Annotated in this window: 53 protein-coding genes, 1 pseudogene and 1 riboswitch (1 of these 55 running past the window's edge); of the genes and pseudogenes, 21 read left to right on the top strand and 33 right to left on the bottom strand. The window is 72.6% G+C overall.

Features of this window, described 5'->3' with window-relative positions; translation table 11 throughout:
- The 12 genes and pseudogenes from ACZ4XJ_RS16735 to ACZ4XJ_RS16680 form a co-directional block, all read right to left on the bottom strand.
- A protein-coding gene (locus ACZ4XJ_RS16735; protein ID WP_468496759.1) for an STAS domain-containing protein crosses the window boundary here: on the bottom strand, positions 1 to 215 show its 5' portion. Its footprint begins 112 nt before the window's first position; the window shows 215 of its 327 coding nt (coding positions 1-215); it begins with the start codon at positions 213 to 215; its stop codon lies off the left edge, out of view.
- Between the two features lie 205 nt (positions 216 to 420).
- Positions 421 to 1698 carry a thymidine phosphorylase gene (locus ACZ4XJ_RS16730; RefSeq protein WP_468496593.1) on the bottom strand — a complete coding sequence of 426 codons (1278 nt, stop codon included), beginning with the start codon at positions 1696 to 1698 and terminating at the stop codon, positions 421 to 423.
- Positions 1699 to 1797: 99 nt separating this feature from the next.
- Positions 1798 to 2196, bottom strand: coding sequence for a cytidine deaminase (locus ACZ4XJ_RS16725; RefSeq protein WP_362879826.1), 399 nt, complete (start codon positions 2194 to 2196; stop codon positions 1798 to 1800).
- The gene (locus ACZ4XJ_RS16720; RefSeq protein WP_362879825.1) at positions 2193 to 3458 is read right to left on the bottom strand and encodes an ABC transporter permease; all 1266 of its coding nucleotides are present in this window, start codon (positions 3456 to 3458) and stop codon (positions 2193 to 2195) included. Before ACZ4XJ_RS16720 ends, ACZ4XJ_RS16725 begins: the two co-directional genes overlap by 4 nt.
- Positions 3455 to 4570, bottom strand: coding sequence for an ABC transporter permease (locus ACZ4XJ_RS16715; RefSeq protein ID WP_362879824.1), 1116 nt, complete (start codon positions 4568 to 4570; stop codon positions 3455 to 3457). The genes ACZ4XJ_RS16720 and ACZ4XJ_RS16715 overlap by 4 nt, the downstream gene beginning before the upstream one ends.
- The gene (locus ACZ4XJ_RS16710) at positions 4567 to 6207 is read right to left on the bottom strand and encodes an ABC transporter ATP-binding protein (RefSeq protein WP_362879823.1); all 1641 of its coding nucleotides are present in this window, start codon (positions 6205 to 6207) and stop codon (positions 4567 to 4569) included. Before ACZ4XJ_RS16710 ends, ACZ4XJ_RS16715 begins: the two co-directional genes overlap by 4 nt.
- Positions 6208 to 6495: 288 nt before the next feature.
- Entirely contained in the window at positions 6496 to 7563 is a 1068-nt protein-coding gene (locus ACZ4XJ_RS16705) for a BMP family lipoprotein (RefSeq protein ID WP_362879822.1), read from the bottom strand.
- Between the two features lie 296 nt (positions 7564 to 7859).
- Entirely contained in the window at positions 7860 to 9116 is a 1257-nt protein-coding gene (locus ACZ4XJ_RS16700) for an amidohydrolase (protein WP_362879867.1), read from the bottom strand.
- 137 nt (positions 9117 to 9253) lie between these two features.
- Positions 9254 to 10411 carry a hypothetical protein gene (locus ACZ4XJ_RS16695; RefSeq protein ID WP_468496592.1) on the bottom strand — a complete coding sequence of 386 codons (1158 nt, stop codon included), beginning with the start codon at positions 10409 to 10411 and terminating at the stop codon, positions 9254 to 9256.
- 38 nt (positions 10412 to 10449) lie between these two features.
- Positions 10450 to 11361 carry an N-acetylneuraminate synthase family protein gene (locus ACZ4XJ_RS16690; protein WP_383996049.1) on the bottom strand — a complete coding sequence of 304 codons (912 nt, stop codon included), beginning with the start codon at positions 11359 to 11361 and terminating at the stop codon, positions 10450 to 10452.
- Between the two features lie 372 nt (positions 11362 to 11733).
- Positions 11734 to 12123, bottom strand: a pseudogene (locus ACZ4XJ_RS16685) (cytidylyltransferase domain-containing protein); the annotation flags it as partial.
- Between the two features lie 11 nt (positions 12124 to 12134).
- The gene (locus ACZ4XJ_RS16680; protein WP_468496591.1) at positions 12135 to 13526 is read right to left on the bottom strand and encodes a DUF6716 putative glycosyltransferase; all 1392 of its coding nucleotides are present in this window, start codon (positions 13524 to 13526) and stop codon (positions 12135 to 12137) included.
- Positions 13527 to 13645: 119 nt separating this feature from the next.
- Between ACZ4XJ_RS16680 and ACZ4XJ_RS16675 the strand changes: the two genes are divergently transcribed.
- Entirely contained in the window at positions 13646 to 14683 is a 1038-nt protein-coding gene (locus ACZ4XJ_RS16675) for a glycosyltransferase family 2 protein (protein WP_468496590.1), read from the top strand.
- Positions 14680 to 16086 (top strand): polysialyltransferase family glycosyltransferase, encoded by a 1407-nt coding sequence (locus ACZ4XJ_RS16670; RefSeq protein ID WP_468496589.1) that lies wholly within the window; start codon positions 14680 to 14682, stop codon positions 16084 to 16086. The genes ACZ4XJ_RS16675 and ACZ4XJ_RS16670 overlap by 4 nt, the downstream gene beginning before the upstream one ends.
- A gap of 31 nt (positions 16087 to 16117) precedes the next feature.
- Here the strand turns inward: ACZ4XJ_RS16670 and leuE are convergent, their stop codons facing one another.
- Positions 16118 to 16768 carry a leucine efflux protein LeuE gene (leuE, locus tag ACZ4XJ_RS16665; RefSeq protein ID WP_362879818.1) on the bottom strand — a complete coding sequence of 217 codons (651 nt, stop codon included), beginning with the start codon at positions 16766 to 16768 and terminating at the stop codon, positions 16118 to 16120.
- 233 nt (positions 16769 to 17001) lie between these two features.
- On the opposite strand from leuE, the gene ACZ4XJ_RS16660 reads away from it, so the two are divergent.
- Positions 17002 to 17859 carry a L,D-transpeptidase family protein gene (locus ACZ4XJ_RS16660; RefSeq protein ID WP_468496588.1) on the top strand — a complete coding sequence of 286 codons (858 nt, stop codon included), beginning with the start codon at positions 17002 to 17004 and terminating at the stop codon, positions 17857 to 17859.
- 215 nt (positions 17860 to 18074) lie between these two features.
- On the opposite strand, the gene ACZ4XJ_RS16655 is transcribed toward ACZ4XJ_RS16660, so the two are convergent.
- Together ACZ4XJ_RS16655 and ACZ4XJ_RS16650 are read right to left on the bottom strand one after the other, a co-directional pair.
- Positions 18075 to 19127: a hypothetical protein gene (locus ACZ4XJ_RS16655; RefSeq protein WP_362879816.1), complete on the bottom strand. Its 1053-nt coding sequence runs from the start codon at positions 19125 to 19127 to the stop codon at positions 18075 to 18077.
- Positions 19127 to 19837, bottom strand: coding sequence for an RNA polymerase sigma factor (locus ACZ4XJ_RS16650; RefSeq protein WP_362879864.1), 711 nt, complete (start codon positions 19835 to 19837; stop codon positions 19127 to 19129). Before ACZ4XJ_RS16650 ends, ACZ4XJ_RS16655 begins: the two co-directional genes overlap by 1 nt.
- A gap of 419 nt (positions 19838 to 20256) precedes the next feature.
- Between ACZ4XJ_RS16650 and ACZ4XJ_RS16645 the strand changes: the two genes are divergently transcribed.
- From ACZ4XJ_RS16645 to ACZ4XJ_RS16605, 9 genes are all read left to right on the top strand, one after another.
- Positions 20257 to 20883 carry a 2-oxo-4-hydroxy-4-carboxy-5-ureidoimidazoline decarboxylase gene (locus ACZ4XJ_RS16645; RefSeq protein ID WP_468496587.1) on the top strand — a complete coding sequence of 209 codons (627 nt, stop codon included), beginning with the start codon at positions 20257 to 20259 and terminating at the stop codon, positions 20881 to 20883.
- 152 nt (positions 20884 to 21035) lie between these two features.
- Entirely contained in the window at positions 21036 to 21416 is a 381-nt protein-coding gene (sdhC, locus tag ACZ4XJ_RS16640; protein ID WP_468496586.1) for a succinate dehydrogenase, cytochrome b556 subunit, read from the top strand.
- Between the two features lie 5 nt (positions 21417 to 21421).
- A complete protein-coding gene (locus ACZ4XJ_RS16635) occupies positions 21422 to 21904 on the top strand; it encodes a succinate dehydrogenase hydrophobic membrane anchor subunit (protein ID WP_362879813.1) in 483 nt (160 codons plus the stop codon).
- Between the two features lie 23 nt (positions 21905 to 21927).
- Complete coding sequence (gene sdhA / locus ACZ4XJ_RS16630; RefSeq protein WP_362879812.1) at positions 21928 to 23682, top strand: succinate dehydrogenase flavoprotein subunit; 1755 nt, start codon at positions 21928 to 21930, stop codon at positions 23680 to 23682.
- The gene (locus ACZ4XJ_RS16625) at positions 23682 to 24449 is read left to right on the top strand and encodes a succinate dehydrogenase iron-sulfur subunit (protein ID WP_362879811.1); all 768 of its coding nucleotides are present in this window, start codon (positions 23682 to 23684) and stop codon (positions 24447 to 24449) included. Before sdhA ends, ACZ4XJ_RS16625 begins: the two co-directional genes overlap by 1 nt.
- Before the next feature lie 149 nt (positions 24450 to 24598).
- Positions 24599 to 25120 (top strand): hypothetical protein, encoded by a 522-nt coding sequence (locus ACZ4XJ_RS16620; RefSeq protein WP_362879810.1) that lies wholly within the window; start codon positions 24599 to 24601, stop codon positions 25118 to 25120.
- A gap of 446 nt (positions 25121 to 25566) precedes the next feature.
- Complete coding sequence (locus ACZ4XJ_RS16615) at positions 25567 to 25971, top strand: hypothetical protein (protein WP_362879809.1); 405 nt, start codon at positions 25567 to 25569, stop codon at positions 25969 to 25971.
- A 3-nt stretch (positions 25972 to 25974) separates the two neighbouring features.
- Entirely contained in the window at positions 25975 to 26400 is a 426-nt protein-coding gene (locus ACZ4XJ_RS16610) for a thiol-disulfide oxidoreductase DCC family protein (protein WP_362879808.1), read from the top strand.
- Positions 26401 to 26411: 11 nt separating this feature from the next.
- Positions 26412 to 27143: a TetR family transcriptional regulator gene (locus ACZ4XJ_RS16605; RefSeq protein ID WP_362879807.1), complete on the top strand. Its 732-nt coding sequence runs from the start codon at positions 26412 to 26414 to the stop codon at positions 27141 to 27143.
- Between the two features lie 54 nt (positions 27144 to 27197).
- Here the strand turns inward: ACZ4XJ_RS16605 and ACZ4XJ_RS16600 are convergent, their stop codons facing one another.
- Positions 27198 to 27605 (bottom strand): hypothetical protein, encoded by a 408-nt coding sequence (locus ACZ4XJ_RS16600; RefSeq protein ID WP_468496585.1) that lies wholly within the window; start codon positions 27603 to 27605, stop codon positions 27198 to 27200.
- A gap of 5 nt (positions 27606 to 27610) precedes the next feature.
- On the opposite strand from ACZ4XJ_RS16600, the gene ACZ4XJ_RS16595 reads away from it, so the two are divergent.
- Positions 27611 to 27757, top strand: a complete 147-nt coding sequence (locus ACZ4XJ_RS16595; protein ID WP_468496584.1) for a hypothetical protein — start codon at positions 27611 to 27613, stop codon at positions 27755 to 27757.
- 43 nt (positions 27758 to 27800) lie between these two features.
- On the opposite strand, the gene ACZ4XJ_RS16590 is transcribed toward ACZ4XJ_RS16595, so the two are convergent.
- The 3 genes from ACZ4XJ_RS16590 to ACZ4XJ_RS16580 form a co-directional block, all read right to left on the bottom strand.
- Entirely contained in the window at positions 27801 to 29357 is a 1557-nt protein-coding gene (locus ACZ4XJ_RS16590) for an ABC transporter substrate-binding protein (protein WP_468496583.1), read from the bottom strand.
- Between the two features lie 100 nt (positions 29358 to 29457).
- Positions 29458 to 30783 (bottom strand): metallophosphoesterase, encoded by a 1326-nt coding sequence (locus tag ACZ4XJ_RS16585; RefSeq protein WP_468496582.1) that lies wholly within the window; start codon positions 30781 to 30783, stop codon positions 29458 to 29460.
- Complete coding sequence (locus tag ACZ4XJ_RS16580; RefSeq protein WP_362879803.1) at positions 30780 to 31025, bottom strand: SCO4848 family membrane protein; 246 nt, start codon at positions 31023 to 31025, stop codon at positions 30780 to 30782. The genes ACZ4XJ_RS16585 and ACZ4XJ_RS16580 overlap by 4 nt, the downstream gene beginning before the upstream one ends.
- Positions 31026 to 31146: 121 nt before the next feature.
- Between ACZ4XJ_RS16580 and ACZ4XJ_RS16575 the strand changes: the two genes are divergently transcribed.
- Complete coding sequence (locus tag ACZ4XJ_RS16575) at positions 31147 to 32406, top strand: D-alanyl-D-alanine carboxypeptidase family protein (RefSeq protein ID WP_362879802.1); 1260 nt, start codon at positions 31147 to 31149, stop codon at positions 32404 to 32406.
- A gap of 338 nt (positions 32407 to 32744) precedes the next feature.
- Here the strand turns inward: ACZ4XJ_RS16575 and ACZ4XJ_RS16570 are convergent, their stop codons facing one another.
- The 4 genes from ACZ4XJ_RS16570 to ACZ4XJ_RS16555 form a co-directional block, all read right to left on the bottom strand.
- Positions 32745 to 33740: a YihY/virulence factor BrkB family protein gene (locus tag ACZ4XJ_RS16570; RefSeq protein WP_468496581.1), complete on the bottom strand. Its 996-nt coding sequence runs from the start codon at positions 33738 to 33740 to the stop codon at positions 32745 to 32747.
- 157 nt (positions 33741 to 33897) lie between these two features.
- The gene (locus ACZ4XJ_RS16565; RefSeq protein WP_362879800.1) at positions 33898 to 34494 is read right to left on the bottom strand and encodes a 2'-5' RNA ligase family protein; all 597 of its coding nucleotides are present in this window, start codon (positions 34492 to 34494) and stop codon (positions 33898 to 33900) included.
- A 139-nt stretch (positions 34495 to 34633) separates the two neighbouring features.
- A complete protein-coding gene (gene trpS / locus ACZ4XJ_RS16560; RefSeq protein WP_362879799.1) occupies positions 34634 to 35647 on the bottom strand; it encodes a tryptophan--tRNA ligase in 1014 nt (337 codons plus the stop codon).
- Positions 35648 to 35937: 290 nt separating this feature from the next.
- Complete coding sequence (locus tag ACZ4XJ_RS16555) at positions 35938 to 37206, bottom strand: serine hydroxymethyltransferase (protein ID WP_468496580.1); 1269 nt, start codon at positions 37204 to 37206, stop codon at positions 35938 to 35940.
- Between the two features lie 36 nt (positions 37207 to 37242).
- Positions 37243 to 37333, bottom strand: a riboswitch (ZMP/ZTP riboswitch).
- 110 nt (positions 37334 to 37443) lie between these two features.
- On the opposite strand from ACZ4XJ_RS16555, the gene rocD reads away from it, so the two are divergent.
- Positions 37444 to 38649 (top strand): ornithine--oxo-acid transaminase, encoded by a 1206-nt coding sequence (rocD, locus tag ACZ4XJ_RS16550; protein WP_468496579.1) that lies wholly within the window; start codon positions 37444 to 37446, stop codon positions 38647 to 38649.
- 39 nt (positions 38650 to 38688) lie between these two features.
- Here rocD and ACZ4XJ_RS16545 read toward each other — a convergent pair whose 3' ends face one another.
- On the bottom strand, positions 38689 to 39891 hold the full coding sequence (locus tag ACZ4XJ_RS16545) for a glutathionylspermidine synthase family protein (RefSeq protein ID WP_468496578.1): 1203 nt from the start codon (positions 39889 to 39891) through the stop codon (positions 38689 to 38691).
- A gap of 4 nt (positions 39892 to 39895) precedes the next feature.
- A complete protein-coding gene (locus ACZ4XJ_RS16540; RefSeq protein WP_362879795.1) occupies positions 39896 to 40198 on the bottom strand; it encodes a hypothetical protein in 303 nt (100 codons plus the stop codon).
- Between the two features lie 139 nt (positions 40199 to 40337).
- Here ACZ4XJ_RS16540 and ACZ4XJ_RS16535 point away from each other — a divergent pair, with 139 nt between their 5' ends.
- Together ACZ4XJ_RS16535 and ACZ4XJ_RS16530 are read left to right on the top strand one after the other, a co-directional pair.
- Positions 40338 to 41210: a DMT family protein gene (locus ACZ4XJ_RS16535; RefSeq protein ID WP_468496758.1), complete on the top strand. Its 873-nt coding sequence runs from the start codon at positions 40338 to 40340 to the stop codon at positions 41208 to 41210.
- Between the two features lie 243 nt (positions 41211 to 41453).
- A complete protein-coding gene (locus ACZ4XJ_RS16530) occupies positions 41454 to 41804 on the top strand; it encodes a hypothetical protein (protein ID WP_362879794.1) in 351 nt (116 codons plus the stop codon).
- Positions 41805 to 41826: 22 nt separating this feature from the next.
- Here the strand turns inward: ACZ4XJ_RS16530 and pdxR are convergent, their stop codons facing one another.
- Complete coding sequence (gene pdxR / locus ACZ4XJ_RS16525) at positions 41827 to 43230, bottom strand: MocR-like pyridoxine biosynthesis transcription factor PdxR (RefSeq protein WP_468496577.1); 1404 nt, start codon at positions 43228 to 43230, stop codon at positions 41827 to 41829.
- Positions 43231 to 43276: 46 nt separating this feature from the next.
- Here pdxR and ACZ4XJ_RS16520 point away from each other — a divergent pair, with 46 nt between their 5' ends.
- Complete coding sequence (locus tag ACZ4XJ_RS16520) at positions 43277 to 43783, top strand: carboxymuconolactone decarboxylase family protein (protein ID WP_468496576.1); 507 nt, start codon at positions 43277 to 43279, stop codon at positions 43781 to 43783.
- Between the two features lie 28 nt (positions 43784 to 43811).
- Here the strand turns inward: ACZ4XJ_RS16520 and ACZ4XJ_RS16515 are convergent, their stop codons facing one another.
- The 4 genes from ACZ4XJ_RS16515 to ACZ4XJ_RS16500 all read right to left on the bottom strand — a co-directional run bounded on the left by ACZ4XJ_RS16515 (position 43812) and on the right by ACZ4XJ_RS16500 (position 47871).
- Positions 43812 to 44687 carry a hypothetical protein gene (locus tag ACZ4XJ_RS16515; RefSeq protein WP_468496575.1) on the bottom strand — a complete coding sequence of 292 codons (876 nt, stop codon included), beginning with the start codon at positions 44685 to 44687 and terminating at the stop codon, positions 43812 to 43814.
- A 311-nt stretch (positions 44688 to 44998) separates the two neighbouring features.
- Positions 44999 to 45988: a malate dehydrogenase gene (locus ACZ4XJ_RS16510; protein ID WP_362879790.1), complete on the bottom strand. Its 990-nt coding sequence runs from the start codon at positions 45986 to 45988 to the stop codon at positions 44999 to 45001.
- 421 nt (positions 45989 to 46409) lie between these two features.
- Entirely contained in the window at positions 46410 to 47021 is a 612-nt protein-coding gene (locus ACZ4XJ_RS16505; protein ID WP_468496574.1) for a DUF3017 domain-containing protein, read from the bottom strand.
- Positions 47011 to 47871: a bifunctional methylenetetrahydrofolate dehydrogenase/methenyltetrahydrofolate cyclohydrolase gene (locus tag ACZ4XJ_RS16500; protein ID WP_362879787.1), complete on the bottom strand. Its 861-nt coding sequence runs from the start codon at positions 47869 to 47871 to the stop codon at positions 47011 to 47013. Before ACZ4XJ_RS16500 ends, ACZ4XJ_RS16505 begins: the two co-directional genes overlap by 11 nt.
- Before the next feature lie 247 nt (positions 47872 to 48118).
- On the opposite strand from ACZ4XJ_RS16500, the gene ACZ4XJ_RS16495 reads away from it, so the two are divergent.
- Positions 48119 to 48709 carry a hypothetical protein gene (locus ACZ4XJ_RS16495; protein WP_468496573.1) on the top strand — a complete coding sequence of 197 codons (591 nt, stop codon included), beginning with the start codon at positions 48119 to 48121 and terminating at the stop codon, positions 48707 to 48709.
- A gap of 70 nt (positions 48710 to 48779) precedes the next feature.
- Here the strand turns inward: ACZ4XJ_RS16495 and purH are convergent, their stop codons facing one another.
- Positions 48780 to 50393 (bottom strand): bifunctional phosphoribosylaminoimidazolecarboxamide formyltransferase/IMP cyclohydrolase, encoded by a 1614-nt coding sequence (gene purH / locus ACZ4XJ_RS16490; protein WP_468496572.1) that lies wholly within the window; start codon positions 50391 to 50393, stop codon positions 48780 to 48782.
- Positions 50390 to 51013: a phosphoribosylglycinamide formyltransferase gene (gene purN / locus ACZ4XJ_RS16485; protein ID WP_362879784.1), complete on the bottom strand. Its 624-nt coding sequence runs from the start codon at positions 51011 to 51013 to the stop codon at positions 50390 to 50392. Before purN ends, purH begins: the two co-directional genes overlap by 4 nt.
- Before the next feature lie 248 nt (positions 51014 to 51261).
- Here purN and ACZ4XJ_RS16480 point away from each other — a divergent pair, with 248 nt between their 5' ends.
- A complete protein-coding gene (locus tag ACZ4XJ_RS16480) occupies positions 51262 to 51921 on the top strand; it encodes a hypothetical protein (protein WP_362879783.1) in 660 nt (219 codons plus the stop codon).
- 72 nt (positions 51922 to 51993) lie between these two features.
- On the opposite strand, the gene ACZ4XJ_RS16475 is transcribed toward ACZ4XJ_RS16480, so the two are convergent.
- Positions 51994 to 53637 (bottom strand): cell division protein PerM, encoded by a 1644-nt coding sequence (locus tag ACZ4XJ_RS16475; protein WP_468496571.1) that lies wholly within the window; start codon positions 53635 to 53637, stop codon positions 51994 to 51996.
- Positions 53638 to 53757: 120 nt separating this feature from the next.
- Here ACZ4XJ_RS16475 and ACZ4XJ_RS16470 point away from each other — a divergent pair, with 120 nt between their 5' ends.
- Positions 53758 to 55452, top strand: coding sequence for a helix-turn-helix domain-containing protein (locus ACZ4XJ_RS16470; RefSeq protein WP_468496570.1), 1695 nt, complete (start codon positions 53758 to 53760; stop codon positions 55450 to 55452).
- Positions 55453 to 55757: the final 305 nt, after the last annotated feature.

Raw genomic sequence — 55757 nt, 5'->3', positions numbered from 1 at the left:
AGCCGCGGGCCCGCTCCGGTGATGCGGAACGGCCGGTCCCGGGCGGTGAGCCGCAGCCGGGCCAGGGCCTCGACGGCGCCCAGGCCCGGGGCGGTGACGGCCTCGGCGTCGCACACCACCGCGGCCGCGCCGGCCTCGTACAGCAGCTCCAGGCGGGCGCACAGCCCCGCCACGTCCTGCGGGGCCGGTCCGGGGCCGGGCAGGACGAGTCGCATGATCTCCACGCAGGGGTGACTGCCGGGCCCGACCGAACTCATCGCCGCCGGGCGCTCAGGTCACGGCGCGGGGTTCGTCGGCCCCTGCTGTGCGGTGCGTGCGCTCATGGTGTCGCTCATCGAGCTGTTGACACCGAGCCCAGCATGGCGAAACGGGACCGGTGGGCGTCCACCGGTCCCATTCACCCGTACGGGAAGCCGCAGGTCAGGCGATGCGGTCCAGGACGATCGGCGTGGCGGAGAACGCCGTGCCGGCCGGGGCCACGTCGTAGGAGCCCTCCAGGGAGGCGAGGGCGTACTCGAACTTCTCCGGGGTGTCCGTGTGCAGGGTCATCAGGGGCTGGCCCGCGGTGACGGTGTCGCCCGGCTTGGCGTGCAGCTCGATGCCGGCGCCGGCCTGGACCGGGTCCTCCTTGCGGGCGCGGCCCGCGCCCAGCCGCCAGGCGCCGACGCCGACGGCGTACGCGTCGAGGCGGGTCAGGACGCCCGAGGCGGAGGCGGTGACGACGTGCCGCTCACGGGCGACGGGCAGGGCCGCGTCCGGGTCGCCGCCCTGGGCGGAGATCATCCGGCGCCACACGTCCATCGCGGAACCGTCCGCCAGGGCCTTCGCCGGGTCGGCGTCCTTGATCCCGGCCGCGTCGAGCATCTCGCGGGCCAGCGCCAGGGTCAGCTCGACGACGTCGGAGGGGCCGCCGCCGGCGAGGACCTCGACGGACTCGCGGATCTCCAGGGCGTTGCCGGCGGTCAGGCCGAGCGGCGTGGACATGTCGGTGAGCAGGGCGATCGTCTTGACGCCGCTGTCGGTGCCGAGGGCCACCATCGTGGAGGCGAGCTCCCGCGCGTCCTCGATGTTCTTCATGAAGGCGCCGGAGCCGACCTTGACGTCGAGGACGAGCGAGCCCGTGCCCTCGGCGATCTTCTTCGACATGATCGAGGAGGCGATCAGCGGGATGGCCTCGACGGTACCGGTGACGTCGCGCAGGGCGTAGAGCTTCTTGTCGGCGGGGGCCAGGCCGTCGCCGGCCGCGCAGATGACGGCGCCGGTGGTGTCGAGGACGTTCAGCATCTCCTCGTTGGACAGCAGCGCGCGCCAGCCGGGGATGGACTCCAGCTTGTCCAGGGTGCCGCCGGTGTGGCCCAGGCCGCGGCCCGACAGCTGCGGTACGGCCGCGCCGCAGGCGGCGACGAGCGGGGCGAGCGGGAGGGTGATCTTGTCGCCGACGCCGCCGGTGGAGTGCTTGTCGGCGGTCGGGCGGGAGAGGGAGTCGAAGTTCATCCGCTCGCCGGAGGCGATCATCGCGGCGGTCCAGCGGGCGATCTCGGCCCGGTTCATGCCGTTCAACAGGATGGCCATCGCCAGCGCCGACATCTGCTCGTCGGCGACGACACCGCGCGTGTACGCGTCGATGACCCAGTCGATCTGCTCGGGGCTCAGCTCACCGCGGTCCCGCTTGGTCCGGATGACGGAGATGACGTCCATGAGGTGACTTCCTTCTACGCGCATAGAGATGAGGGGTGGAACGAGGAGGAGAAGCCGACGGCCCTCCGCCCCGGCGGGGGCGGAGGGCCGTCGACACGGCTATCTCAGGTGGTCGGGCCCGAAGGCCTGCGGGAGCATCGCGCTCAGCGGCAGGATCCCGTCCGGGGTCTCGACGAGCAGCTCCGGCCCGCCGAACTCGAACAGCAGCTGGCGGCAGCGCCCGCACGGGACGAGGATCTCGCCCTTGCCGTCCACGCACGTGAAGTGCGTGAGCCGGCCGCCGCCCGTGGCCTGGAGGGAGGAGACCAGGCCGCACTCGGCGCACAGGCCGAGGCCGTAGCTGGCGTTCTCGACGTTGCAGCCGGTCACGACGCGGCCGTCGTCCACCAGGGCCGCGACGCCGACCGGGAAGCCGGAGTAGGGGGCGTACGCACGGGTCATCGCCTCCCGGGCGTACGTCCGCAGGGCTTCCCAGTCCGCCGCGCGGGGCGGGGTCACTTGCCCTGGCCCTTGCGGTACGGCATGCCGTCCGCCTTGGGCATCCGCAGGCGCTGCGCCGACAGGACGAGCACGAAGAGCGTCGTCAGGTACGGGGCGGCGTCCACGAACTGGCTGGGCACCTGATCGGTGAAGGCGTACCAGAGGTACAGCAGCACCGCGAAGGCGCCGGAGACGCCGGCCTGGACGTACTTCTTCTTGTACAGCTGCCAGGCGAGGAGCAGCGTGAGCAGGATCGCGACCAGCAGCAGCATGGCGTGGACGTTCTCCGCGCCGCCGCGCAGCTTGAGGCTGTCGGTGAAGCCGAAGAGGCCCGCGCCCAGCGCCATGCCGCCCGGCATCCAGTTACCGAAGATCATCGCGGCGAGGCCGATGTAGCCGCGGCCGCCGGTCTGCCCCTCCTGGTAGATGGGGCTGGCGACGATCGACAGGAAGGCGCCGCCGAGGCCGGCGAGACCGCCCGAGACGATCACGGCGATGTACTTGTACTTGTAGACGTTGACGCCGAGCGACTCGGCGGCGACGGGGTTCTCACCGCAGGAGCGCAGCCGCAGGCCGAAGGTGGTGCGCCACAGCACCCACCAGGTGCCGGGGATCAGCAGCAGCGCGACGACGGTCAGCAGCGACAGTTCGGTGACCAGGCCGCCGATGACGCCCGCGAGGTCGGAGACGAAGAACCAGTGCTTTCCCTGGAGGTCCTTCATCCAGTCGGACAACCCCGGCACGGTGATCTTGTAGATCTCCTCGACGCGCGGCGACTGCTTGGAGGAGCCGCCCTCCGCCTCGGCGAACGTGAAGTTCGACAGGTACTGGGTGAAGCCCAGCGCGAGGATGTTGATGGCCACACCGGAGACGATGTGGTTGACGTTGAAGGTGATCGTGATGATCGCGTGCAGCAGGCCGCCGATGGCGCCGCCGGCGATGCCGACGAGGACACCGGTCCAAGGACCCCACTGGTAGCCGGCCCAGGCGCCGAACCAGGTGCCGAGGATCATCATGCCTTCGAGGCCGATGTTGACGACGCCCGCGCGCTCGGCCCACAGACCACCGAGGCCGGCGAGGCCGATCGGGACCGCGAGGGAGAGGGCGCCGGAGACCTGGCCGACCGAGGTCAGGTCGTCGGCCCCGCTGATCAGGCGGACCAGGGAGACCAGCGCGAGCCCGCCCGCGATGATCAGCATGATCCAGGGGAGGGTGAGCTTCTTGCGGCCGCCCGGCTTCTTCGGGGCGGCGGATTTCGCGGAAACGGTGCTGGTGCTCACGCCGCGACCTCCTTGTCGGTCTTGATGGCGTGGCCCGCGGCCAGTTCCGCGCCGACCTTCTGCTGCTGGCGGCGGATTCCGTAGCGGCGGACGAGTTCGTACGAGACCACGACCGCGATCACGATCAGGCCCTTCATGATCGTGCCGATCTCCTTCGCGTACCCCTCGGTGTCGAGCGAGGCCGAGGCCTTGTCGATGAAGGCCATCAGGAACGCGGCGAAGAGGATGCCGACCGGGCTGTTGCGGCCGAGCAGCGCGATGGTGATGCCGGTGAAGCCGACGCCCACCGGGAAGGACAGGTTGTACGTGTGCGTCTCGCCCAGCAGCTGCGGCATGCCGGACAGGCCGGCGACCGCGCCCGAGATGAGCATCGAGGTGATGATCATCTTCTTGGCGTCCACGCCGGAGGCCTGCGCGGCGGACTCGCTGGCGCCGGTGGCGCGCAGGTCGAAGCCGAAGCGGGTGCGGTTGAGGACGAACCAGTAGACGATGCCGAGCGCGAAGGCCACGAACGTGAAGCCGTAGACCTCCAGGCCGTCACCGATCGTCAGGGCCGGGAACCAACCGGACTGGGCGATGTCGCCGGTCGTCAGGTCGTTGGAGCCCTCGGGCTGGACGCCCAGGTTCTTCGGCAGGATCAGCCAGGCGATCAGGCTGGTCGCGATGGCGTTCAGCATGATCGTGGAGACGACCTCGCTGACGCCGCGCTTGGCCTTCAGCACGCCCGCGATGCCGGCCCAGAAGGCACCGGTGAGCATGGCCACGACCACGATCAGCAGGATGTGCAGCGGACCGGGCAGCGCGACGGCGGTGCCGACCACGGCGGAGACCATCGCGGCGAGGCGGTACTGGCCGTCGACGCCGATGTTGAAGAGGTTCATCCGGAAGCCGATGGCCACGGCCAGGGCTGCCAGGTAGTACGTACCGGCCTGGTTCAGGATCAGGACCTGGACGTCCTCGTAGCCGGCGTTCTCCACCATGAGGCGCAGCGGCTCGATCGGGTCGATCCCCGTCGCGGCCAGCACGATCACGGTCAGCAGGAAGGCGCTCAGTAGGGCGAGCACGGGCCCGGCGAAGCCGAGGAGCAGCCGGTCCTTGTCGAATTTCTTCATCGGGCCTCGTCCTCCGGTGCAGCGGTACCCGCGTCGGTACCGGCGGCGGAGTGGTTGTCGGTGGCTTCCAGGTGCCCGGAGGCGGCGCCCGTCATGGCGGTGCCGAGCTCTTCGGGGGTGACGGTCGCGGGGTCGGCGTCCGCGACCAGGCGGCCGCGGTAGATCACGCGCAGGGTGTCGGACAGGCCGATCAGCTCGTCCAGGTCCGCGGAGATCAGCAGGACGGCCAGGCCCTCGCGGCGGGCCTCGCGGATCGCGTCCCAGATCTGCGCCTGCGCACCGACGTCCACACCACGGGTGGGGTGGGCGGCGATGAGGAACTTCGGGTTGTGGCTCATCTCGCGGCCGACGATCAGCTTCTGCTGGTTGCCGCCGGAGAGCGAGGACGCGGTGACGTCGATGCCGGGCGTGCGGACGTCGTACTCGCGCACGATCCGCTCGGTGTCCTTGCGGGCGGCCTTCGGGTCGAGGATGCCGCGCTTGGAGTTCGGCGCCTCGGTGACGTGGCCCAGGATGCGGTTCTCCCACAGCGGGGACTCCAGCAGCAGGCCGTGCCGGTGGCGGTCCTCGGGGATGTAACCGATCCCGCCCACGCGGCGCTTGCGCACCGTGTCCTTGGTGATGTCCCGGCCGTCCAGCGTGATGACGCCGGAGTCGGCGGCGCTCATGCCCATGAGCGACTCGATGAGCTCGGTCTGGCCGTTGCCCTCGACGCCGGCGATCCCGAGGATCTCGCCCTTGTGGATGGTGAAGCTGATGTCGTCCAGCAGGAGGCGTCCCACCGCGGTGTGCTCGCGCAGGGAGGAGTCCTGCGGGTCCGCGCCCGCCATGGTCTCCGGCTCGACGGAGACGACGTCGCCCGCGGCGACGGTCAGGTTCGACACCGTCAGCATCGGGGTGGTCGTCACGGTCGACTCGCGGGTCTCCGGCGAGGGCAGTTCCGCGCCGACCATCAGCTCGGCGAGCTGCTTGGTGGTGGCGGTCTTCGGGTCGGCGGTGCCGACCGTGGTGCCGCGCCGGATGACGGTGATGTCGTCGGCGACCTTCTTGACCTCGCCCAGCTTGTGCGAGATGAAGATGACCGTCAGGCCTTCGGACTTGAGCTCGCGCAGGTTGTCGAAGAGGGCGTCCACCTCCTGCGGCACGAGCACGGCGGTCGGCTCGTCGAGGATGAGGATCCGCGCGCCGCGGTAGAGGACCTTGAGGATCTCCACGCGCTGCCGGTCCGCGACACCGAGGTCCTCGACCAGGGCGTCGGGGCGCACGCCGAGACCGTAGGCCTGCGAGATCTCCAGGATCTTCTTGCGGGCCTTGGAACCGATGCCGTAGAGCTTCTCGCCGCCGAGGACCACGTTCTCCAGGACGGTGAGGTTGTCGGCGAGCATGAAGTGCTGGTGCACCATGCCGATCCCGCGGGCGATGGCGTCGCCGGGGCTGGAGAAGGTGACCTGTTCCCCGTCGATCGCGATGGTTCCCTCGTCCGGCTTCTGCATGCCGTAGAGGATCTTCATCAGCGTCGACTTGCCGGCGCCGTTCTCGCCGATCAGGGCGTGGACGGTGCCCTTGCGAACGGTGATCGCGATGTCCTTGTTGGCGACGACGCCGGGGAAACGCTTGGTGATGCCGTGCAACTCCACGGCGGGGGGCGGGCTGGACGCGTTGATGACGCACTCTCCTTGGCGCGGAAGGAGCTGGAGGCAGGGGAAGACAGGGCGGTCGATCGGCCGGGCGGGTGGGCGGGAGCTGGACGGTATCGCGTCCCCGATGCCTCTACGCGCGTAGCACTGTCGAAAGTGAAAACTTGCGACCAACTGGCCACGAGTGAACACGGAACGTGTCCGACGCGGTGCGGGGCCCGGGAGCGGCGATGACCGCTTCCCGAACCCCGAGCACCACAACGAACTGTCGAGCTGTCAGACGGAACCCTACGGGGCGGTCTTGACGGTGATCTTCTTGGCGATGATGTCGGCCTTGGCCTTCTCCACCGCGGCGATGACGTCGGTCATCTTCTTGTACTCCGGGTTGGAGTCGGCCAGGCCGACGCCGTCCTTGTCCAGGCCGTAGCGGATCTCACCGGTGGTCGGCTTGCCGTCCTTGACCGACTTGATCAGGTCGTAGACGGAGTCGGAGACGTCCTTCGTGACCGAGGTCAGGATGGCGTTCTTGTACTTCGACAGACCGGCCTGGTTGTACTGGTCGGAGTCGACGCCGATGGCCCACTTGCCCTTGGCCGAGGCGGCCTCGATGGCACCGGAGCCGGCCAGGCCCGCGGCGGCGTAGACCACGTCGGCGCCACCGGCGTCGATCTGGCCCTGCGCGGCGGCCTTGCCGAGGTCGGGCTTGGCGAAGCCGTCGAAGTTCGGCGGCTGGGTCAGGTAGGTGGCGAGCACCTTGGCGTTCGGGTTGGTGTCCTTGACGCCCTGCTCGAAGCCCGCCTGGAACTTCTTGATCAGCGGAACCTCGACGCCGCCGATGAAGCCGACCGTGCCGGTCTTCGAGACCTTGGCGGCGGCGACGCCGGCCAGGTAGGAGCCCTGCTCCTCGTTGAAGACCAGGTTGGCGACGTTCTTGTCCTGCACCGAGGTGTCGTCGATGATGCCGAACGTGGTGTTCGGGAACTTCGGGGCGACCTTCTTGATGGCCGGACCGTAGGCGAAACCGACGCCGATGACCGGGTTGTTGCCCTTGCGGGCCAGCTCGGTGAGGCGCTGGACCTTGTCGGCCTCGCCCTCACCGTCCGTGGGCTCCGCCTCGGCGCCCTTGACCTTCAGCTCCTTCTCGGCCTTTTCGAGGCCCGCGAAGGCGGCGTCGTTGAACGACTGGTCGCCGCGGCCACCGATGTCGTACGCGATGGCGGCACTGGCCTCGGAGGAGCCGGAGCTCGACGAGGAGGTGGTGCTGTCCGAGGACTTCTTACCGCCACAGGCGGTGGCCGAGAGGGCCAGCGCCGCGGACGCGATGCCCACGGTGGCGATCCTGGTGATCCGGCGCAAGGGGAGGCTCCTTCAAAACCTGACCGAAGCGCCACGACCGGCGCTGGTTTCGCGGCGATCGTAACGCGCGTAGATGTCAGTTAAAGGCCCGTTCATGAGTCGTTATCGGATCGTCGCGAACCGGACAGTGACCGATCGGTAACTGTTCCGTGTCCCAGCCCTTGCGTACCAAGGGCTGGACACCTCCACCCGATCTCCGGCGGTTGTCGTGGAGACCTCCGCCGGGCGTCGAACGGGACGCCCCCGACGGCCCGGTCCGGCGGCCGGATCGGCCATTGGATCGGGCACCGGATCGACTACCGGGCCGCCCCCGCGCCGGCCCCCGCGCGCAGCCCGTCGAGCAGTGCCGCCGCGGTGAAGAACTCCACGCCGACGCCGATCGCGGACTCGTCCACGTCGAAGTCGCCCCGGTGCAGGTCCCGCTTGGTGGGGTCACCGGGCGTGCGGGTGCCGAGGCGGGCCATCGCGCCGGGGACGTGCTCCAGGTACCAGGAGAAGTCCTCGCCGCCCAGGCTCTGCTCGGTGTCCTCGACGGCGTCGGCGCCGCGGCGGACCGCCATGGCCTCGCGCAGCAGCTCGGTGACCGCCGGGTCGTTGACCACCGGCGGGACCCCGCGGACGTGGTTGATCTCGAACTTGGCCCCGTGCATGGTCGCGACCTCGTCGATCGCCGCGTGGATCATGTCGGGTGCCTCGTGCCAGGCGCCCAGGTCCAGGCAGCGCACGGTTCCGGACAGCTCCGCGTGCATCGGGATGACGTTGCAGGCGTGCCCGGCCTCGATCCGGCCCCAGGTGACCGACATCCCCGAGCGCGCGTCCATCCGGCGGGTGAGCAGCGCCGGTACGTCGACGGCCACCCGGGCGGCGGCGGTCACCAGGTCGGTGGTCAGGTGGGGGCGGGCGGTGTGCCCGCCGGCGCCGGAGAGGCTGACCTCCAGGCGGTCGCAGGCCGAGGTGATCGGGCCGGGGCGCAGCCCGATCCGGCCGGCGTCGACGCGGGGGTCGCAGTGCACCGCGATGATCTTGCCGACGCCGTCCAGCACGCCGGACTCGATGGCGTCGCTCGCCCCGCCCGGCAGCACCTCCTCGGCGGGCTGGAACAGCAGGCGCACGGGCCGGGGCAGCAGCCCCTGCCGGTCGAGCTCGGCGAGCACGAGGCCGGCGCCGAGGACGACCGTGGTGTGGACGTCGTGGCCGCAGGCGTGGGCGCGGTCGGGGACGGTGGAGCGGTACGCGACCTGCGTCTTGGCGTCCGGAATGGGCAGGGCGTCGATGTCCGCGCGCAGGGCCAGCACGGGCCGTACGCCGTCCCACTCCCCCACGTCACAGATCAGGCCGGTGCCGGACTTCAGCACGCGCGGGTGCAGGCCGGCCTGCTCCAGCCGGGCCTTGATCGCGGCCGTGGTGCGGAACTCCTGGTGTCCTAGCTCGGGATGCATGTGCACATCCCGTCGGAAGGCGATCAGTTCGGCACGCAGGTGGTCCGGAAGCTTGCCGGGCAGCTCGGGCCGGTCGGGCGTGCCGGGCAGGGCGGTCTGGGACTCGCGGGACATCAACTGGTTCACCCGTTGAAGGGTAGGCCCACGAACGGGTCAACTGGCCGGAGATCACAAAAAGTTCATGCCGTCAGGGGAAAGAATCCCCGCCTCTGGACGCATGATCGGATGCGACCGGGGGTAAACTCGCGCGCTCATCGGGCCGCGGGGGCGGCCTGCGCGGGCAGTCTGCGCACATCGCGGGCGGTGTCGGTGACTCCGGCCAGGAAGCTGCGGGCCCTCGGCGAGGCGGCTCCGGTGAGCCAGGCCGGATCGAGGGGGCACACGGCGACGGTGACCCCGGTGCCGGCCAGGGCGTACGGCAGCGTGTGGACGACCGTGGACGGAAAGCTGACGACGGTTCGGCCGATCGGGCCCCGCCGGGCGATCAGTTCCAGCGGCAGGTCGGGCCGGACGATCTCCAGCCCGCTCGCCTCGCTCAGCGCGCGCAGCTTCTCCGGGGACTCCCTGCGGTGCGCGAAGTAGCGGGTCACGCCGTGCTCGCGGGTCAGGGCGCGGACCGCCTCCAGGTAGCGGTCCGGGTCGACGACGCCGGTCTCCACCAGCGAGGTGCCGACCAGGTCGGTGCCCCGGGTCAGCCGCGGCGGCCCGAAGCGGGAGCGGGTCCAGGCGAAGTCGTTGACCCGCAGCTCCATGCCGGGCAGGGCCTCTACGGGCATGGACGTGAACACCTCCACCCGGCGGCGCGTCCCCGGGGTGAGCCGGCGGCGGGCCGTACCGGAGACCGGGGCGTACACGAGCTCGCGCGCCCGGGCGGCGGGACCGCCGGTGGCGCGGTGCCAGCGGCGCAGTCGTTCGCCCCGGCCGAGCTGGGCGACGAACTCCATGGTGGCGGTGCCGTCGTCCACGACGACGAGTTCGGCGGCCCTGGCCGGCGCCAGCAGGAGTTGCACGAAGCGGGAGAACGGGTCGCCGACGACGATCCGTTCGGCGCCGCGCACGGCGGCGGTGAGCGAGGCCAGCGCCTTCAGGGGGGCGCCGGAGCCGCCGCGGGCCTCCTGCCAGTGGACGTCGTACCCCTCGTCGCGGGCGATCGAGGCGACGCGGCGCAACTGGCCCCGGGACATGGGGTCGGTGGGCGGCAGCACCACGATCCGCGGCGCGGCGACGGCGGGGGTCGGCGCGCCGGCGCGCCGGTCGCGCTGGGGCGGTACGCCGTCGAGCAGCGGGCCGGCGCCGTTCGGGCGGGCGCCGGCGGGGGCGGCGTCGCGGTCGTACGCCCACTCCAGCACGTTCAGGAGCTGGACGGGGCTCTCGACGAAAGCCAGGGTGGGGGCGGCTGAGGCAGACACCACGTACTCCTCGTCAGGGGGCGGGGCCGGGGCGGACGTCAGACGGCTGTCGGGACCGGGGCCTGGACGCGGCGGAGCTTCTTCATCGGGCCGAGTTCGGACGCGTAGACCCGCTTGACGCCGTCGCCGAGGGCGGTCTCGATGGTGCGGATGTCACGGACGAGGCGGGTGAGGCCGCCGGGTTCGACGGAGGCGGCCTGGTCGGAGCCCCACATCGCGCGGTCCAGCGTGATGTGCCGTTCGACGAAGGCGGCGCCGAGGGCGACGGCGGCCAGGGTGGTCTGCAGGCCGGTCTCGTGGCCGGAGTAGCCGATGGGCACGTTCGGGTACTCCTCCTGGAGGGTGTTGATGACCCGCAGGTTGAGCTCCTCGGCCTTGGCCGGGTAGGTCGAAGTGGCGTGGCAGAGCAGGATGTTGGCGCTGCCGAGCACCTCGACGGCGTGCCGGATCTGCTGCGGGGTGGACATCCCGGTGGACAGGACCACGGTGCGGCCGGTCGCCCGCAGGGTGCGCAGGAGTTCGTCGTCGGTCAGGCAGGCGGAGGCCACCTTGTGGGCGGGCGGGTCGAACTTCTCCAGGAAGGCGACGGCCTCGGTGTCCCAGGGGGAGGCGAACCAGTCGATGCCGCGCTGGGCGCAGTGCGCGTCGATGGCGAGGTAGTCGGCCTCGCCGAACTCGACGCGGTGGCGGTAGTCGATGTACGTCATCCGACCCCAGGGGGTGTCGCGTTCGATGTCCCACTGGTCGCGCGGGGTGCAGATCTCCGGGGTGCGCTTTTGGAACTTGACGGCGTCGCAGCCGGCTTCGGCGGCGGCGTCGATCAGGGCGAAGGCGTTGCCGAGGTCGCCGTTGTGGTTGATGCCGATCTCGCCGACGACGTAGACGGGGCGGCCGGGGCCGGCGGTGCGCGAACCGAGGCTGCGCAGGCGGGAGTCGGGGGTGACGGTCATGGCAGGGGGTGTCCTTCGTTCGATGCGGGCCGGGGCCGGTGCTGCGGGCGCCGCGGGGGCGGGGTCGAAGAGCGGGGCGAGGAGGCGGGCGCGGGCGAGGTCGTGGGGGTCGTCGATCTCCAGGACCCGCGCCGGGTCGGTGGCGACGGGCAGGGTCCGCCCGAAGAAGCGGTGCCGGGCGGCCCGGAAGCCGGGTACGGACATGGCGTAGGCGGCGCCCGTCTCCAGCAGTTCCGCGGGGCGGTCCTGGCGGCGGGGCCGGTACGCGGCGTCGTGGTTGACCCCCGTCCCGGAGCCGTCGGGCCCCGGACGCCAGAGGAACCCGTGGAACGGGGCCGCGGTCAGGGCCGAGTCGGCCGCCCCGCGGGCGACGGCGGCGGCCACGGACTCGACGTCCGAGGGCGTCAGGAAGGGGCTGGTGCACTGGACCAGGACCACCACGTCCACGCCCGCGCCGCCGGCCCCTCCCGTGGCGCCCGGAGCCTCTGCGGCCTCCGCGGCCTCGAAGGCGTCGAGGGCGTGCAGGACCGCGGCCTCGCTGCTCGCGGTGTCCCCGGAGAGCGCGGCCGGTCGGCGGATCACCCGGGCCCCGGCGGCGCGGGCGGCGTCGGCGACCGCGTCGGAGTCGGTGGAGACGGCGACGTCGGTGACGGTGGGCGCGGCCAGGCAGGCGCGGACGGCGCGGGCGACGAGCGGTACCCCGCCGACCGGGGCGGTGTTCTTCCCCGGTACCCCCTTGGAGCCGCCCCGGGCCGGGATCACCGCGAGGACCCTCACAGCTCCCCCAACCGGCGGATGGCGGGGGCGACGCGCTGGACGCCGTGCCGGTAGGCACCGCGGGCGCCCTCGCGCAGCCGGGCGCGCAGCCAACGGCGCGGCCCGGACCCGGCGACCGACTGGCGGGCGGCCCCGGGCAACGGGGTCCCGTCGACGTCGAGGTGGTGGCGGGCCAGGATGCCGGGCAGGTACCCGGGCGCGGTGGCGGCGGTGTAGTACGGGGCGACGGCGGGGAGCCGGTCGCGGGAGAGCAGTTCGGCGAGCCGGGCCCGGGCGGCGGCGTGCGCGTCGGGGGTCCCGCCCGGCGCCGGGGGGGTGCCCGGCGGGTGGGCCGTGACCCCTTGGGCGGCGAGCCAGTACGGGTCGGCCCGGGGCAGCAGGCCCTCGTCGAGGCGGTCCCAGGAGGTCAGGCAGCCGGAGCCGAGGAAGTGGTGGTTGCCGAGCGCCTCGCGGATGCCGAGGTCGGTCAGGACGGCGGTGGGGATGCCCCGGTGCAGGGACTCCAGGGCGGCGGTGGAGGAGACCGTGACCAGCAGGTCGGCGGAGTCCAGCACCTCGCCCATGTTCCCGTACACCAGGCGGCAGTTGGCCGGCAGGCCGCCGGGGAGCCGCTCGGCGAGCCGCTGGTAGGGGTGCTCCTCCAGGTGCGTGGTGTGCTCGCCCGGCTTGCTGCGCAGCTTGATCAGCACCTCGCGGCCCGGGTGGAGCCGGGCGTGCCCGGCGGCCCGTTCCAGGAGGTACGTACGGTCGGCGCGGCTCTCGGGGACGGAGGGCTGCACGGCGAAGACGACGGTGGGGGCGCGGCCGCCGGTGGGGGCGTACGGGGCGCCGCCGAGGAAGGGCAGGGCGGTCTCGGTGACGGCGCTCGGGTCGGCGCCGACGCCCTCGTACACGGCGCGGAACCGACCGGCGTCGTGCCGGGAGTTGGCCAGGACGAGGTCGGCGCCGTGCCGCAGCAGCAGTCCGTCGGCGAGCTTCTCGTAGACGACGCCGACGTACCCGGTGACGAGGACGGGCCGGTCGGCCGGGCCCGGCCACAGGGCGCGGACGCCGTGCAGGACGGCCTGGACGGCGCCGCCGACGAGCGCGAGGACGACCACGTCGTACCGTTCGCGCCCGAGGGCGTCGAGGAACTCCGCGCAGGTCACCTCGGTCGGCAGGCCGTCTGCCCCGACGCCGGCCTCGCCGAGTTGGCGCGGTGTGGGGGTGGCCCGGCCGCGCAACAGGTAGCCGGTGACCCGGCGGTGCTCCGGGTCCGGGGCGAGGCGGCGGGCCGTGAGCGCGCCCCATTTCCACCGCGTGTCGGAATCGGCGATGACGGCGACGCGGAGTTCGGTTCGGAAACTGCTGCTGAGTGGCACTGGCACCCGGCAGAAGTTATTCCGCATTTCCGGTGTTCGGCCCAACGAGCGCACAACGGCGGGTTAACAACCCGTCGACGACGTGCGAATGCGTGTGGGTTAACGCGCCCGCCGCCCGTCGTTCACATGGAATCCGCGTACGGGCCATGGTGAATGACGGGCCGCCGCCTATTGTCTCGCAGGTGCTCAAGCTCTCTGTCGTCGTGCCGTTCTACAACGTGCGGACATACGCACCGGATGCCCTGAAGAGTCTCGAACTGAACGCCCGTGAGGATTTCGAGTTCCTGCTGGTCGACGACCGTTCCACGGACGGGACGTCCGAGCTGCTGGAACGGGCGGCCGTCGCGCTGCCCGGGGCGGTGCGCCTGAGACGGGACCGCAACGGCGGGTTGGCCTCGGCGCGCAACACCGGTCTGGACGCGGCCCGCGGCGAGTACATCACCTTCCTGGACGGCGACGACTGGCTGGAGCCGGGGCACCTCGCCCGTACCCTGGCCGCCATCGAGGCCCTGAACTGCGACTTCGTCCGTACCGACCATGTGCAGGTGACGGGTCGGACCCGGAGCGTGCAGCGCGTTCCGTACGGGCCGCAGGGCGTGCCGGCCGATCCGCGCGCGGGGATCCTGCCGGTCTCGCGGGCCACCTCGGTGGACTATCCGTACGCCTGGGCCGGGATGTACCACCGGCGGCTGCTGGACCGTGGGTTGCTGCACTTCACCGACGGATTGCGGACGGCCGAGGACCGGCCGTGGATCTGGCGGCTGCACCGGGAGGCGCGGTCCTTCGCCGCGGTCGGAATGCCCGGGATCTTCTATCGGCGCGGCATTTCCACGTCGTTGACGCAAATCGGCGACGAACGGCAGCTCGATTTCATCCGGGCATTCGATCAGGTCCTGTCGGACACGGCCGCCGATCCGGATTGCGAACTCTTGATCCACAAAGCGGTTCGAACGTATTGCGCGATTATCGCGCACCATGTCGGGTCCATCGAAAGGTTCGAACCGGCCGTGGCCAGAAAACTTCGGTCGATGAGCGCGGACGCGCTCGACCGCATGCCCCGGGCGGTACTGGACCGCACCCTGGCCTCGATGGACGCCGAACGCGCGGCCCTCCTGCGCACACTGCGCCGCCGTACGCCGTACCGCCGCGGCGGCGCCGCCCGGACCGCGGGAGCCGTCGCGTGAACGGCCGCGGAGTCACCCAGGTCTTCCTCGCCTCGACCCTCTACGGGACGGCCACGCTCGCCGCCGCCCTCGACTCCGGCGCCCTCCCCCCGGCCGGCCGCCGGATCCTGCTGACCAGCAACCACTCCCCAACCCCCGAGATCACCCCGGGCCTGCCCGCCCTGCCCGGCTTCGCCGCGCTGCGGACCCGCTTCGACGAGGTGCTCGACTGGAACGCCGTCATCGCCCCGCAGCACCCCAGCAGCTGGGCGCCGCGCCCCGAGGACGTCCCGCTGTGGGAACGCCAACTGCGCGCCCTGTGGGGGCTCGGCGAGGACCGGGTCGAGCTGATCGTGGAGTCCCTCCAGGTGCCGCCCGCGCAGAGCCTGTGCCGGCTCTTCCCGGGCGCCGCGGTCGAGGTGTACGCGGACGGACTGATGTCCTACGGCCCCACCCGCTTCCGGCTCGACCCGCAGATCGGCATGCGGGTGCGGCGCGTCCTGCACCTGGACCTCGTACCGGGCCTGGAACCGCTGCTGCTCACCGAGTTCGGGGTGCCGGCGGAGGTGGTGCCGGCGGCGGCCGTCCTCAAGGTGCTCGCCGAACTCGCGGAACTCGCGGAACTCGCGGAACCGGCCACGGCGTACGAGGGACCCCGACCCGCGGCCGACGGCGAGGGTCCCGCCCTGCTGCTCGGCCAGTACCTCTCAGCGCTGGAACTCATGTCCCCGGCGCAGGAGGAGGAACTCCACGTGGACATGGTGCGGGGCGCCGTCGCCCGCGGCCACCGGGACCTGGTCTTCAAACCGCACCCCAGCGCCCCCGCGGCCTACTCCCGCGGGGCGGAGGCGGAGGCCGAACGCCTCGGAGCGCGCCTGACCGTGCTGGACGCCCCGGTGCCGGCCGAGACCCTCTACCAACGGCTGCGTCCGGCCCTGGTCGTGGGCTGTTTCTCGACGGGCCTGCTGACGGCCCGGGCGCTGTACGGGATCCCCGTCGCCCGCACCGGGACGGGCGACGTACTGGCCCGGCTGAGCCCGTACCAGAACAGCAACCGGATCCCGCTGACGCTGGTGGACGCGCTGGTCCCGGACCTGGCGACGGGAACGCCGGCCGCCGGGGCCGCCGGGGCCGCCGACGCCGAGGAACCGGAGCCGGCCGACCTGTCGGCGCTCGTCACCGCGGTCGGGTTCACCATGCAGCCGAAGGTGCTCGCGGAGCGCCGCGCGGACGCCGAGCGCTACCTGGCCCGGAGCCTGGACGACACCACCCGGCGGTACTTCACTCGCCGCCGGCTGACCACGCTGGGCCTGCCCGGCGGCGTCCCCGCCCCACTGGCGTTCCTGCCCCGCAGCCCGGCCGTGCGCCGGGTCGCGCACCGGCTGCGCCGCCGGTTCGGGGCGGTGCCCGGCAGCCGGCCGTAGCGGCGGCGCGCCTCGCCGCAGGGGCCGCCGCTCAGCTGGTGGCGAGCTTGGCGGCGAAGCCCAGGAAGAGCACGCCCGCCGCCGAGGTCGCCCCCGCCGAGAGGCGCTTGCGGCGGCGGAAGGCGGCCGACAGCCGGGTCCCGGTGAAGATCAGGGTCGACAGGTACACGAAGCTCACCAGTTGCGACACCACGCCCAGCAGCAGGAACGACAGCGCCGGGTAGGCGTAGCCGGGGTCCACGAACTGCACGAAGAACGACAGCAGGAACAGGATCGCCTTCGGGTTGACCAGGCTGACCACCAGCGCCCGCCGGTAGGGCCGCTCGGCGGCGCCCGTCGGCTGCTCGCCGGTCAGCAACTCCTCCTGGTGGACCTTGCGGTCGCGCCACATGGCCCACGCGGCCCGCATCATGCCGACCGCCAGCCAGCCCAGGTAGCCGGCGCCGAGGAACTTCACGACGGTGAACACCAGCGGGCTGGCCTGGAGCAGCGCGCCCGCGCCGGCCGCGGTCAACACCATGAGGACGGTGTCCCCGGTGAACACCCCGGAGGCCGCCTTGTAACCCTCCTTCACCCCGCTGCGCGCGGCGACGGACAGCACGTAGAGCGAGTTCGGCCCCGGCAGCAGCACGATCAGCACCAGGCCGGCGAGGTACGTAGGAAGGTCTGTGACACCCAGCATGGGCAGGAGTGTCCCACAGGGACGCACCTGTACCGCCAGTGAGTTTCACGGGGTGGTCGGAGGGACCCGCGAGGACCGCCGGGGCGCCGCTGCGCGGGCGGGTCCGGGGGCTGGTACAACCGTCCCCCGACGGCCCCCGGTCACAATGGCGCAACATCCCGGAACCCTCCGCAACTCTCCGCGCCCCCGAAGCATCACTTGCATACACACGACGTTGAAATCGGGGGACCGCGATGTACCGCCAGAAAGTCATGATCCGTACGCTCGCCCTGGCCGCATCGGTCGCGCTCGCCGCGACCGCTTGCGGCCCGCAGGGCTCCGCTCCGGCCGCACCGGGCTCGTCCGCGTCGGCGCCGGCGGCCTCGCCGTCCGGGTCGGACAACAAGCCGGGCGGGTCCTCGCCGGCGCCCGGCGCCTCGGCATCGGCCTCGGCCGGACAGCCGTCGGCGCAGGGTGGCGCGAAGCCGATCATGGCGAACGGCGACGAGAGCGACCAGATCCGCGACCTCCAGGCCCGGCTGCGGCAGCTCAAGCTGGTGTCGGTGGCCCCCACCGGCTTCTACGGGTCGAAGACCACGGCCGCGGTCAGGACGTTCCAGTCGAACAACGGGCTCCCGGCGACGGGCGCGGTCGACGAGGCCACCTGGCAGAAGGTCCAGAGCCTCAGCAAGGCGCCGACCGAGGAGGAACTGCGTCCGCCGACCAGCAACGAGCTCGCCGCCCCGGACCCGCGCTGCATGGAGGGCCGGGTCATGTGCATCAGCAAGGAGAGCCGCACCCTCGCCTGGATGATCGACGGCAAGGTGGTCTCGTCGATGGACGTGCGCTTCGGTTCGGAGAACACCCCGACCCGCGAGGGCCTGTTCAAGGTGGACCGCAAGGAACGGAAGTGGACGTCGACGCTCTACCACACGTCGATGCCGTACTCGATGTTCTTCAGCCAGGGTCAGGCGGTGCACTTCTCGCAGGACTTCGCGAACCGCGGCTACAGCGGGGCCTCGCACGGCTGCGTGAACGTCCGTGACATGGCCAGGCTGTCGGCCATGTTCGAGCAGGTGCAGGTGGGCGACAAGGTCGTCGTCTACTGGTGATCCGCTCCCGGTGATCCACCGGGCGGAAGTTGAGGGCGCGGGCAGGGCCGGGGGAACGTGCCCCGCCCGCGCCGGTTGCGCAGAGCCCAGGGGTACGGGGGGAACCCCGGCTCATGCGCGGCCGATGACCAGTCGGCTCGTTATGTACTGCGCCGGCGGTTCGAAAAGTGTTACTGGGGGTGTGCGAAGCCGTTCCCGGCGACGCGCCGGCCGGTTCAGCGACGGTTGCGGGAGCCGAGCGAGACGCCCGGGGCCGGGACACCGGTGGCGGGGGCGGGGACCTTCAGGACCTCGCCGCCGGGCCCGTCCCAACCGCCCTGCGGGAGGCCGTCGCGGGGCCCGTCCAGCACGGACTCGCAGTACCGGGGGATCTTCGCGAGGGCCCCGGCGAGCTTGCTGAGGCGCGAGCGGCGGTCGTCGTTCATCCGGCCCGCGCGGTAGTCCTCGCACAGGTCCGCGGCCCGCGCCAGCTTGTCACGGTCACGGTCCTTGCCGGCGCCGCCGCCGGCGCCCGGATCCGGCTTGCCGGTCCGGTCGGTGAACAGTTCCCGGCCGGCGTCCTCGGTCTCGTTAGCGCCCGATCCGGTGCTCGCGCTCGTGCCGGTCCCCGCGCCACCGCCGGGGAAGTGGGACGCGGAGCCACTGCCCGAGGTGGTGCCCGGAGTCGTACGGCTGTCCGTGCCCGGCATCCGCGAGGTGCCCGGGGAGGCCACGAAGCCGTCGCCGCGCAGCGGGGCGGTGGGGTCCGGGCGCGGGATGAGCGGGGCGGGCTCGTCGCTCCCGTCGCCGGCGGGGCGGTCCGTGTCGGCGCTGACGGAGACGGCCGGCGCGGGGCCGGCGGCGTGCCGGGCCTCCCGGTCCAGCAGCCCGCTGCCCGCGACGGCCGCGATCCCGCCGACCGCGACGCCCGCCAGGGCCGCCGCGAGACCGAAACGGACCGGGGTGCTCGTACGCCGCTGCGCGGGGATCCGTACCCGGGGCACCGGGGTGAGGGAGATCAGGGGTTCGGCGGCGGCGGGGACGGGTGCGACGGGGGTGGGGCGCGGCGCCGGGGCCGTAGCGCGCGCGGCGCGGAAGGCGGCCAGGGCGGCGTCCTCGCCGGGCAGTTCCCGGTCGGGCCGCGCGGGCACGGTGAGGGAGTCCAGGGCGGCGCGCAGCCGGGCCTCGTCGGCGCGGGCCCGCGGGTCGGCGCCCGGTCCGGCGGGTTCTCCGCGCAGCAACCTGTCCGCCGCGGCTGCGTCCAGCCACCCGTTGTGCTCGTCGGCCATCACATGTCCTTCTGCGTCCGCCAACGTGAATGCGTCACACCGGTTTGTTCCACGAGGCCCCCGGCGCGGCCGCGTTGCGCCGGTACGGCGTCCAGATCGCGCTCCCGTGCCTGATCATCGGCATTATGGCCGACGCGGAAGGCGGATTCCGCTTCGTTTTCGGAACTGGCCAGCAGTTCCGCGAGTCTCTTCAGTCCCCGGTGCGCGGCGGTCCGGACCGCGCCGGGCCGCTTGCCCAGGGTCTCGGCCGCGCTCTTCGCGTCCAGGCCGACCACCACGCGCAGCACGACGGCCTCGGCCTGGTCCTGCGGGAGCTGGGCTATCAGCGCCATGGTGCTGCCGGTGGACAGGGCCTCCATGGCGGCGCCCGCGGTGTCGCTGTCGGCGGCGTGAGCGGTGAGTTCGCTCTCGTCGCCGCCTATGGCGGGCCGCCGGCCGCGCATCCGGATGTGGTCGAGGGCCCGGTTGCGGGCGATGCGGGCGGCCCAACCGCGGAAGCGGTCGGCGTCCCCGGTGAAGGAGTCGAGGTCGCGGGCGATCTGCAGCCAGGCCTCGGACGTCACGTCCTCCGCGTCGCCGTCGCCGACGAGCGTGCGTACGTATCCGAGCAGGCGCGGGTGCACGGCGCGGTACACAGTCCGGAACGCGTTCTCGTCGCCGTCCTGTGCCGCGAGCACCGCGGCGGTCAGCTCCGCGTCGTCCCCCAGCAAAGTCCCCAACCCGTTCACTGTCCTGTACGTGTGGCGCAAATCCGCACGTTACGGCTTTCAAGCACCTCTCGTCCACGAGTTGTACAACCTGCAACCAACCCTGCGCGGAGCGGGGTGTGACACAAAACGCACTCGCGGCGCTGACAGGGGTACGGGCTTGTCGCACGAGTCCGTGTCGGATGGCGACCGGGGCCTCTCCTGTGGGGGGTGGCGGCCTCGGTCGTCCTCCTCCTTTGCACATCCTCCCGGGTGCCGCGGGGCGCACCCGCCGGATCCGGCCACGCGCCGGCGACGGACACCTCCGGACACCGGGGGACATCGCCGGACGGCCGGCCCGTCGCGGCACAACTCATCCTTTCGGCTCACTTCCGGGTGAAATCTCCGCACGGGTACGACACTCTCCCGGGGAGATCGCTAGCGTGGCGGTACACCCGCGCCGCGCCCCGAGGAGAACTCCGCTGTCCAGCCACCTTCCGGCACAGGTCCGCGGCACAGCCTCCGGTTCCGGGCCGGCCCGGTTCAACTCCCTGGCCCCCGAAGCCGCCCGGGCGGCGCTGCTGCACTGCTGCGGCAGCCGACGCTGGGCGCACCGGGTCGCCACCCACCGCCCCTACCCGGACACCGCCTCGCTGATCGCCGCCGCGGAGGAGGCCTCCTACGACATGTCCCAGGCCGACCTCACCGAGGCGCTGGCCGCGGAGTCCTCGGCGGAACTGGGGCACGGGGCCCCGTACGCGGCGATGCTGGCGCTCGACGCGGCCCGGGCGGAGTACGAGCGCACCTTCCGGCACGCCTTCGTGATCTGTCTGGACGACCACCCGCCGGAGGAGCAGGTGGACCAGCTGTTGGCCGCGATCCGGCGCAGAATGGCTCACGAGATCGACGAGGAACGCTCGATCTCGGCCGAGGAACTGCGCCTCGTCGCCCGCGGCCGGCTCCTCCGACTGCTGGACCGGCTGCCCTCGGCACCGGAAGGCTCGTCCGGGACGGTCCCCGACGGTGGACCATATGAGGCCGATTTCGGGCTATTCGCCCCTGTGGGATAGTCCGTCCGTGCCTGTTTGATCACACCGATGGCCCCCGCGCAAGGGAACCGACAAAGCGTCGCTACGATGTCCGGGGCCGGAGGACCGTACCCGGCCGGGCCCGACCGACAAAGAAGCCGGCTGGCCCCCGCCCCGCTTCCGGAGGGTTTTCCGTGCCGGCTGGAACGTTGTACCGCGGCCGGGAAGGAATGTGGTCCTGGGTGGCTCATCGAGTCACCGGCGTCCTCATCTTCTTCTTCCTGTTCGTACACGTCCTCGACACCGCTCTCGTTCGCGTCTCACCCGAGGCGTACGACGATGTCGTGGCTACCTACAAGACTCCGATCGTCGCGCTGCTGGAGTACGGCCTCGTCGCCGCAATCCTGTTCCACGCGCTCAACGGTCTTCGTGTCATCGCTGTGGACTTCTGGTCCAAGGGACCGCGCTACCAGAAGCAGATGCTCTGGACCGTCGTGGGCATCTGGGTCGTGATGATGATCATGGCGATCCTCCCCGTTCTGGGCCACGCCTACCTCGAACTGTTCGGGAAGTGACACGCATGTCTTCTGACACTTCTTTCGACAAGGGCATCGGCGGCGTGGAGGGCGTGTCCCTCTACGACGTCGACAACCCGGCGCCGTACATCGAGGCCCCGCGCAAGCGGACCAGCAAGACCCCGCGCTCGACCCGGGGCAACTTCGAGATGGTCGCGTGGCTCTTCATGCGCCTCTCGGGCATCGTCCTGGTCGTGCTCGTGCTCGGCCACCTGCTCATCCAGCTGGTGCTGGACGGCGGCGTCTCCAAGATCGGCTTCGCCTTCGTGGCCGGCCGCTGGGCGTCCCCGTTCTGGCAGATCTGGGATCTGCTGATGCTGTGGCTGGCCATGCTGCACGGCGCGAACGGCCTGCGTACCGTCATCAACGACTACGCGGAGCGTGCCAACACGCGGCTGTGGCTGAAGGGCCTGCTCTACACCGCCACGGTGTTCACCATCCTTCTGGGCACGCTGGTGATCTTCACCTTCGACCCGAACATCCGCTAGGCAACGGGGCTGAGGCGAATCCCATGAAGATCCACAAGTACGACACCGTCATCGTCGGCGCAGGTGGCGCCGGCATGCGCGCCGCCATCGAGGCGACGAAGCTCAGCCGCACCGCCGTGCTGACGAAGCTCTACCCCACCCGCTCCCACACGGGCGCCGCGCAGGGCGGCATGGCTGCCGCGCTGGCCAACGTGGAGGACGACAACTGGGAGTGGCACACCTTCGACACGGTCAAGGGCGGTGACTACCTGGTCGACCAGGACGCCGCCGAGATCCTGGCGAAGGAGGCCATCGACGCGGTCCTCGACCTGGAGAAGATGGGCCTGCCGTTCAACCGCACCCCGGACGGCACCATCGACCAGCGCCGCTTCGGCGGGCACTCCCGCAACCACGGCGAGGCGCCGGTCCGCCGGTCCTGCTACGCCGCGGACCGCACCGGCCACATGATCCTCCAGACGCTGTACCAGAACTGCGTCAAGGAGGGCGTGGAGTTCTTCAACGAGTTCTACGTCCTGGACCAGCTCCTGGTCGAGGAGGACGGCGTCACGAAGTCGGCCGGCGTGGTCGCGTACGAGCTCGCCACCGGCGAGATCCACGTGTTCCAGGCGAAGTCCGTCATCTACGCCTCCGGCGGCACCGGCAAGTTCTTCAAGGTGACCTCCAACGCGCACACCCTCACCGGTGACGGCCAGGCGGCCTGCTACCGCCGGGGTCTGCCGCTGGAGGACATGGAGTTCTTCCAGTTCCACCCGACGGGCATCTGGCGCATGGGCATCCTGCTGACGGAGGGCGCCCGCGGTGAGGGCGGCATCCTCCGCAACAAGGACGGCGAGCGCTTCATGGAGAAGTACGCGCCGGTCATGAAGGACCTCGCGTCCCGTGACGTCGTCTCGCGCTCCATCTACACGGAGATCCGTGAGGGCCGCGGCTGCGGTCCCGCCGGTGACCACGTGTACCTGGACCTGACGCACCTGCCGCCGGAGCAGCTCGACGCGAAGCTCCCGGACATCACCGAGTTCGCCCGCACGTACCTCGGCATCGAGCCGTACACGGACCCGATCCCGATCCAGCCCACCGCGCACTACGCCATGGGCGGCATCCCGACCAACGTCGAGGGTGAGGTCCTGCGCGACAACACCACCGTCGTCCCGGGCCTGTACGCGGCCGGCGAGGTCGCCTGCGTGTCGGTGCACGGCGCCAACCGGCTGGGCACGAACTCGCTGCTGGACATCAACGTGTTCGGCAAGCGCTCGGGCATCGCCGCGGCGAAGTACGCCCACGCGCACGACTTCGTCGAGCTGCCGGAGAACCCGGCGCAGCAGGTCGCCGACCTGGTCGAGCAACTGCGCGACTCCACGGGCCACGAGCGGGTCGCCGACCTGCGCCTGGAACTCCAGGAGACGATGGACGCCTGCGTGATGGTGTTCCGTACGGAGCAGACCATCAAGACCGCGGTCGACAAGATCGCGGAGCTGCGCGAGCGGTACAAGAACGTCTCCGTCCAGGACAAGGGCAAGCGCTTCAACACGGACCTGCTGGAGGCCATCGAGCTGGGCAACCTGCTCGACCTGGCCGAGGTCATGGCCGTGTCCGCGCTCGCGCGCAAGGAGTCCCGCGGCGGTCACTACCGCGAGGACTACCCGAACCGCGACGACGTCAACTTCATGCGCCACACCATGGCGTACCGCGAGGTCGACTCCGACGGCAAGGATTCCGTCCGGCTGGACTACAAGCCCGTCGTCGTCACCCGCTACCAGCCGATGGAGCGTAAGTACTGATGGCCACCCCGACCCTGTCCAAGACGGACCAGATGGAGGCGGCCGCCGCCGCTTCGCCGTTCATCACGGTGACGTTCCGGATCCGCCGGTTCAACCCGGAGGTCTCGGAGGAGTCGACCTGGCAGGACTTCCAGGTCGAGATCGACCCGAAGGAGCGCGTGCTCGACGGTCTCCACAAGATCAAGTGGGACATCGACGGCACGCTGACCTTCCGTCGCTCGTGCGCGCACGGCATCTGCGGCTCCGACGCGATGCGGATCAACGGCAAGAACAGGCTCGCCTGCAAGACGCTGATCAAGGACATCAACCCGGAGAAGCCGATCACCGTCGAGGCCATCAAGGGCCTCACGGTGATGAAGGACCTCGTCGTCGACATGGAACCCTTCTTCCAGGCGTACCGGGACGTCATGCCGTTCCTGGTCACCAAGGGCAACGAGCCGACGCGCGAGCGCCTGCAGTCCGCCGAGGACCGCGAGCGCTTCGACGACACCACCAAGTGCATCCTGTGCGCCGCGTGCACGTCCTCGTGCCCGGTGTTCTGGAACGACGGCCAGTACTTCGGCCCGGCGGCGATCGTCAACGCGCACCGCTTCATCTTCGACTCGCGCGACGAAGCCGGTGAGCAGCGGCTGGAGATCCTGAACGACAAGGACGGCGTGTGGCGTTGCCGCACGACCTTCAACTGCACCGACGCGTGCCCGCGTGGCATCGAGGTCACCAAGGCGATCCAGGAAGTCAAGCGCGCGCTCATCACGCGCCGCTTCTGATCCTCCCCGTCGCCGCGCCGGAGGCCCGCACCCCCGAGGGGGTGCGGGCCTCCGGCGCGTCCCGGCCGGCGCCGCGCCGGCTCGCGGCGGCCCGAAGGGGCCCGCCGGGCGGGTACGGAGGCACCGGCCGCTGTGGAAAGATCGGCCGTATGAGTGAGCAGCAGCCGAATCCGTATGCGGGCGGGCCGGGCGGGCAGCCCGGGCCGGGTGACTACACGTGGGGCCCGGGCGAGCCCAGTTACGGTTACCCGCAGCCCTATCCGACCGCGCCGCCGCCCTACCAGCCGACCATGGGCGCGGGCCTGCCCGCGCCCGTTCCCGGCCCGATGGGCGGCTCGTTCGCGCTGGGCGACATCACCATCGCGGGCGACCAGATCATCACGCCCTCGGGGACGATGCCGCTGCGGGGCGCGATGTGGAACGCCACCGACTTCTCGCGGACCGAGGAGAAGATCCCGACGCACGCGATCGTGCTGGCCATCGTCTTCGCCCTGTTCTGTCTGATCGGCCTGCTGTTCCTGCTGATGAAGGAGAAGGTCACCACCGGCTACATCCAGGTGACGGTGACCAGCGGCGGTCGCCACCACTCGACGATGATCCCCGCGAGCGACCCTTACGCCATGCAGTGGGTCATGGGGCAGCTCAACCACGCCCGGTCCCTGAGCATCTGAGGTCCGCGCGCCCGAACGCGCGCCCCGATGCCCGAACGCGCACCCCCACGCGCACCCCCACGCCCGCCCGCACGACCGCCCGCCCGAACCACCGCCGACCTGCGGAGATCCGTGGAAACGCGGTGGCGACGGGGTCCCGGCCGCGGGCGGATCACGGGATGACCCTTTCTCATGAGGTGACCGGGCCCGGCCCCGTACAGCGACCACGGCGCCGTCCCGGCGCTGCTGGACCGACTCGGCGTCGGACGCGCCGCGTTCGTCGGCTCCTCCTACGGCGGCCGGATCTCGCTGCGGATCGCCGTCCCCACCCCGAGCGGGCCTCGCGCCTGGCACTGCTTGGGGGACGTGCGTCTTCGAATGCGTTCAAAAGTTTGCTTGAACCTGTTCAAAAAGAGGTCTAGAGTCAACGACGTCAGCAGTTGAACACGTTCAAAGGGGCTGGGGCAATGGACCTCACCGTGGTCGCGTACGTCATCTACCTGCTCATCAGCATCGGACTCACCGTCTGGGTGGCCCGCACGCTCAGCCGCAACGGCCGGGTCTTCATCGGTGACGTCCTCCAGGGGAACGAGAAGCTCGCCGACGCCGTCAACCAGCTCCTGGTGGTCGGCTTCTACCTGGTCAACATCGGGTTCGTGACCCTCTACCTGCGGTCGAGCGAGGACATCCTCGCGGCCCGCGACCTCTTCGAGGCACTGTCGGTCAAGCTCGGCGTCGTCCTGCTCGTGCTCGGCGTCATGCACCTCGGGAACGTGTGGGTGCTCAACAAGATGCGCCGCCGGGGCGTCATGGAGCGTCAGCACACCCCGCCCGTCGCCCCGCAGGGGTGGACCCCGCAGACCGGGGTCTGAGCGATGGGACCGTCGTCGCCGCCCGTACGGCACCTGACCGTCCTCTACGACGCCAACTGCCCGGTCTGCGTGCACATCCGGCAGTGGTTGCTCGCGCAGCGCTGCCTCGTACCGCTGCGGCTCGTGCCGGCCGGGTCCTACGAGGCGCGGCGCCGCTTCCCGCGGCTGGACCACGCGGCGACCCTGCGCGACATCACGGTGGTCGGTGACAAGGGGCAGGTCTGGAGCGGTACGGACGCCTTCATCGTCTGCCTGTGGGCGCTCGTGGAACACCGGCCGAGGGCCAACTGGCTGGCCACCGCGGCCGGCCGACCCTTCGCCAAGGCGGCCATGTACACGGTCTCGGCCGTACGGCAGGCGGTACGGACCGACCCCGCAGCGGAGCCCGGGGAACCACTCTGTGACGAGCAGTGCCCCGCACCCCGATAAGGTCGGACACCGTGACAGATCAGAAGGCGCCCAAGAGCGAGCAGACCCGGACGCTCATCCTCGAAACCGCGCTCCGGCTCTTCCAGGAGCGCGGGTTCGACAAGACGACCATGCGGGGGATCGCCAAGGAGGCGGGGGTCTCGGTCGGAAACGCCTACTACTACTTCGAGTCGAAGGAACACCTGGTCCAGGGGTTCTACGACCGGATCGGCGCGGCCCACCAGGCGGCCGTCCGGCCGATCCTGGACCAGGAGACCGACCTGCAGAAGCGGCTCGCCGGGGTCCTGACGTCGTGGCTGGACATCGCGGCGCCGTACCACGAGTTCGCCTCCCAGTTCTTCAAGAACGCGGCGGACCCGGAGAGTCCGCTCAGTCCCTTCTCACCGGAATCCGAACCGGCGCGCAAGGCGGCGATCGACATGCACCGCGAGGTGCTCGCCGGTGCGAAGACGAAGGTTCCCGAGGAACTGGCCGACGTACTGCCCGAGCTGATGTGGCTTTCGCAGATGGGGCTGGTCCTGTACTGGGTCTTCGACCGCTCGCCGGACAGCCGCAAGACCCGGCGGCTCGCGGAGCGCGGCGCGCAGCTGACGACGCGGGGCATCGTCCTGGCCAGGTTCCGGGTGCTGCGGCCGTTGGTGCGCGAGGTGCACGAGCTGTTCGCGGACTTCCTGCCGGGCATGGCCCAGACGGCGGTCGCGCGCGGCAAGCGGGCCTCGGACCCGCACCCCGACGAGGCGTAGCCGGACAGCCGACCCGCAGGCCCGTCGGACGGTCGGACGGTCGGACGGTCGACGTCAGGCCCCGAGGACCAGGAGGCCGGCCACGGCCGGGCCGAAGGCGCCGCCGAGCTGGTGGGCCAGGGTGAACAGGCCGATGGCGGCGGGGCGCCGGCCCGCGTCGGGGGCGGCGGCCACGGCGTGCGTGGACAGGACGGCGTTGGCGGCGGTGGCGGTGAACACGCCCGCCGCCGTGGCCGCCAGCAGCAGCGGGCCCGAGTCGGCGAGGACGGCGGTGAGGGCCGAGGCGGCCCCGAGCGCGGCCAGGACCGTACGCAGGACCCCGCGGCCGATCCGGGCCGAGGCGGCGGCGAGCGGCCAGGACAGGGCGGATCCGGCGAGCAGCGCCACGAGTTGCCCGGTCCCGACGGCGGCCGGATCCCAGCCCGCGCGGTCGGCGAGCAGCCGGGGCGCCGTCAGCAGCACCGTGAATGGAGATCAGCGGGAAGGTGATGGAGGCTCACCTGCGGCACTACGCCCGGCTGCTGGACCCACTGGGCCGCGACGGGACGGCCGCCGTCGCCGAGGCCCTGCGGACCCTCCTGCTGGCCCACGGGGACACGCCCGCGTTCGACTGAGCGGGGCGGGCCGGCGCCTCGGAGGGGGGCCGACCCGGGCCCGTCAGAGCCAGTTCAGCTCCCACAGGCGCCACACGCCCGTGCCGTCGGAGAGGTACTGCGCGCCGGTGACGGCTTCGCGGGACAGGACGTAGTCCTTCTTCTGCCAGAGCGGCAGCATCGGGACCTGTTGGGCGACGACCTTCTGCAGTTCGCGGAAGTCGGTGGCGGCCCCCGCCCGGTCCGAGAAGGACTGGGTACGGGTGATCAGCTCGTCGACGCCCTTGTCGGAGTAGCCGTTGTTCATGCTGGAGCCGGCGCCTACCAGCGGGGCGAGGAAGTTGTCGGCGTCCGGGAAGTCGGCGATCCAACCGATCGTGTAGGCGTCGTACTCCCCCGCCGCGTAGCCCTTCTGGAAGTCGGCCCACGCCTCGACGGGCTTGACCGTGACCCGGAACAGGCCCGTGGACTCCAGCTGCCGCTTGATCTCCGTCGCCTCGGCCACGTTCGCCCCGCGCGTGTTGACGCCCAGCGTCAGCGGGACGGCGGTGGTGACGCCGGCGTCCTTGAGGAGCTTGCGGGCGAGCGTCCCGTTGGGAGAGGGGTACGCGTCGAAGAAGGGCGTGCTGTGCGCCGCGATGCCCGCCGGGACGAGCGAGTACAGCGGGGTGACGGTGCCCTTGTAGACGTCCCCGGAGATCTTCGAGCGGTCCAGTACGGCGGCCACGGCCTGGCGGACGGCCGGCTTCTCGGCCGCGGCGCCCGGACGGACGTCGAAGACCAGGTTGCGGGTCTCGGTGCCGCCGGAGGTCTGGTAGCGGATGTCCTTCAGGCCCGGGTTCAGGCCCGCGAGGACCTCGGGCGGCATGTCGCGGTGCGCGACCTCGACCTTCCGCTCCCGCCAAGCCCTGTCGAGGTCGGCGGAGTCCGCGAAGTACCGGACGGTGACGCTCGCCCGCGCGGGCCCGGCCCGGCCCTTGTACGCCGGGTTCGGCTCCAGCTCGGCGCTCGCGCCGGGCCGGTACGCGCCGAGGGTGTACGGGCCGGTGCCGTCGACCCGGTCGCCCTCGCGGAGCGCCTCCGCCGGGTACTTCTCCTTGTCGACGATCGAGGCCGCGCCCGTCGCGATCTTGAAGGGGAAGGTGGCGTCGCGGGCCGACAGGTTGAAGGTCACCGTGCGGCCCTCGGCGCTCACCGACGCCGGCGTGTTGAACAGCGGGGCCGGCCCCTGCTCCGAGTTGATCCGCTTGATCCGGTCGAAGGAGAACTTCACGTCCTCGGCCGTGACCGCGCGGCCACCGGAGAACTCCAGGTCCGGACGCAGCTCGCACCGGTAGGTCGTCAGGTTCTGCCCGACGAACGCGCAGGAGGAGGCGGCGTCCGGGACGGGGGTGTCGGAGCCGGGCTTGATGGTCAACAGCGACTGGTAGACGTTGCTGAACAGGGCCCAGGAGCCGGCGTCGTAGGCGCCGGCCGGGTCGAGCGCCGAGACGACGTCGCTCGTCCCGACGTGGATGACCCTCCTGCCGTCGTCCCCGGTGGGCAGCATCTGCCACCCGCCGACGCCCGCGGCGGCCAGGACCAGCCCGGCCGCAATGATCTTCGAGCGGACAGACCGCATCCCCTGAACCCCCGCTATTCGAACCAGCTATCCGATTATCGGTCACCCCATCACAGAAGATCAGCCGGCGGAAGGGTCACGATGCTTCGGTCAGCCCTGGTCAGGCCTGGTATGAGGCGAGTTCGACCACGGTGATGTCGGACGGCGCCCCGACCCGGACCGGCGGCCCCCACGCGCCCGCGCCGCGGGACACGTACAGCTGGGTGTCGCCGTAGCGCTCCAGGCCCGCGACGGTGGGGTTGGCCAGCTCGGCGAGGTAGTTGCCGGGCCAGAGCTGTCCGCCGTGGGTGTGGCCGGACAACTGGAGGTCCACCCCGTGCCGGACGGCGTCGTCGATCACGACCGGCTGGTGCGCGAGGAGCACCGACGTACGGGAGCGGTCGCGGTCGCCGAGCGCCGCCGCGAAGTCGGGGCCGTGGCCCTCGGTCTCGCCGGCGATGTCGTTGACCCCGGCGAGGTCGAAGTACGGCAGTTCGCGGCGGGCGTTCTCCAACGGGGTCAGGCCGAGTTCGCGGACGTGGTCGACCCACTGCTGGGCGCCGGAGAAGTACTCGTGGTTGCCGGTGACGAAGAAGGTGCCGTGCCGGGCGGTCAGCCCGCGCAGCGGCGCCGCGGCGGGACCGAGGTCCTGGACGTCACCGTCGACGAGGTCCCCGACGATCGCGATCAGGTCGGGCTGCGTGCGGTTGACGGTGTCGACGATCCGCTGGGCGTGGGCCCGACCGAGGACGGCGCCGAGGTGGACGTCGCTGACGACGGCGATGCGGAAGCCGTGCGCGGCACGGGGCAGCCGGGCCAGCGGCACCTGGACCCGCTTCACGCGCGGCCCGCGGAGCACCCCGTAGGTGCCGGTGCCGACGGTGGCGGCGGTGGCGACCAGGGCCGCGCCGCCGAGCGCCCGCGACACGAACAGCCGACGGGTGACCCCGTCGGGCCCCTCGCCCGGAGCGCCCCCGGTGACCGGCGCGGGGGCCGTGGCCACGTCACCCGGTCCGGAGCCGGCGGCGCCGGTGTCGGCGTCGGTGTCGGCCACGGTGGGGGCCGCGTCCTCGCGGACCAAGGGCTCCGGCGCCCGCTCCGGCGCGCCGGTGGCCGGCGCCGTCGTACGGGCCGGGCGGCGCAGCCAGACGCGGCGGACCACCTCGGCCACCAGCACTGCCAGCGTCAGGTAGAGCAGCACCGCCAGCCACATGAAGCCGGGCCAGGCGACCAGCCGCTGGAGCCAGAACGGCGCGCCCGCGCGGCCGGCCGTGAGGGCCGCGACCGCCAGCACCGGCAGCACGAAGGCAGCGACGGTGCCCGCGCGGCGGGCCGGGCCGCCCGCGCGCGTCGTGTCGCGGACCAGCCGGATCCAGAGCCAGCGGTGGACGGAGGCCAGCAGCGCGAGCACCGCCAGGACGATCAGCACAAAGACAAATACGGTCATCTTGATTCCCGACGCAGAGCCATCACACTACGCAAGCCGATCACACCAACGGCCGTCCCCAGGAGAAAGGAAGCCACCGCAAGGAGAAGGTGGACCCAGAAGTACCCCGTAGGGTCGCCGGCCGCGTCGAAGGACAGGCCGCTGCCGTTCCTCCACAGGTTCCGGACGAAGGAAATCCAGATGAACCAGCTCCACACTCCGAAGGCGAGCAGGAACCAGGAGGAGGTTCGGCTGAGTTTCATGACCCCAGTATCGGTTCGGTACCCAGGACGGACGCGCCGGGGTGGGCTGTCCCGGCGGTGGTTGCGGCGGGTTGGCCGGTCCACGACGGCAGACAGTCCATCAGGATGTACTTTCACCTGCGTGTCTGCAAAGAAGACCGCGCTGACGGTCCTGTCCGCCGCGCTGCTCGTTCCCGCCATGCTGGCCGCCCCCGCCCACGCAGCCCAGGAACCGGCGCCGCCGGCCGCGGACGGCAAGGGGCAGCCGCTCAGGGCCAAGGCGGCTCCGGCGCCCCCCGCGTCGATGTCGACCGTCGGCGGGGCCTCGCTCGGACAGCCCGGCACCCAGGTGAACCTGCTGCCCGGCGCGCCCGCCCTGCCGGCGAACCTCACCGGGCGGTCCTGGATCGTGGCCGACGCCGAGACGGGCGAGGTGCTGGCGGCCCACAACGCGCACTGGCGGCTGCCGCCGGCCTCGACGATGAAGATGCTGTTCGCGGACACCGTGCTGCCGAGCCTGCCCAAGGACCGGGTGCACAAGGTCACCGACGAGGAGATGTCCGAGGTCGGGCCGGGCAGCAGTCTCGTCGGGGTGAAGGAGGAGCTAGAGTACACGGTCCACGACCTGTGGCTCGGGGTCTTCCTGAAGTCGGGCAACGACGCCGTGCACGTACTTTCGGCCATGAACGGCGGCATCGAGAAGACCGTCAAGGACATGCAGGCGCACGCCGAGGAACTCCAGGCGCTGGACACCCACGTGGTCTCGCCCGACGGGTACGACGCCCCGGAACAGGTGTCGAGCGCCTACGACCTCACCCTCATCGCCCGCTCCGGCCTGCAGAAGCAGGACTTCCGCGAGTACTGCGGCACGGTGACGGCGCAGTTCCCGGGCCGGCAGGAGGGCGGCAAGCCGCGCGAGTTCTTCGAGATCCAGAACAGCAACCGGCTGATGACGGGCGCCGGCGGCATCAGCCCGTACAAGGGCATCGCCGGGGTGAAGAACGGCAACACCACCATGGCGGGCTCGACCTTCACCGGAGCCGCCCAGCAGGGGTCGAAGAAGCTGCTGGTCACGGTCATGAACCCGGACACGGGCGGGGCCAACTCGGTCTACGAGGAGACGGCCGCGCTCTTCGACTGGGGCTTCGCGGCCGTCGGGAAGGTACGGCCGGTCGGTGAGCTGGTGCCGCCGAAGAGCGAGGACACCAAGTCGCACGGCTCCCCCGCCCAGTCCCACGAGAACAACCCCAGCGCGGGCGGCGACGACTCGGGCAGCAGCGGCATCGGTACGGCGATGGGCATCGCGGGCGGTGTACTGGCCGTCCTGGCGGGCGGGGCCTTCGTGGTGAACCGCCGCTGGCCCCGCGGCCGCCGCGGCCCGGGCGGCGGCCAAGGCGCGTAAGCCCTGGCCGGGCGGGGGGCTACCGGGGCGCACCGGTCGGGCCGTGCGTGCGCCTTGGCCGAGGCGGCCAGGCCGTCGAAACTCGGCCGGCGAGGCCGCCGGGCAACCGGGACTCGGGCGTGGCAGGCGTCAGGCAACCGGAACTCGGCCGGACAGGCCGACAGGCAACCGGGACTCGGCCGGGCAGGCCGCCGGGCAACCGGGACTCGGGCGTGGCAGGCGTCAGGCAACCGGAACTCGGACGGGCAGGCCATCGGGCAACCGGGACTCGGCCAGGCAGGCCGTCAGGCAACCAGAACTCGGACAGGCAGGCCGTCAGGCGGCCGGGGCTCGGGCGGTCAGGCCGGTCGCGGCGGGGGGCCGGTGTCCGGCGTCGGTCGCGGGTCGCCCTTGCCGTCCCCGGAACCGGCCCCGGGCTCGGACCTGGCCCCGGACTCGTCCCCGGACTCGGACCCGTCCCCGGCCGCGCCCGCGGCTTCGGCTTCGGCTTCGCGGGTTGCCGTCCACGCGGCGCAGAAGAGCAGCAGTTTGGCCATGAAGTTGATCCACAGCAGCAGGGCGATCGGCACGCCGAAGGCCCCGTACATGCTCTTGCCGGCGACCTCCCGGATGTAGCCGCTGAGCAGCAGCTTCAGCAGCTCGAAGCCGGCGGCGCCGATCAGGGCCGCCTGGAGCAGGCGGGCGCGCGGGGGTTCGACGCCGGGCAGCAGGGTCAGGACGTAGAGCAGCAGCAGGAACGCCGCGACGACGCCCACGAGGAAGGCCGCGGTGCGCAGCAGCACGCCGCCCGCGCCCCCGGAGGACAGGCCGAGCGCCTCGCCGGACTTGCCGACCGCGCTGGATCCGATGATGGAGGCCGCGGCGGAGGCCAGGCCCGCGCCACCGAGGCCGAGGAGGACGAGGGCGTCCTTGCCCTTGCGGGCGATGGGGTTGCCCTCGTCCTCGTCGTCCTTGTCCCACACCGCGCGCAAGCAGTCCCGCATCGAGCCGACCCAGCCGATGCCGGTGAACAGCAGCAAGGCGGCGGCGACGAGGCCGATCGTCCCGGCGTTCGCGACGAGGCCGTTGATGTCGAGCTGGTCGGAGATGCCGGGGACCTGGTCGGAGAGGTTCTTCTGGAGCCGGTCGAGCTGTTCCTGGCTGAGCAGGCCCGCGCCGACGGCGGCGGCCACCGTGATCAGCGGGAAGAGCGCGAGGAAGCTGATGAAGGTGATGGCGGCCGCGAGCCGGGTCCAGTGGACGCGGTCGAGCCGTTCGTAGGAACGCCACGCGTGCGTCCGCATGGCGGTGGACACCAGCGGCCCGATCACCGGGAGTTTCGTCAGCCAGTCCATGGGGCCACCGTAATTGAGCTGCCGGAAATAGCAGGGATTGCCGGTTTCGGGTACTACGGTCGTCGATTGTGACTTTTTTGCCGACGGCCAGTCCGTTCCACGTCCTGGTCCTGCGCAGCGTCAGGTTCCGCACCGTCCGGGCCCTGCGACCGCTGCGTCAGGAGCGACGGCCCGTCGCCTCGGCGGCGGCTCCGGCGGGTGAGCCGGACTGCGCGGGAATGCCCGTCGGGCCGGTGCCGAACGGGTACTCGTGCAGCTTGCGCCAGACCCCGTCCGAGCCCTGCTCGTAGAGCGCGAAGCCCTCGCACAGCCACTCGGCGGCGTAGTCGGCGAGCTCGGAGTAGGCCCGGTCCATCGCCTCCTCGGAGATTCCGTGGGCGACCGTGACGTGCGGGTGGTACGGGAAGGCCAGCTCGCGGCTGATGGGCCCCTCGGGGTCCCGGACGCAGCTCTGGAGCCGGGTGCAGCCCGCGGCGCCCTCGGCGAGCTTGACGAAGACGACCGGCGAGAGGGGACGGAAGGTTCCCGTCCCGGCCAGTCGCATCGCGAAGGGACGGAAGGACAGCGCGACCTCGGCCAGGTGGGCCCGGATCCGCGGCAGCCGGTCCGTGTCCACCTCGGTGGGCGGTACGAGGGTGACGTGCGTGGGAATGCCGTGCGCGGCGACGTCCCCGAAGCCCGCGCGCAGCTCCTGGAGTCGGCTGCCGTACGGCTCCGGGACCGCGATCGAAACGCCGAGCGTTGCGGTCCCCACGTCTGTCTCCTCCGTGTGTCTGTGTGCGCGGTGGCGTAACGGTGCGGCCGCCGGTCGGGGCGGTGCGGCACCGCCGGTCCGGCAGTGCTGCCGCCAGTGTGGCGGCAGCACCCCCCCTACCGCCAGGGGCGTCGGTCCGTCAGTGCTTCGCGGGCAGGAAACCGAGGCGGTCGTACGTCTGTGCCAGGGTCTCCGCGGCGACCGCCCGGGCCTTCTCCGCACCCTTGGCCAGCAGGGAATCCAGCGTCTCCGGGTCGTCCAGGTACTCCTGGGTGCGCTGCTTGAACGGTGTGACGAAATCGACCATCACGCCGGCCAGGTCGGTCTTCAGCGCGCCGTACCCCTTGCCCTCGTAGCGGGTCTCCAGGTCGGGGATGCTGTCGCCCGTGAGGGTGGAGTAGATGGTGAGCAGGTTGCTGACGCCCGGCTTCTCCACGGCGTCGAAACGGATCTCCGCCTCGGTGTCCGTGACCGCGCTCTTGATCTTCTTCTCGGTGACCTTGGGCTCGTCGAGGAGGTTGACGAGGCCCTTGGGGGACGACGCCGACTTCGACATCTTGATCGCCGGGTCCTGGAGGTCGTAGATCTTCGCGACCTCCTTGACGATGTGCGCGGCGGGCAGCGTGAAGGTCGGGCCGAAGCGGGTGTTGAAGCGCTCGGCCAGGTCGCGGGTCAGCTCGATGTGCTGGCGCTGGTCCTCGCCGACCGGGACGGCGTTCGCCTGGTAGAGCAGGATGTCGGCGACCTGGAGGATCGGGTACGTGAACAGGCCGACGGTCGCGTTGTTGACGCCGCCCTTGGCGGACTTGTCCTTGAACTGCGTCATCCGGCTCGCCTCGCCGAACCCGGTGATGCAGTTCATGACCCAGCCGAGCTGGGCGTGCTCGGGCACGTGGCTCTGGACGAAGAGCGTGCAGCGCTCGGGGTCCAGGCCGGCCGCGAGGAGCTGGGCGGCGGAGAGGCGGGTGTTCGCGCGGAGGTCCTTCGGATCCTGCGGCATGGTGATCGCGTGGAGGTCGACCACCATGTAGAAGGCGTCGTGCGTCTCCTGCAGGGCGACGTACTGACGGATGGCTCCGAGGTAGTTCCCGAGGTGGAACGAACCGGAGGTGGGCTGGATACCGGAGAGCGCGCGAGGACGATCAGAAGCCATGGCCACATTCTCTCAGGTGCGGGGGCGCGCTCCGGCCCGGCGCCGGCCGGAACCGGTGCGCCGCGACGACGGCCCGTGCGCCGCGGCCCCGACGTGCGGCGGGACCCGGCCGCGTACCGGGCGGTAGCGGGGCGGCCGGATACCGCCCCGGCCGAGCGACCGCTTTGCGCCGCCGGCCGGGGGTCCGCCGTACCGGCCGAGCGACCGCTTCGGACCCCCGGCCGCCCCGTTCCCCGGGCGGGGAACGGGGCGGCCGGCCGGGCCGGCCGGGCCGGCGGACCGCCGGATCGTCAGGCGAGCGGCAGGCCGGGCGCCGGGAAGGCCGCCATCAGGTCCGTGACCTCCGCGCGGATCGCGGCCAGGGCCGCCTCGTCCCCCTTCGCGGCGGCGTCGACCGACCGGGAGATCCAGTCCGCGACCAGCGGCATGTGCTCCGTCGTCAGGCCGCGCGAGGTGAGCGACGGGGTGCCGATGCGGATGCCGGACGGGTCGAACGGCTTGCGCGTGTCGAACGGGACGGTGTTGTAGTTGACCACGATGCCCGCCCGGTCCAGCGCCTTCGCGGCGACCTTGCCGGGGACCTCGCGCGAGGTCAGGTCCATCAGGATCAGGTGGTTGTCCGTACCGCCGGACACCAGGTCGAAGCCCCGGCCCGACAGTTCGGCGGCCAGCGCCTTCGCGTTGGCCACCACCGCGTGGGCGTACGCGGTGAACGACGGCTGGGCGGCCTCGTGCAGGGCCACCGCGATGCCGGCGGTCGTCTGGTTGTGCGGACCGCCCTGCAGACCGGGGAAGACCGCCTTGTCGATGGCCTTGGCGTGCTGCTCGCGGCACATCAGCATCGCGCCGCGCGGACCGCGCAGGGTCTTGTGGGTGGTCGTCGAGATCACGTCGACGTGCGCCGCCGGGGACGGGTGCGCACCGCCCGCGATCAGACCGGCGATGTGGGCGACGTCCGCGACGAGGACGGCGCCCGCCTCCTCGGCGATCGAGGCGAAGGCCGCGAAGTCGATCGTGCGCGGCAGGGCCGTACCGCCACAGAAGATGATCTTCGGGCGTTCGGCGAGGGCCAGCTCGCGCACCGCGTCGTAGTCGATCCGACCGGTCCGCTCGGAGACGCCGTACTGCACGCCACGGAACCAGGAGCCCGTCGCCGAGACGCCCCAGCCGTGGGTGAGGTGCCCGCCCATCGGCAGGGCCATGCCCATGACCGTGTCGCCGGGCTTCGCGAACGCCAGGTAGACGGCCAGGTTCGCCGGGGAGCCCGAGTACGGCTGCACGTTGGCGTGGTCCACGCCGAACAGGCCCTTCGCCCGCTCGACGGCCAGGGCCTCGACGCGGTCGATGTTCTGCTGGCCCTCGTAGTAGCGGCGGCCCGGGTAGCCCTCGCTGTACTTGTTCTGGAGCACCGTGCCGGAGGCTTCGAGCACGGCGGCGGACACGTAGTTCTCACTGGGGATCAGGCGCAGGGTCTCGGCCTGGAGCGTTTCCTCCGCCGCGACGAAGGACGCCAGTTCGGGGTCGGTCGCGAAGAGGGCGGGGTGGCGGCGCGCGTTCATGGCGGCTCCTCCGGGGTCGATGTCGACAACTCGTCCCCGCGAGGCCCAGGCGAGCGGCCCTGTGTGCGGTCGTGCGCGCACGGCTCCCCCGGAGTCCGTTCTCCGTGCGCCAGTCGCCGTGCGTGGCGCCCACCCTAGCGGGCGCGCCACGAGAAAGGTTTCTCCGTCCGGTCCGCGAGCGAGGATGGACAGTGACGCCACCCTCGTCACAGGACCTGACCGACGATCGGAGACCCCGTGTCGACCACTGCTGATGCCATCCGCGCCGCCGACGCGCACAGCGCGCACAATTACCACCCCCTGCCCCTCGTCGTCGCGTCGGCGGAGGGCGCCTGGATGACCGACGTGGAGGGCCGCAGGTACCTCGACATGCTCGCCGGGTACTCGGCGCTCAACTTCGGTCACGGCAACCGCCGGCTGATCGACGCCGCCCGCGCCCAACTGGAGCGGGTCACCCTGACCTCCCGCGCCTTCCACCACGACCGCTTCGCCGACTTCTGTACGGAGCTGGCGGCGCTGTGCGGCAAGGACATGGTGCTGCCGATGAACACCGGCGCCGAGGCCGTGGAGACGGCGGTGAAGACCGCCCGCAAGTGGGGCTACGAGGTCAAGGGCGTGCCGGACGGCCAGGCCAGGATCGTGGTCGCCGCCGACAACTTCCACGGCCGCACGACCACCATCGTGTCCTTCTCCACCGACCACGAGGCCCGCGACCACTTCGGCCCCTACACCCCCGGCTTCGACATCGTCCCGTACGGGGACCTCACGGCGCTGGCGAACGCCGTCACCGAGAACACCGTCGCCGTCCTGCTGGAGCCCGTCCAGGGCGAAGCGGGCGTCCTGGTCCCGCCTACCGGATACCTGCCGGGCGTACGGGAACTGACGCGCGAGCGGAACGTCCTGTTCATCGCGGACGAGATCCAGTCGGGCCTCGGTCGGACCGGGAGGACCTTCGCCTGCGACCACGAGGGGGTCGTCCCCGACGTGTACGTCCTGGGCAAGGCGCTCGGCGGCGGCGTCGTGCCGGTGTCGGCGGTGGTGGCCGACCGGGACGTCCTCGGGGTGTTCCGGCCCGGCGAGCACGGGTCCACCTTCGGCGGGAACCCGCTCGCCTGCGCGGTCGCCCTGGAGGTGGTCGCGATGCTGCGCTCGGGCGAGTACCAGCAACGCGCCGCCGAACTCGGCGACCACCTGCACCGGGAGCTGAACCTGCTGGTCGGCGCGGGCGCGGTGACCGCCGTGCGCGGGCGCGGGCTGTGGGCCGGCGTGGACATCGACCCGGCCCGCGGGACGGGCCGGGAGATCTCCGAGCGGCTGATGGAGCTGGGGGTCCTGGTGAAGGACACCCACGGCTCCACGATCCGCATCGCGCCGCCGCTGGTGATCTCCAAGGAGGACCTGGACTGGGGGCTGGACCAGCTCAGGTCCGTCCTCGCCGGCTGACCGGCCGGCCGGTCGGCGGGCCGGGCGCCCGCCGACCGGTCAGAGGATGACGTGGGGCAGGAAGCGGGCGTACTCGTCCGTGACCGGTCCCGCCGATTCCCGGATGCCGAGCCCCGCCGACTCCTCCTCGACGACCCACGCGCCGAGCACGACGCGGTTGCCGTCGAAGTCGGGCAGCGGCGCGAGCGCCTGGAAGACGTACGTCTCCCCCTCGGTCGGGACGAACGGCTCGCCCCGCCCGCCCGCCTCGTGCAGCGTGACGCCGGCGCCCTCGCGGCCCAGCAGCGGCTTGGCCACGTAGCCGGGACCGCCCGCGTCGGCGAGCTCGCGCGGGCCGTCGAGGTAGGCGGGGAGCAGGTTCGGGTGCTCGGGGAACAGCTCCCACAGGACGGCCAGGAGCGCCTTGTTGGCGAGCAGCATCTTCCACACCGGCTCGATCCAGGCGGTGGTCCCGGAGCCGCCGCCGTGGTCGTAGGTGCCGAGCACCTGCGGGCCGAACTCGTCGGTGGCCAGCCATTCCCACGGGTAGAGCTTGAAGCAGCCGCGAATGAAGCGGAGCTTCTCGTCCACGAAGCGGCCCGCCAGACCGTCCCAGCCGATCTGCTCCACCGACAGGGCGTGCGTGGTCAGTCCGGCCTGTTCGGCGGTCTCCTGGAGGTAGGCGACCGTCATCAGGTCCTCGCCCAGCTCGTCCGTCTCGGAGTGCGCGAAGTGCAGCGGGCCGGGCGGCAGCAGTTCGGCCTGTCGGCGCCAGGCGTCGACGAGCCGCTCGTGGAGGGAGTTCCACTGGTCGGCGCCGGGGAAGCGCTCCTCCATCCAGAACCACTGCGGGCTCGCCGCCTCCACCAGGGAGGTGGGGGTGTCCGCGTTGTACTCCAGCAGCTTGGCGGGGCTGCCGGTGCCGTCGTAGCGCAGGTCGAACCGGCCGTAGAGGGAGGGCTGCTCGGCGCGCCGCCGCCAGGACTCGGTGATGAGCGCGATCAGCTTCGGGTCGGTGAGCCCGAGGTCGGCGAAGCGGTTCCGCTCGACGATGTGCGCGGCCGCGGCCAGGCACATGGCGTGCAGTTCCTCGACGACCCCCTCCAGCGCCTCGACCTCCGGGAGCGTGAAGGAGTAGTACGCGCTCTCGTCCCAGTAGGGGCGCAGGGAGTCGTCCGGGAAGCGGGTGAGGGGGTAGATCAGGCCCTGCTCCTCGACGGTCTTCTGCCAGTCGGGGCGGGGTTCGATGGTGTGGCGTTCCACGGGCTCAGCCGCCGCTGGAGCCGGAGCTCTTGTGGCCGCCGATGCCGCCGCGGGTGACGGCCGACTTGTCGAAGCTGCCGCCGGTCACCTTGCCGGCGCTGACGTGGCCGCCGTAGTAGTACGCGCCGCTGCCGCCGCTCTTGCAGTCCTTGTTGTTCAGGTGGTTCAGCGTGGTGCGGGACGCGCAGCGCTTGTCGGGCTCGTCGTTGCTTCCGCAGGCCACGAGGGTGGCGGCGAGCAGGCCCATGCCGCCCAGGGCGACCGCTCCCGACCGCATCCGGCGCCGGGTGGTGTTGCTGGTGTCCATGTGAATTTCGCTCCCCCTGTGTGACGTGTACTGCCGACGGCTGTCCGACAGCGTAGAGCGGGGGCACGCGGGGATGGAATCCGGCCGCCGTCACACCCTTGTCACGGTCGTGACCTACAGTCGCTTCGTGCTGATTGGGATGATTTGCGCACTGGGTGCGGCGGTCTGCTTCGGTACGGCGTCGGTGCTCCAGGCGGTGGCGGCGCGGGCGACGGCGCCGGGGACGGGTTCCGGCGTGGACGCCGCGCTGTTCCTGCGGGCGGTCCGGCAGTGGCGCTATCTGGTCGGACTCGGGCTCGACGGGGCCGGCTTCGTGCTCCAGATCGTGGCCCTGCGGCACCTGCCGATCTACGCGGTGGGCGCGGCGATGGCGTCCAGCCTGGCGGTGACGGCGGTGGTGGCGGCGCGGCTGCTGCACGCGCGGCTGTCGGGGCGCGAGTGGGGCGCGGTGGCCGTGGTGTGCGCGGGGCTGCTGATGCTGGGTCTGGCCTCGGGTGCGGAGGGCTCGGGCACCGGGTCGACGGCGCTGAAGTTCGGACTGCTCGCGGCGGCGGCGCTGGTCCTGCTGGTGGGGGCGGCGGCGGGCCGACTGCCGGACGGGCCGCGGGCGCTGGTGCTGGGCCTGGCGGCGGGTACGGGCTTCGGGGTCGTGGAGGTGGCGGTCCGGCTCATCGACTCGCTGACGCCGCGCGAGTTCGCGAACCCCGCGCTGTACGCGCTGCTGCTGGGCGGCGCGGCGGGGTTCCTGCTGCTCACCTCGGCCCTGCAGCGCGGCTCGGTGACGGCGGCGACGGCCGGGCTGGTGCTGGGCGAGACGGTCGGCCCGGCGCTGGTGGGGGTGATCTGGCTGGGCGACCGGACCCGGGAGGGGCTGACCTGGCTGGCGGTCCTCGGCTTCGCGGTGGCGGTGGCGGGCTCGCTCGCCCTCTCCCGCTTCGGGGAGCCGGAGCCGGTGTCGGGGGCGGAGTCGGGGGCGGGGCCCGACCCGTCGACGCCGGCGAGTTCCTCCTGACCAGCGGCGGCCCCCAGGGGCAGCGCGGCTGACCCGCGACGCGACCGGCGCGGTCAGCGGCGGCGACCTCGCGGGCCGCCGGGCCCTCGGCGGGCGGGGTGCGCGGACGGCGTCCCGGGCTGGTGCGCGGGCGGCGTCCCGGCCCCCGTTCATCCGGCCGGCCGCGCAAGGGATGCCGCCCGCCCCCGGTCGGTGCAGGCTGCGGGCAAGGACAGCCATCACCGCACAGACGAGGACCGTGCCATGTCCCACCTCCGGCGCATCGGCGTCATCACCGGGGCGGCCGCGCTGCTGCTCACCGCCACCGCCTGCTCGGGCCTCGGCCGCAGCACGGTCGGCACCCTCACCTTCCGCGGCCACGACTCCCCGGCCGAAGTGACCTACACCAACACCCCGGTCAAGGGCTGCCACCGGATCAACGTGCCGGCCGGCGCCACCCACGTCGAGAACAACACCGCCGTCGACGTCGTGCTGTACCGGACGCCGGACTGCAAGAAGCCGGACCCGGAGGGCGGCAGCTACATCGCCACCACCCTCTCGAACGTCACCGCCCCCGAGAGCCTGCCCTGGCGCAGCTTCAGCGTCATCCACTGAGCACCGACCGGCAGCCGGCCGGTCAGGGCAGGACCGCCAGCAGGGCGGCCAGGGTCGGGGCCCAGGCACTGTCGGACGGGGCGCCGTACCCCACCACCAGGGCGTCCCGCACGGGCAGCTCCGAGTCCGGGTGCCGGTGGCGCGCCAGGCCCTCCAGGGCCAGGTCCTGCCAGGCCGCGGCCTGCACCAGCGAGCGTTCCGCGCCCGCCGGCAGGTCCAGCACCGCGTGCAGCCCCGCCGCGATCCCGGACACGGGGACCCTCCCGGCCAGGGCGGCCACCAGCTCGTCCCGGCGGCGCCGCTGGCGCAGCCGCATGCCGCGCACGTGGCGGTCGTAGGCCCCCGAGCCGATGAACCGTGCCAACGTCAGCTGCTCCAGCGCGCTGGAGGTCCAGTCGCTGCCGCCCTTGGCCACCAGTACCTCGTCCAGCAGGTCGGGCGGGACCACCATCCAGCCCATCCGCAGCGCCGGCGAGAGGGACTTGCTCGCCGTGCCCAGGTAGACCACCCGGTCCGGGTCCAGGCCCTGGAGGGCGCCGACGGGCTGGCGGTCGTAGCGGAACTCCCCGTCGTAGTCGTCCTCCAGGATCAGGCCGCCGCGGGTGCGCGCCCAGTCCACCGCCGCCGCCCGCCGGCCGGGCGTGAGGGCCGCGCCCGTCGGGAACTGGTGCGCGGGGGTGAGCAGTACGGCGCCGGTGCGGGGGCCGAAGCCGGCCAGGTCCGTGGTGCGGGCCCCGTCCCCGTCCAGCCACAGCGGGCGGGTCGTGAGGCCGGCGCCGGTGAGCAGGTCGCGGTGGACGTCGAGGCCGTAGCCCTCCACCGCCACCTCCCGGACCCGGCGCTCGCGCAGCACCCGGCCCAGCAGCATCAGCCCCTGGGTGAAGCCCGCGCACAGCACGATCCGGTCCGGGTCCGCGTACACCCCGCGCGCCCGCGCCAGGTAGCCGGCGAGCGCCTCGCGCAGCTCGACCCGGCCGCGGGCGTCCGTCGCGTAGCCGAAGGCCTCGTTCGGGGCGTCGGTCAGCGCCCGCCTGGCCGCCGCGAGCCAGGCCGTACGGGGGAAGCCGCCCAGGTTCGGCGAACCGGGCAGCAGGCTGTACGCGGGCCCCCGGCGCGCGGGGTGCCGGGTCCGTGCGGCGGCGGCCGCCCGGCGCGGCCGGGCCCGCTCGGCGACCCGGGTGCCGGAACCCTGCCGGGCCGTCAGCCAGCCCTCGGCGACGAGTTCGGCGTACGCCTCGGCGACCGTGTTGCGGGCGATCCCGAGGTCGGCCGCGAAGGACCGGGAGGACGGCAGCCGGGTGCCGGGCGCGAGCCGTCCGCCGCGCGCGGCCTCCCGCAGCGCCTCGGTGAGCGCGGCGCGCAGGCCCCGGCCGGCCGCGAGGTCCAGGTGCAGGTCGGCACCGAAAGTGGCCCATGATCCCGTCATGGGGATGGACCATAGTCGCGGGCCGCCCGGTCCCTACGGTGGAGACATGAGCAACCACAGCGCGTCCACCTCACTCGCCGCCGCACACACCCCCCGCATGCAGCTGGCCAAGCTGGCCCCCGAGTTCTACAAGGCCGTCATCGGGCTGGAGATCGCCTCGAAGAAGGGCCTGGACCCGGCCCTCGTCGAACTGGTCAAGATCCGTGCCTCGCAGGTCAACCACTGCGCGTTCTGCCTCGACATGCACACCAAGGACGCCCTCGCGGCGGGCGAGAGCGTCGAGCGCGTCGTGCAGCTCGCCGCCTGGGAGGAGTCGCGGCACTTCTACACGGAGAAGGAGCTGGCGGCGATCGAACTGACCGAGGCCGTCACCGTCCTGACGGACGGTTTCGTACCCGACGAGGTGTACGCGCGGGCCGCCGCGCACTTCGAGGAGGCGGAACTGGCCCAGCTGATCGCCGTGATCGCGACGATCAACGTCTGGAACCGGATCGGCGTCACCACCCGCAGCACCCCCGGCCACTACACCCCGGGCCAGTACCAGCAGGGCTGAGGACGGATCCGGGGTGCCGGTCGGCCGGTCACCGCGGGCGGAACGACTCCACCGCGGCCGTCAGGCGGGCCCGTACGGTTTCTCCGTCGGCGGCCGGGCCGGCCGCCAGCAGCGCCCACCGGCCGCCGCCCGGCGTGGTCACGATCCGCTCCACGCCCCGGCGGCGGTCGCCGGTCTCCGCGCTGTCGTACTCGTAGACCAGCTCGCAGGCACCGCCTGCGACCGGTTCGAGGGAGACCTCGCGGTAGCCCGGGTTCGCGCCCAGGGCCCCGGAGGACATCCGCAGCAGCTCGCACTCGCCCGTCGCGGCGGACTCGGTGATCCGGAAGACCTGGAGCAGGGCGCTGCGGTCGCCGGGCAGCCGGTAGAAGGATCCGCTGCCGTTCTCGTCACGGCTGCGCTGCCAGCCGTCGGGGACGGCCACCGAGAAGCCCGCCCCGTCGCGCACCACCGTGTAACCGGCGGGGCCGGTACCGGTGCTCGGGGCGGCGCTCGCGCCCGTACCGGCGCCCGTGCCGGGGACCGTGCCGGGCGTCGTCGGCGCGCCCGTACCGGGCCCGGTACTCGGGACCGGGCTCGGGACCGCGCTCTGCGCGGGCGCGGCGCCGGTCGGGGCCGCCGACGGCTCCTCGGAGGTGGTCAGCGAGACCGCCGGGCCGGGGCCCGCCGCGTTCTCGGTCCCGCCCTGCCCGGTCAGGACGAACCACCCCGCCACGAAGGCCCCGGCGACCACGACGGCCAACGCTCCGACCAGCAACGGCCCCCGCGCCTTCGACGCCGGGCGGGCCCGGGGCGGCAGCGGAACCACCACCGGCGGCTCCGGCGCCCAGGCGACGTGCTGCGGCAGGGGCGGAAGCGGCAGCCCGGAGGGCGGCGCCACCGGGTAGGGGAAGTCATCCTTCACCGGCGGCACGGAAGGCGCGGACGGCATGGACGGCAGGGGCGGCGCGGGCGGCAACCCCGGACGCGGCGGCTCGGCGGGGCGCGCGGGTGCGTCCGTGCGCGGTGGCTCGGCAGGACGCGGGGGATCGAGGGGACGCGGCCCCCAGTCCCACCGCTGCGACTGTGGTTCCCGCTCGTCCTCGCTCACCTGGCGACCCTATTTTCCGCTCGGCGCACTCGACAGTCGCATTCACGCCAAAGCGCCCCGGCCAGGTTTGGCCGGGGCGCTCGACGTTCAGGGGATCGGCCGTCCGGGCGGGCCGGACGGGCGGATCAGATCAGGCCGAGCTCGCGCACCGCGTCGCGCTCCTCGACGAGCTCCGCCACGGACGCGTCGATGCGCGCACGGGAGAACTCGTTGATGTCCAGGCCCTGGACGATCTCGTACTTGCCGTCCTTGGTGGTGACGGGGAAGGAGGAGATGATGCCCTCCGGGACGCCGTAGGAGCCGTCCGACGGGATGCCCATCGAGGTCCAGTCGCCCGCGGCGGTGCCGTTGACCCAGGTGTGCACGTGGTCGATGGCGGCGTTGGCGGCCGAGGCGGCCGAGGACGCGCCACGGGCCTCGATGATCGCGGCGCCGCGCTTGGCGACGGTCGGGATGAAGGTGTCGGCCAGCCACTGCTCGTCGGCGACGACCTCGGCGGCGTTCTTGCCGGCGATCTCCGCGTGGAAGACGTCCGGGTACTGGGTCGCCGAGTGGTTGCCCCAGATGGTGAGGCGCTTGATGTCGGTGACGTCGGCGCCGGTCTTCTTCGCGAGCTGCGAGATCGCCCGGTTGTGGTCCAGACGGGTCATCGCGGTGAAGCGCTCGGCCGGTACGTCCGGAGCGGCGGCCTGCGCGATGAGCGCGTTGGTGTTGGCCGGGTTGCCCACGACCAGGACCTTGATGTCGTCCGCGGCGTGCGCGTTGATCGCGGCGCCCTGCGGCTTGAAGATGCCGCCGTTGGCGGAGAGCAGGTCACCGCGCTCCATGCCCTTGGTGCGCGGGCGGGCGCCCACGAGCAGCGCGACGTTGGCGCCGGCGAAGCCCTGGTTCGGGTCGTCGAAGATGTCGATGCCCTTGAGCAGCGGGAAGGCGCAGTCGTCGAGCTCCATGGCGGTGCCCTCGGCGGCCTTCATGCCCTGGGGGATCTCCAGGAGGCGGAGCTTGACCGGCACGTCCGCGCCGAGCAGGTGGCCGGAGGCGATGCGGAAGAGCAGCGCGTAGCCGATCTGGCCGGCAGCGCCGGTCACGGTGACATTCACGGGAGTGCGGGTCATGGCCTTCTCCGTTAGACAGCTGGCGGTGGGGCGTCCCTGCCCCATGTGCTGGTCCCCGGGTGCGGGGCGGACGCCGCTTCGCAGCCTGTGAATCTTGACGTGAAGAGACATCCGCCGTCAGGCTATCCGACCCGCGGGGCCCCCAACCCCCGGCCCCGTGTGGTCCACGGCACACGCGCCGCGTCCGGACCACCGGGGAAGGGGTCCCCGTAGGCGTCCATGGCCTCGGTGAAGGCGGTCGGGCTGACGGCGTCGATCCGCTGACGACCGGGCAGCTAGATCGCGGGGGCCCGGACGAACGCCTCGACCGCGCCGTTGACGAGCGAGGCGACCGAGCCCGTCAGCAGGGGCTCCCGGGCCACCGGACCGGGCGGCACGGCGGCCGTGACGGCCCGCCGCGCCGGTCCGGCGCGCGGACCGCTCAGCGGACGGTGAAGCGGACCGCGGTTTCCAGGAACGGGATCGTCAGCCACGGACCGGGCTCGATGACCATCGCGAGCAGCGTGATCGCCACGCCCAGCAACCCGTACGTGACCATGTCCGTGAAGCGGGAGCGCACCGCGAGCATGCCCACCGAGGGCAACGCGCGCCGCATCACGGCCGCCGCGAGCAGGGCGATGCCGATCGCCAGGCAGCCCGCGCGCGGCCGGCCCGTCGCGGTCAGCAGCAGCCCCACCGCGGTCGCGGCGAGGACGCCGAGCATCGGCCACTGCCGGGCGGGCGTGGACACGGCCCCGGGGATGGCCCGGCCGCCGCCCTCGGGGCGGGCCGTGTCCTGGGTGACGGCGGGGAAGCGCCGCGACCGCGCGGCCGCCCGGTCCGACGCCACGGGGCCGACGGCCCCTTCGGGCCCGGCCTCCGCCGGCTCGGGCGCCGCCGGCTCGGCCGCCGGCTCCGGTCCGCCGTCCGCTCCCGCGCCGGTGTCCGTCCCCGTTGCGGCGTCGGTACCGGGCTCCGGGCGCGCCCCCGGTCCGCCCGGCTCCGGCTCGCCCCCGGCGGTCGGGCCGCCGTCCGCGTCGTGCTCAGCCCGCACTGGTGATCCGCTCCGCCGCCTCGACCACGTTCACCAGCAGCTGCGCGCGGGTCATCGGGCCGACGCCGCCCGGGTTGGGCGAGATCCAGCCCGCCACCGCGGCGACGCCCGGGTGGACGTCCCCGACGATCTTGCCGCCCTCGTCGCGGCTGACGCCCACGTCGAGCACCGCCGCGCCCGGCTTCACGTCCTCCGGCTTGACCAGGTGCGGCACGCCCGCCGCCGCGACGATGATGTCCGCCTGTCGCAGCAGCCCGGAGAGGTCGCGCGTACCGGTGTGGCACAGGGTCACGGTGGCGTTCTCGGACTTGCGGGTGAGCAGCAGGCCGATGGACCGGCCGACGGTGATGCCGCGGCCCAGGACGACCACGTGCGCGCCGTTGATGGCCACGCCGTGGTGGCGCAGCAGTTCGACGATGCCGTACGGGGTGCAGGGCAGCGGGCCAGGCTCGTTGAGCACCAGCCGGCCGAGCGACATGGGGTGCAGGCCGTCCGCGTCCTTGGTGGGGTCCATCAGTTCCAGGACGCGGTTGGTGTCGATGCCCTTGGGGAGCGGCAGTTGGACGATGTAGCCCGTGCAGTCGGGGTTGGCGTTGAGCTCCCGCACGACCTCCTCGATGTCCTCCTGGGAGGCGGTGGCGGGCAGTTCGCGCTGGATCGAGGCGATGCCCACCTCGGCGCAGTCCTTGTGCTTTCCGTTGACGTACCAGCGACTGCCCGGGTCGTCGCCGACGAGCAGCGTGCCGAGGCCGGGGGTGATGCCCCGGTCCTTCAGCGCCGCCACCCGGGCGGTCAGTTCGGACTTGATCGCGGCTGCGGTGGCCTTGCCATCGAGAATCTGGGCGGTCATGTCGCCATCCTCCCGGATGGAGTGGCCCCGGTTCCAGTCAAGGTGCTCGACGGGGTCCCCCGTTGATTGCACTTGCACAACAAGTAAGGGGCCCAGCGGCAACCGGCTGGACAAGCAACCGTCGGCCCGACGACGATGCATCGAACCAGAGTGCCGCGGGCAGTGCCGGGGGGCGGACCGCAAGTTGCAGAGTTCCTCCGCGCGTGTTGCCGTGCGTCCCCGCACTTCCACGGAGGAACACCCAAAGATGAGCTTCGGCGACCCGAACAACCCGTACGGACAGCAGCCCCAGGCCCCGCAGGGCCAGCAGCCCGGCTACGGCTACCCGCAGCAGGCCCCCCAGGGCGTCCCCGCGCAGGCCGGCTACGGCTACCCGCAGGGCACCCCGGCCGGCCCCGGCGGCTACCCGGGCATGCCGGTCACGATGCCCGGTGGTGTCAAGGCCGCCCGCGTCATGCTCTGGGTCATCGCCGGCCTCCAGATCGTCGGCGTCGGCGTGCTGTTCGCGGTGATCGCCCTGATCGAGCAGCTGAAGAAGGACCCCGAGCTCCAGGGCAACGCCCAGTTCGCGGACATGGCCAAAATGGGCTCCGGCGTGGTGTTCGCCCTGATCGCCCTCGCGGTGGTCTACCTGATCGTCTCGATCGTGCTCGCGGTCAAGATCGGTAAGGGTGGCAACGGCACCCGCATCGGCATCATCGTCTACGCGTCCCTCGGCATCCTGCTGAGCCTGTACCCGTTCTTCCCGCTCAGCCTGGTGCACCTGGTGCTGCTGATCCTCGTCATCGTCTTCGTGGCGAAGTCGGACGGCTCGGCCTGGTTCAACCGCCAGCGCTGATCCCCGCTCAACGGCGAAGGCCGCGTCCCGCAGTGCGGGGCGCGGCCTTCGTCGTGCGAGGGGTCCGGGGTCAGTGGAAGAAGTGGCGGGTCCCGGTGAAGTACATGGTCACGCCGGCCTTCTTCGCGGCCTCGATCACCTGCTCGTCGCGCACGGAACCACCCGGCTGGACGACGGCCTTGATGCCGGCGGCCGTCAGGATCTCCAGCCCGTCGGGGAAGGGGAAGAACGCGTCGGAGGCGGCGTACGAGCCCTGCGCGCGCTCGGCGCCCGCCCGCTCGACGGCCAGCTTCGCCGAGTCGACGCGGTTGACCTGGCCCATGCCGACCCCGACCGAGGCGCCGTCCTTGGCGAGCAGGATCGCGTTGGACTTGACGGCCCGGCAGGCCTTCCACGCGAAGGCCAGACCGGCCAGTTCCTCGGCGGACAGGGCGTCACCGGTGGCCAGCGTCCAGTTCGCCGGGTCGTCGCCCTCGGCCTGGAACAGATCGGACTGCTGGAGCAGCGCGCCGCCGCTGATCGGCTTGAGGTCGCCCGGCTGGTGCGGGGTGCCGTCCACCTTCAGGACGCGGATGTTCTTCTTCTTCGCGAGGACCTCGACGGCGCCGTCCTCGTAGGCGGGCGCGGCGACGACCTCGGTGAAGATCTCCGCGATCTGCTCGGCGAGCTCGACGGTCACCGGCCGGTTCACGGCGATGACGCCGCCGAACGCCGACAGCGGGTCGCAGGCGTGCGCCTTGCGGTGGGCCGCGGCCACGTCGGTGTCCACGGCGATGCCGCACGGGTTGGCGTGCTTGATGATCGCGACGCAGGGCTCGTCGTGGTCGTAGGCGGCCCGGCGGGCCGCCTCCGTGTCGACGTAGTTGTTGAAGGACATCTCCTTGCCGTGCAGCTGCTCGGCGTTGGCGAGCCCGCCCGGCTGACCGTCCGTGTAGATCGCGGCGGCCTGGTGCGGGTTCTCGCCGTAGCGCAGGGTCGACTTGCGCTCCCAGGCGCCGGCGAGGAACTCGGGCAGCGCCGCGTCCTCGGACTCGGGCGCGTACGCGTTCGTGAACCAGGAGGCGACGGCCACGTCGTAGGCGGCGGTGTGCTGGAAGGCCTCGGCCGCGAGCCGCTTGCGGGCGCTCAGGTCGAAGCCGCCGTTCTTCGCCGCGTCGAGGACGTCGGCGTAGCGGGCGGGGCTCGTGACGACGGCGACCGACGGGTGGTTCTTGGCCGCGGCGCGGACCATCGAGGGGCCGCCGATGTCGATCTGCTCCACGCACTCGTCCGGCGTGGCGCCCGACTGGACGGTCGCGAGGAAGGGGTAGAGGTTGACGACGACCAGGTCGAAGGGCTCGACGCCCAGCTCGGCGAGCTGGTTGCGGTGGTCCTCCAGGCGCAGGTCGGCGAGGATGCCGGCGTGCACCCGCGGGTGCAGGGTCTTGACGCGGCCGTCGAGGCACTCGGGGAAGCCGGTGAGCTCCTCGACCTTGGTGACGGGCACCCCGGCCGCGGCGATCTTCGCGGCGGTCGAGCCGGTGGAGACGAGCGCGACGCCCGCCTCGTGCAGGCCGCGGGCCAGCTCTTCCAGTCCCGTCTTGTCGTAGACGCTGACGAGCGCACGACGGATCGGCCGCTGGGTCGTGGTCGGTTCGTTGTTGTTCGCGCTGGCTGCGGGCTCTACGCGCTCTGCGGCGGTCACTGGATCGTTACCTTTCGTCCCTCAATGCGATAGCCGTGCCGGGCCAGGCGCCCCACGACGTCGACGAGCAGCTGACGCTCGACTTCCTTGATCCGCTCGTGCAGAGCGGCTTCGCCCTCCGCGTCCCTGATCTCCACGACACCCTGGGCGATGATCGGCCCGGTGTCCACGCCGCCGTCCACGAAGTGGACCGTGCAGCCGGTGACCTTCGCGCCGTAGGCGAGGGCGTCCCGTACGCCGTGCGCGCCGGGGAAGGCGGGGAGGAGGGCGGGATGGGTGTTGATGAACCGGCCGCCGAAGCGGTCGATGAAGCTCGCGCCCACGATCTTCATGAACCCGGCGGAGACGACGAGGTCCGGGGCGTGGGCGGCGGTCGCGCCGGTGAGCGCCTCGTCCCACTCCGCACGGCTGCCGTAGGCCTTGACGGGACACACGAAGGTGGGGATCCCGGCCTTCTCCGCCCGTTCCAGGCCGGCGATGTTCTCGCGGTCCGCGCCGACGGCGACGACCTCGGCGCCGAAGCCCTCGGCTCCGCCGGGGTGGGCTTCGATGGCGTCGAGCAGGGCCTGGAGGTTGGTGCCGGAGCCGGAGACCAGCACGACCAGGCGGGAGGCGGGCATGGGAGGCCCTTTCTTACGGGAATGCCGTTGTTGGTCTTGTGTGGTCGTACGAAACTACGACGTGCCGACTCATGGGCAACCGTACGAAGCCACCGACCGCCTGCAACGATACCCGCACACCCGACCGCCCCCGAGGGACGGGGGGACGGGCGGGCGGTAGCGTCTGCATACGAGCCGCGCACGCCGCGGAGCGCGCCGCCGGACGCGGCACCCACCGCGTCCACGACACAGGGGAAGTAACGCACTCGATGCCGGACCGCCGTCAGCCCGACTCCTCGACCGACGACAACCCCTTCGCGGCTCCCCCCGAGGGCCGGCCCGACCAGCCGTGGAAGCCGCGCGGCGGCGGCCCGGGCCAAGGCCCGGGCCAGGACCCCGGCCCAGGTCAGGGGCCCGGCCAGGGCCCCGGCGGAACCCCCGAGGGGGGTGGCGGTCCCGCGCGCTGGGACCCGATGGACCCCGTGCAGCGCCGGGCGCGGTACGCGCTGCTGGCGGGTATGTGGGGCTTCTTCTTCGGCATCTTCGGCATCCCCTCGATGGGGCTGCTGCTGGGCGCGCTCGCCATGTACTGGGGCATCAGCGCGCTCCGCGGCGGGCCGGCTCCGGAGTCCGGGGCCGCCGCGGCGGCCGTCTTCGGCGGCGCGGCGCAGCCCGCGCGCACCGGGTCGAAGCCCGACCGGCTCGCCGCCCTGGGGCCCGCGGCCCGCCCGCAGCGGGCGGCCGCGGTCAGCGGCCTGGTGACGGCCTCGCTGGCGCTGCTGCTGGCGGCGAGCTCGTACGCGCTGCAGATCGCGTACAAGGACTTCTACGTCTGCCGCGACGACGCCCTGACGCGCACGGCGGAACTCCAGTGCAACACCCTGCTCCCGGACAACGTCATCGGCGACATCCTGAAGGTCCAGCGCTGACGCGAACCGCTCCCCGCACGCGGACGGCCGGCCCCGGAAGGGGCCGGCCGTCCGCGTTCGGGCGAAGTGACGTCACTCCTCCGGGGGGCGCCGCGCCAGGATCCTGGACCCCGCCACCGGCGGGAGCAGGGGCGCCGGCGCGGCCCCCCGGAACGCCTGCGCGTCGGGCAGCGGCGCCGGCACCGACTCCGGGGCCGCCGCTCCGATGACGGCCGACGGGGGCTGCTCCGTCGGCGGGACCGCGACCGGCGCCGGGGTGCCGCGTCGGGTCGTGGGCGGGACCGGCACGGGAGGGAGCGACGTGGGCGGGAGCGGCACGGGAGGGAGCGACGTGGGCGGGAGCGACGTGGGCGGGACCAAGGGCTGCGCGGCGCTGCGCAGCGCCTGCCAACGCAGTTCCCGGATCCCCGAGTCGTGCCAGGTGTCGGCGGCCGCCTCCTCGGCGGCCCCGCGCGCCGGTCGCGTCCGCCAGGCGTGCACCCCGACCGCCAGCGGGACCGCCGATACCAGGGTCCACGCCGTCGCCGCGCCCCCGACGGCCCACCACACGGGCCCGAAGCTCGCCAGCGCCGCCGTACCCATCGGGCCGCCGGACACCGCCGCCAACGCGGCCATCACCGCTCCGCACACCACCGAGCCCAGGGCCGCCGTCAGCGCGGTCTCCCCGTACGGGACCTCCCGCGCCCGACGCACCGCGAACCAGCCCACCGCCAGTCCGGCGGCCACCGGAATCCCGGCCGCCGCCCAGGTGACCGGGGTGCCCGGCCCCTCCGGCGGCAGCGCCGCCAGCAGCGGGAACCCGGGCAGCGCCGCCGCGCCCTCGAAGCCGAGCGGGGTGGCCGTCGCGCCCGCGCCGAGCGCGAAGCCGGGTCCGAGCCCGTAGGCCGCGCCCCACACCATCGCGTTCGGGATCAGGGCCACCGCCAGCAGCAGCACCGCGAACCGGCCCGACCAGACCCCGGTCAGCTGGAGGAACGACGCCTGCACCTGGGGCCCGTGCCAGGCCAGGGAAGCACCGACGAGCAACGTCCCGCCGCCGAGCAGGACCAGGACCCCGGCCGCCCCGGAGCGCAGCGCCAGCGCGTACCGGGGGCGCGTGATCGCCGTCCGCACGCTCCTCGGGACCCGGTCCGGCAGGGGTCCCAGAGGTCGGCCCTTCGCGGCCCACACACCGCTCGCGGCGGCCAGCGCCGCCACCAGCGGCAGGTGCCAGGCCGCGCTCAGCGGATCGGCGGGCATCGGTCCGCCGGCCGCGTACACGGTGGCCAGCGCGCCGACGGCGAGGTAGCCGCAGAGCACCGCGGAGAACACGGCGCCGGCCGGCAGGACCTCCTCCCCGTCCGCCCCGGCGGCGTCCCCGGAGGCGCTGCCCAGCCGGGCGGCCCGCCGCATCAGCAGGGCGGGCAGGGCCACCAGGAGCAACGGCGTCACGCCCACGGGTGCGGGCACCCCGGACAGGGTCTCGTAGCGGACGAGCTCCGTCCCGTGGGCCATCAGCCACAGCCCGGCGGCCAGGTGCAGCGCACCGCCGGGCCCGCTGTCGGGATAGGGGGAGCTGATCCACAGCACGATCACGAGCACGGCGAGGAAGCCGAGCCCCAGTCCGGCAGCCACGGCGCCGCCCAGCACGCAGGCGGCGGCGGCCGGTGAACGGCGCCGCGGGTCGGGGCGCGGGGCCACCGGCAACGGGGTCCCGAGTTCAGTCACTTGGGTCACCCCGCCCATGGTGCCAACGACACGCGCTATGGGCGGGTAACAGGCGAATGCCCGTGGTGTCGCTCAATATACGTTTATGTACTTTTTCGCCCAAGGCTGCCGGGTCGCGGGGAGTGTGGCATGACACAAGGCGTCGATACGACCTCCGGGTCGGAACTGGGCCTGCCCTCCCCCAAGGAGCGCCGCAGGCTCCGCGAGGCGGGCGAACTGAGCCACGAGGAGGTCGCGGGGGTCATCGGGGTCACCCCGGCGACCCTCCGTTCGTGGGAGACGGGCCGCACCGAGCCGCGCGGACGCAAGCGCGAGGTGTACGCCGAGATCCTGGCCCGCCTCGCCGCGGCGGCCGCGGTCCCGGACGCGGACACCCCGGACCTGCGCGTCACCGCTGCCGGACGCCCCGGGCCGACCCGGCCCCCGCGGCCCCCCGAACCCCACGCGCGCGAGCCGGAGGCGGAACCGGCGCACGACCGGGCCACGCCCTTCGCCAGCTGGGCGCCGCGTGCCGGCGGCGGCGTACGGGCCTTCGCGAACGGGGCCCAGGCGCGGTCCGGCGGGCCCGGTACCCGGCCCAGGTCGGCGACCAAGCGGGCCGCGAAGCCCCCGGTCGGCGCCGCCCGCCACGACACGAAGACCCCCGCCAGGACCGGCGGCGGCTCCTCGGGCGGCTCCGGCGGTTCCGCCCCGGGGAAATCCGCCGACGCGCCCGCACCCCCCACGCCGGCGCCCCCGGCCGACGCCTCCGCGCCGGCGGACTCCGGCGCACCCGCCGACGCACCCGCCGAGGTGCGCGCCCCCGAACCACCGGCCCCCGACGCGGGCGCGGGGGCGGGGGCCGCGCCCCCGCCGCCCGACCCGTCCATGGAGCCGTCCATGGAGCCGTCCATGGAGCCGTCCATGGAGCCGTCCATGGAGCCGTCCACCGAGCCGTCCATGGTGCCGGAGGCCGAGGAGGTCACCGCCGTCCCGGAGTCGACCGAGCCGGCGGCGGCCGTGCCGCGCCCGTCCGACCCCGTCCAGGCCTTCGAGGCCCTCTACGCCTACGCCGCCCCCGCCCTCGTCCGGCAGGCCTACCTCCTCACGGCCCGTCGCGCCCTGGCCCACGAGTCGGTGGAGCGGGCCTTCCAGCAGGCCTGGGACCGCTGGCCCGAGGTGGCCACCGACCCCGACCCCGTCGGCTGGGTGCGCGCGGCCGTGTACGAGTACGCCCTCTCCCCCTGGCACCGGTTCCGCCGCGCCCACCGCCACCCCGACAAGCCGCCGGCCGAGCCCGCGGACCGGATCCTGCTCGACGCCCTGCTCGCGCTGCCCCCGGTGCACCGCCGCACGGTGCTGCTCTACGACGGCGTCGGCCTCGACCTGCCCGACACCGCCGCCGAGACCGAGGCCACCACCCCGACCGCCGGGAGCCGCCTGCTCCACGCGCACGCCGACCTCGCGGATCGCGTACCCGAGCTGGCCGACGTACCGCCCGAGAAGCAGTCCGCGCTGCTGCGCGAACGGCTCGGGGCGGTCCGGCCCGTCGTACGGCTGGAGCCGCGCTCCGCGGCCGTCGTCCGCGCCGCCGGCGAGCACCGCGGCCGGCGGTGGATCCGGGCCGGCCTGGTCATGACGGCGCTGATCGCCGTCGCGACCGCGTACACCACGGCGACCGCGCCGCGGGAGTACGAGCCCCCGAGCTCCCCCGGTACGAGCGTCTCCGGCGTCCCGCCGCACAGCGGACCCCAGCGGCTCACCGAGGAGAGCCGGGAACTCCAGGACAAGCTGCGCGCCGACCCCGCGGCCGGCCCCGCCCGGGTCTCGCCCGGCCTGGAGTGAGGCCGACCCGACCCGGCACGAAAACGGGCGTGGGCCCCCCCCCCCGGGGGGGGGGGCCCCCCCCGGCGCGCGCCCCCCCGCCCCCCCCCCCCCGGCGCGCCCGGCGGGCGGCGCCCCCCCCCCGCGCGGGGGGGGGGGCCCCGCGCCCCCCCCCCGCGGGCGCGGGGGCGGGGGCCGCGCCCCCGCCGCCCGACCCGTCCATGGAGCCGTCCATGGATCCGTCCATGGAGCCGTCCATGGAGCCGTCCATGGAGCCGTCCACCGAGCCGTCCATGGTGCCGGAGGCCGAGGAGGTCACCGCCGTC

It is taken from the genome of Streptomyces sp. NPDC029836 (genome assembly GCF_055574495.1).
Note: the sequence above shows the minus strand (reverse complement) of the source record. Positions and strands in the feature narration are given on the sequence as shown.

Excerpts from the sequence above, each read along its gene's own strand:
- ACZ4XJ_RS16675 (WP_468496590.1), top strand. The coding sequence starts at position 13,646 with ATGGTGAATGACGGGCCGCCGCCTATTGTCTCGCAGGTGCTCAAGCTC.
- ACZ4XJ_RS16535 (WP_468496758.1), top strand. The coding sequence starts at position 40,338 with ATGATTTGCGCACTGGGTGCGGCGGTCTGCTTCGGTACGGCGTCGGTG.
- ACZ4XJ_RS16590 (WP_468496583.1), bottom strand. The coding sequence starts at position 29,357 with ATGCGGTCTGTCCGCTCGAAGATCATTGCGGCCGGGCTGGTCCTGGCC.
- trpS (WP_362879799.1), bottom strand. The coding sequence starts at position 35,647 with ATGGCTTCTGATCGTCCTCGCGCGCTCTCCGGTATCCAGCCCACCTCC.
- ACZ4XJ_RS16730 (WP_468496593.1), bottom strand. The coding sequence starts at position 1,698 with ATGGACGTCATCTCCGTCATCCGGACCAAGCGGGACCGCGGTGAGCTG.
- ACZ4XJ_RS16530 (WP_362879794.1), top strand. The coding sequence starts at position 41,454 with ATGTCCCACCTCCGGCGCATCGGCGTCATCACCGGGGCGGCCGCGCTG.
- ACZ4XJ_RS16555 (WP_468496580.1), bottom strand. The coding sequence starts at position 37,206 with ATGAACGCGCGCCGCCACCCCGCCCTCTTCGCGACCGACCCCGAACTG.
- ACZ4XJ_RS16655 (WP_362879816.1), bottom strand. The coding sequence starts at position 19,127 with ATGGCCGACGAGCACAACGGGTGGCTGGACGCAGCCGCGGCGGACAGG.
- ACZ4XJ_RS16595 (WP_468496584.1), top strand. The coding sequence starts at position 27,611 with ATGGAGATCAGCGGGAAGGTGATGGAGGCTCACCTGCGGCACTACGCC.
- ACZ4XJ_RS16625 (WP_362879811.1), top strand. The coding sequence starts at position 23,682 with ATGGCCACCCCGACCCTGTCCAAGACGGACCAGATGGAGGCGGCCGCC.
- ACZ4XJ_RS16660 (WP_468496588.1), top strand. The coding sequence starts at position 17,002 with ATGTACCGCCAGAAAGTCATGATCCGTACGCTCGCCCTGGCCGCATCG.
- ACZ4XJ_RS16520 (WP_468496576.1), top strand. The coding sequence starts at position 43,277 with ATGAGCAACCACAGCGCGTCCACCTCACTCGCCGCCGCACACACCCCC.
- ACZ4XJ_RS16690 (WP_383996049.1), bottom strand. The coding sequence starts at position 11,361 with ATGACCGTCACCCCCGACTCCCGCCTGCGCAGCCTCGGTTCGCGCACC.
- ACZ4XJ_RS16700 (WP_362879867.1), bottom strand. The coding sequence starts at position 9,116 with ATGTCCCGCGAGTCCCAGACCGCCCTGCCCGGCACGCCCGACCGGCCC.
- ACZ4XJ_RS16500 (WP_362879787.1), bottom strand. The coding sequence starts at position 47,871 with ATGACCGCCCAGATTCTCGATGGCAAGGCCACCGCAGCCGCGATCAAG.
- ACZ4XJ_RS16610 (WP_362879808.1), top strand. The coding sequence starts at position 25,975 with ATGGGACCGTCGTCGCCGCCCGTACGGCACCTGACCGTCCTCTACGAC.
- sdhA (WP_362879812.1), top strand. The coding sequence starts at position 21,928 with ATGAAGATCCACAAGTACGACACCGTCATCGTCGGCGCAGGTGGCGCC.
- ACZ4XJ_RS16480 (WP_362879783.1), top strand. The coding sequence starts at position 51,262 with ATGCCGGACCGCCGTCAGCCCGACTCCTCGACCGACGACAACCCCTTC.
- ACZ4XJ_RS16570 (WP_468496581.1), bottom strand. The coding sequence starts at position 33,740 with ATGGACTGGCTGACGAAACTCCCGGTGATCGGGCCGCTGGTGTCCACC.
- ACZ4XJ_RS16510 (WP_362879790.1), bottom strand. The coding sequence starts at position 45,988 with ATGACCCGCACTCCCGTGAATGTCACCGTGACCGGCGCTGCCGGCCAG.
- ACZ4XJ_RS16495 (WP_468496573.1), top strand. The coding sequence starts at position 48,119 with ATGAGCTTCGGCGACCCGAACAACCCGTACGGACAGCAGCCCCAGGCC.
- leuE (WP_362879818.1), bottom strand. The coding sequence starts at position 16,768 with ATGCTGGGTGTCACAGACCTTCCTACGTACCTCGCCGGCCTGGTGCTG.
- ACZ4XJ_RS16680 (WP_468496591.1), bottom strand. The coding sequence starts at position 13,526 with ATGCGGAATAACTTCTGCCGGGTGCCAGTGCCACTCAGCAGCAGTTTC.
- pdxR (WP_468496577.1), bottom strand. The coding sequence starts at position 43,230 with ATGACGGGATCATGGGCCACTTTCGGTGCCGACCTGCACCTGGACCTC.
- ACZ4XJ_RS16715 (WP_362879824.1), bottom strand. The coding sequence starts at position 4,570 with ATGAAGAAATTCGACAAGGACCGGCTGCTCCTCGGCTTCGCCGGGCCC.
- ACZ4XJ_RS16635 (WP_362879813.1), top strand. The coding sequence starts at position 21,422 with ATGTCTTCTGACACTTCTTTCGACAAGGGCATCGGCGGCGTGGAGGGC.
- purN (WP_362879784.1), bottom strand. The coding sequence starts at position 51,013 with ATGCCCGCCTCCCGCCTGGTCGTGCTGGTCTCCGGCTCCGGCACCAAC.
- ACZ4XJ_RS16585 (WP_468496582.1), bottom strand. The coding sequence starts at position 30,783 with ATGACCGTATTTGTCTTTGTGCTGATCGTCCTGGCGGTGCTCGCGCTG.
- ACZ4XJ_RS16470 (WP_468496570.1), top strand. The coding sequence starts at position 53,758 with ATGACACAAGGCGTCGATACGACCTCCGGGTCGGAACTGGGCCTGCCC.
- ACZ4XJ_RS16620 (WP_362879810.1), top strand. The coding sequence starts at position 24,599 with ATGAGTGAGCAGCAGCCGAATCCGTATGCGGGCGGGCCGGGCGGGCAG.
- ACZ4XJ_RS16580 (WP_362879803.1), bottom strand. The coding sequence starts at position 31,025 with ATGAAACTCAGCCGAACCTCCTCCTGGTTCCTGCTCGCCTTCGGAGTG.
- ACZ4XJ_RS16615 (WP_362879809.1), top strand. The coding sequence starts at position 25,567 with ATGGACCTCACCGTGGTCGCGTACGTCATCTACCTGCTCATCAGCATC.
- ACZ4XJ_RS16540 (WP_362879795.1), bottom strand. The coding sequence starts at position 40,198 with ATGGACACCAGCAACACCACCCGGCGCCGGATGCGGTCGGGAGCGGTC.